The organism is Corynebacterium tuscaniense (genome assembly GCF_008693065.1).
In the GTDB taxonomy this organism is placed as follows: Bacteria; Actinomycetota; Actinomycetes; order Mycobacteriales; family Mycobacteriaceae; genus Corynebacterium; species Corynebacterium tuscaniense.
On record NZ_VXKH01000001.1, the window covers coordinates 57,672 to 114,720 of the forward strand.

Consider the following 57,049-nt stretch of genomic DNA (forward strand, 5'->3'; position numbering starts at 1 on the left):
CAGGCCCTGGAAGCGCAACCGTTTCGGAGGTGCAGGAATCTCACGGCGCTCGAGCGCTTCGAGGCGGTTCTCCGCGGACTTGCGGCGGCCACCGATGGTCTTGGCCGCGCGATCGGCATAGAACTTGGCTGCCTTGCGAGTTTCGGTCTTGTTCTCGAAGGAGTGGAACACGTCTTCGTCCGTAATCGCGGCGGCTTTCTCCAGCCGGGCGCGTTCGTGTTCCTGCGCGGCATAGTCGGTAGCCCACCGTGCGCGTCGGGCCTCGCGGGCGACCAGGTAATCGGAGAAGGAACCGGAGAAACGCGCACCCTGGCGGGTTTCTTCACCGAAGCCGCCCTCCGCACCCAGACCGGGGTCGAGGTCAACCAGCCCATCGCAGGCGCTATCCAAGAAGAAGCGGTCGTGGGATGCTGCCAGAACCGGACCCTTGAAAGCGCGCAATTCTTCAATGAGGAAGTCCACGGCCTCATCATCGAGGTGGTTCGTGGGCTCGTCCAACACCATCGCATCCACGGGGCGCAGCAGCAGCGCTGCAAGCGCGAAGCGGCGGCGCTGACCACCAGACATCTCGCCCAGGGGAGTGCTCAACTCAACATTGGCAAGACCAAGGCCAGCCAACACAGCAGCAATGCGGGCATCGAGTTCCCACACACCGGAATTCTCCGCGCGGGCGAGAGCCGCATCGAATTGATCCGAGTACTTGTCCGGATCCTCTGCCATCATTCCCGACAGTTCGGTGATGGCGCGTTCGACGCCGCGGAGTTCGTGCACGGATTCGTCGATAAGCGACTGTGCAGGAGCACTGAATGGCAGCGACGTTTCTTGCGCGATGAATCCGGTCAACTCTGGGGTAATGATCGTGCCGGCTGTTGGTTTCAGATCACCGCTGATGAGTGACAACAGAGTGGACTTGCCGGCGCCGTTCTCACCGATGAGACCCGTCACTGATCCGGCGGGGACCGCAAAAGAAACGTCGGTGAGGACGCGGTGTCCATCCGGATAACTAAAGGAAACTCCGTCTAAACCGATGTGGGTGTGCCGCATGTGAGATCACTTCTTGTACGTCGTTGCGGTGGTCATGTCTTGGACCACCTTGAAATCAGGGTTAGGTCCAGCGTAAACAGTGCGGGTGGTGGCCGCGTTCTCGCCGGCGATGGGAAGAAGTTTGTTCAGATCTACCGTGATCGTCCCTTGTGATGTGGTGGACCATTCTTCAGCAGTCAGGTTATCCTCACCATCCAGATTCAGAGTCTTCTTCGCGGGTTCCTCCTGGACCTGAACATCCAGCGTGACGGTATTCCCATCGCGGGAGGTCAACGAGTAGGTGGTTGTGCGGCGCATGTTCGTCTCACCCAACGTCCGCGTTTCCACCGACCATGTTGCTCCCACGCCCACCGGCTCCACGGGGAACACCGGGTTAGTGGAAATGATCTGCAGCAGCGCGCGCTCAATGACTGCGCGCCCCTCATCGGAACTGCCTTCTGGGGGCAACAGTTTGATGTCCTCGATCTGTCCCTGCACATCGGTGGTCCAGCGCATGCGGAAACCTTCAGCGGTCAACGCCTCAGTGCCGGTGTCCAGGTTGGAATGCTTCGGCTCACCCACGGTGAACTCAGCGACGTTTCCGTCCACCACAGCAACAGATAATGGCAGGGTTACTTGCTCGACGTCGCCTCCGGCGGGAGCCTCCACGCTCACCTTGTCTGTTGCCACAGCGCCCTGGTGCGCGGCGTAGGACACAGTGATCTCCGATTCTTGTGGGGAAAATGAATAGACCAGCTGCTCTTTATCGCCTTCACCTGCGGAAATGAGCTTCACGTCAGGTGTGTCCACGGCAAAATCAGGGATCTCCTCAATCGGATCAGTTCTGGAACAACCGGAGACAACCAAGGCACTGGCCACAAGAAGAGTGGCGGTGATTCTACGCAAACTCACTCCTTGAACCTACCGCCGACTAAGGTTAGGGGCCAATGACCTCCCTAACTCATAAGCGCACGCATCTGGCCCTCATCATGGTCGCCGTGGGAATCATCGATCAGATTCTCAAGCAGATCATGGTGTCTTCACTGACGCCAGGAGAACCTTTCTACCTGATCGGGGACTGGTTCCGGCTTCTTCTCGTGTTCAATCCGGGTGCTGCTTTCTCCCTTGGCAGTAATTCCACGTGGCTGTTCACCACCATTCAGCTTGTTTTTGTGGTGGGTGCGCTCATTGCGGCGCCACGCTTGAAAACTCGATGGGAGCTCGTCGGTCTTGCCCTCATTGCCGGTGGTGCTTTGGGGAACCTCATTGACCGACTTTTCCGTGATCCAGGCTTCTGGTTCGGGCATGTGGTGGATTACATCTCTATTGGCTCCTTCGCAGTGTTCAATTTTGCAGATATGGCTATCAATGTCGGGGTGATCGTGTTCATCATCTCGCTGTTCTTTGCGGGGAAGAAATGAGCAAGTACAGGTCACTTGTCGTGCCTGAAGGCCTCGACGGCATGCGCGTTGATGCCGCCGTTGCCAAAGCATTCGGAGTTTCACGTACGGTCGCCGCGGAGCTCGAAGTGCTTATCGACGGCTCCTTGGCCCCCAAATCCACCCGCCTTTCCACCGGCCAAACCTTGGAGGTGACCCTGCCGGAGCCGAAAGCGCCACCGATGCCAAAGGAGGAATTGGTGGAGGGGCTGACCATTTTGTATGAAGATGCGGATGTCATCGTCGTCGATAAGCCAGTCGGCGTTGCTGCGCACCCGACCTTGGGATGGGAAGGGCCGACTGTTGTGGGCGGGCTGTATGCGATGGGCTTTCAGCTGCCTGATGCGGGGCCACCTGAGCGCAAAGGCATTGTGCAGCGCCTTGACGTGGGCACGTCTGGCGTGATGGTGGTGGCTAATTCCATCCCGGGCTATTCAGTACTGAAGCGCGCGTTCAAGGAACGCACCGTGGATAAGACCTACCACGCGGTTGTGCAGGGGCTTCCGGATCCGATCGTGGGCACGATTGATGCGCCGATTGGCCGTCACCCTTCGTCTGGGTGGAAGTTCGCCGTGACGTCGGATGGCCGCCATTCCGTCACGCATTACGAGGTGTTGGAGGCTTTCCGTGAGGCGAGCTTGCTAGAGATTCAGCTGGAAACGGGACGCACGCACCAGATTCGCGTGCACATGTCTTCAGTGGGGCACCCGTGCGTGGGCGATCCGATGTATGGCTCCGATCCCAATTTGAGCGCGCGACTTGTTTTGAACCGCCAGTGGTTGCACGCGACGAAGCTCGGATTTATTCATCCGGGCAAAGGCACATGGATGGAGGTTGAGTCACCTTATCCAGCGGACCTTCAACATGCGGTGGATGTGCTCCGCGGATGAAACGCGTACTCGCTGCCCTTGGCTGCCTCGCGTGCCTTGCCGGCATCTACATGTTGGGTCTGACCACGGGGATTGATCCGAATCTCATGGGGGATCAGCTTGGCCCTGACAATAATGAGTCCGCGATGGAATATGCACAGCGATCCCAAGACTCCCTTGCGGAAGCGAATGAACCTGCTTTCGCACTGGTCACCTTTTCTTCGCCTCTCGCGCCGGCTGATGCGGCGACCTTGTTACGGGATGTGCGCCGTGTGAACCAGATCATCGTCGCGGATGCGCCTCCGATCACCGTGGGGGAGATGCCGGACCGTACTCAAGTTTTCGGCACTGAGCCACTCATCGCCGTTGTGGTCTGGGAAGAGGGGGACGTCTTGCGTTCGCTTGTGAGAGACCCCCGCATCGCAATCATCGACGTCCTCCCGCCCGATGCTGTGTGGGGCACTTTCGGTATTCGTGTCTATTCGAACAAGTAGTCAGTATTATTTGTAAATAGTTTGAATTTGCCCTTGCGGATCGAAAATATGTTCTGGTATTGTTGTGCCTAGGAAATTGAAGTATCGAAGGGGGTGAGATCGTGTCAGCTTCAGATGGGCGAAAGCGATTGGAAAAGATCATAGAGAACGGGGAGGACACCCAACCGGAGCAAGAACCTGCATACTTTGCCACCGAGTGTCCGAATAATGAAAATGCGGAATATGCCTCGCTGCTGCGCCAGTGTCAGTTCGGACTATTTGGGCTCTACGCCGAAGACGGACAGGATTTCGCGGGTTCCAGTGATGACATTCACGTGGAGATAGCCAAGCTGAGTGCCGTCACAGGGATGGGGAAAAAGGCGATTGAAAATGCAATGTGTGCCTACATGCGGCTTCAAGAGCTACCGATGTTGCGGGACCTTCAAAGAAGGACACAGCGCCTCGATCTGTCCCGCTTAATCACCATTGATAACCAGCTTGCGCGGTTGGGCAACGACATCACGGATGAGATGCTCGCTGCTTTTGATGAGCTGCTGGCAGGACTGTTTAGTCCCTCCACGGAGAATCAGCAATTGCCCACGCCGTGGATGATCAAGAACCGAATGAAGAAGCTTCTGGCAGCCTGTGATCCGAATGTTGATTACTGCTCAAAGAAGAAAAGAGTCCGCGAGCAGAGTGAAGATGTACCGCCGGGGCGCTGCAAGGTCTCATTCAGCGCGGAAAACGAAGATGTTGGCAGCGCTCGCCTGAACGTTGTTGGGGATTGCGCAACAATGGCTTCTATCCGCGCATTCGTCGAAGAAACAGCGCGTGAACACAAACTGAGCCTGGCGGATGCAACGGTGAAGCTGCTTACCGGAGATGTGGCTCCTGCCGCCAAAGTAGTGGTCTATGGCTACGCGCCGAAGAATGCTGATGGCTTGATTGATCGCACCACCTCGGTATATATCCCCTCGTTCGGCTGGACCACGGCACCGGGAACCGCGATGTTTCACTTCATGGCGGACGCGAATGGCACGGTCGTGGACTTGGACAGCAAGGACCTTAACCGTGCTGTAGCTGGATATGTGGCACCGGATGACATCAAAGCAAAGGTTCGGTGGCGTGACGGTACTTGCGTCTGGCCAGGCTGCCATGTCCCTGCGGAGAGCTGCCAAATGGATCACCGAATTTCTTACCGCGAGGGCGGTCGGACGAAGGTGGGCAATCTCTATTGTCTGTGTCAGCGACATCACAATATAAAAACCGATAAACGTGCGTACTACTTGCCAGATCCGGTGACTGGGGAAGTGGTGTGGCTTTTGCCCGACGGGACGTACATGAAGTCGGAGCGTGAAGGGTTCATTCAAAGACAGGTGCTGGCTGAGAACCCGCAGTGGAAGACAACATTGCGCGGGCTGTTGAAGCTAAGGCGGCATGCAACAAGGTTCTTTGCCCTAGCGCACACGATCATGGACCGGTATGAAGAAAATCGGGACTATGAGGCATGCGTGAATTCGCTCGAGTCTTTAGAAGCGGAATACAAATTGGTTTTCCCCTTCCACCCAACACCACCGCCAACTACACCAGACCCTGATTTCGAACCTCCACAGGACCCATTGGATGATCGGCCCACGGTGCAAGACCTGAGCATGGAGCGCCGAATGAGCCTTCCATCTTAAGTTTGGTGGTGTGTAAAGTGTCTTCAGTAAGTTTGTTCTCATCCCCTGAAAGTGGAGAATCATTTTGTCATCTCAACACACCATGTGGGCACGTCGGGCTGGGGTCTCATTGGCCATGGCAACGTCTCTGTTTTTCACCACCGCTTGTGGTGCGGGTGAGAAGGGTGCTAACGATGCTGTTTCAGCGGGCGATTACGCGGTGGCAGCACGTGAAAATGTAGTGGACAGCATCGTCGTTGATGGCACTGTAGAGCCGGTACGTACTGCCGCGATTTCCAGCACTCTGACAGTTCCGGTGGGGACCGTGCATGTGCAGGTAGGGGACCGTGTCAAACAGGGGCAGCTGCTGGTGACAATGGATACGTCTTCCATCGAGCGTCAGCTGAATGCTTCCGGTGAGCCGATCACGATGACAGCTGCTGCAGGCCAAGTCGAACGTGCAGTTCAGGACGCCGGTGAGGCCATTCATGACAGCATTAGTTCCATCTTCCCACAGGGGGCTCCGCCGCCACCACCACCGGCACCCGCCCCTGCTCCAGGTCCGAGCCGGGAGGAGATTGAACAGGCCCTCGTTGAAGCGCATGAACAAGGGCGTGTGGAAGGCCAGAATGAAGCTCAGGCCGCTGTCGAAGAGCAGCTGGGTACACAGCAGGGTATTCCACCTGGGATGGGAGAGGATACGAGCACTCTTGAGTACCAGATGGAAGAACGTGAGATTTTTGCGCCGATGGACGGTGTTGTCACCAAGATCGAGGCGCAAGAAGGTGCCCCAGCTGCTGGTGCTTTGTTGACTATTGCGGATGCTTCGCGCTTGCTGGTCAAGGCGAATGTGCGTGAGACTGACGTGGCCAGGGTGAAGGAAGGCAACCGGGTTGAGTTCACCACCCCCGTGACTGGGGATAAGAAAATTGAGGGTCGCGTGCGCAAAATTGCGCCGATGGCAGAGGAATCAGACCCAGCGGCACGTGCCATGCAGCAGGGGCAGGGACAGGGACAGTCGAAGGACTCCGGCATTTTGTTCCCAGTGGAGATTGAAGTTGTCGGGGACATGAATGACCTGCGCTTGGGTGGTTCGGCGCGTGCGGAGATCATCACGGATGAAACTAAGGATGGGTTGAGCATTCCGCGCGACGCGGTCTATGGGGACGGCAAGGTGCTGGTGCTTGTGCCTGAGGAGGACTCGACGGCGACGGTAGAGGAACGCACGGTGAAAACTGGTGTGAAGAATGACACGGACATCGCCGTGACTGGTGGTGATCTGAAGGAAGGCGACATGGTTGTTGCCTGGCCTGATGATTACAAGGACAAGGTTGGTGAGACAGTCCAGATCGCCGATGAGTCTTTTGGCCAGGACAAGAACGATAAGAAGGACTAGACAGTGAGCAGTTCTGTTCACGGTATGACGCCAGAGCTGGTCGAGATTGATCCAGATCAACTGGTGTGCATGCGAGGAATCGTCAAGACCTACAACCAGGGCAAAGACACTGAGCTGACGGTGCTGCATGGGATCGATTTTGATACCAAGCACGGTGAGTTCGTGTCCATCGTGGGGCCTTCGGGCTGCGGTAAGTCGACGCTAATGAACCTGATCGGGATGTTGGATAAGCCCACCCACGGCGGTTACGCGTTCAATGGTGAGGATATTTTCATCAAAAATGACAATGAGTTGGCGTCGTACCGCTCGCAAAATATCGGGTTTATTTTCCAGAACTTCAACCTGGTTGGGCGCATTAATGCGTTGCAGAATGTGGCGATGCCGATGATGTACGCGGGCGTCGGTAAGCAAGAACGCGAGGAGCGTGCCGCCGAGCTTCTGGAGATGGTCGGGATGGGGGACCGAATCTCACATGCGCCGAACGAGCTTTCTGGTGGCCAGAAGCAACGTGTGGCGATTGCACGCAGCCTTGCGAATGATCCGGATTTGTTGCTGGCGGATGAACCGACGGGGGCGTTGGATTCGAGGACGGGCCGCATGGTGATGGATCTGTTCCATCAGCTCAATGAGGAGTACGGCAAGGCCATCGTGTTCATCACTCACAACCCGGACCTTGCACAAGAAACACGGCGGATTGTGGAGATGAAGGACGGCCGAATCGTCGATGTGCATGCGGGAGGTGGGCGCTAGATGGAATTGCGTGAATCAATCAACCTCGCCGTGGGCAGCTTGCGCACGAACAAGATGCGTTCGGTGCTGACGCTTCTGGGCATCATCATCGGCATCATGGCCGTGATCATCATCATGACGTTGGGGCGTGGCCTCCAGAATCAGGTTCTCAGTGGCCTGGAAGACATCGGGGCGTCGCAGCACATCGTGCTGATCACGGAGAAGCCGGAAGAGTCCGAACAGCAAGAAGATACGTTTTCCGGTGGCTTTAATATGCCGGTCACGGATGAGCAAGACATGGTCTCTTTGGAGCAACTCCAAGAGATCAAGGATCATTTCGGGCCACGTGTTGAGGGCGTGGATATTCAGGAAACGCTCTCCGCGGAGACAACCTACGGGGATAAGACAGCCATTGTTGATGTGATTCCGGTGTTGGCGGATTCGATGAAGGTCCGCAACGTGGAGCTCTCTTACGGGCGCGCTATTACCGAGCAGGACATTGCCACACAGCGCCCAGTTGCGGTTGTGTCGCAGGAGCTTGTTGACGCATTCTTTGGCGGTGATGCCGCCTCTGCCATTGGTGAACGCATTGATGTCACAGGTGCATCTACCGGTGTATTCACCATTATTGGCGTCGCTGAAGGTGAGCAGAAGAGTGCGGATGATTTTGGCCAGCAGACTGCATTCGGACAGATGTACATTCCTGTCAGCGTGTCTGACCGGGTGGGCCAGAAGATCGAGAATGTCTTCAACTTTGTTGTGATGACTCGCGGTGATGAGGACCCGGCGGCGTTCCGGGAGGAGCTGCAAACGTATCTTGATCGCTGGTATGCGCATAACGACGAAGCTCAGGTTGAAGTCATTGATATGCAGGCGGAATTAGCTGCCTTCACGAGCATCTTCGGGATCATCAGTACGGTGCTCGCCGCCATCGCGGGTATCTCACTGCTCGTCGGCGGTATTGGCGTGATGAACATTATGTTGATCACGGTGACGGAGCGCACGCGTGAGATCGGTGTGCGTAAGGCCCTTGGTGCAACGCAGCGCGATATCCGGACTCAGTTCATCGTTGAGGCAGTCATGGTTGGTTTGCTGGGTGGTGTCATCGGCGTGGTGCTTGGCGGGGGCATAGGCATCTTCGCTAGTGGCTTCATCGGAATGATCGATGGTGAGTCTTACGGCCCAGTCGCTTTTCCGCCCATTGGCGCAGTTTTGTTCGCGTTGTTGTTCTCTATGGCGATTGGTGTGTTCTTTGGTGCTTATCCGGCGAATAAGGCGGCAAAGATGCAGCCTATTGACGCGCTGAGGTACGAGTAGGCAAACGGGCTAGACTAAGCAGCTATGGCCAAGAATTCCTCCTTCGTCCACCTGCATAACCACACCGAGTTTTCCATGCTTGACGGCATGGCAAAGGTGGATTTGTTGGCGGAAGAAGTGGACCGCCAGGGCATGCCTGCCGTGGGTATGACGGACCACGGAAACATGTTTGGTTCGAATGCCTTTTACCGCCGTATGACGGAGGCTGGTATCAAGCCGATCATTGGTATTGAGGCGTATATGGCCCCGGAGTCACGTTTTAACAAGAAGCGTGTGTTGTGGGGCACCCCTGACCAGAAGAGCGATGATGTCTCCGCTTCGGGTGCGTACTTGCACCAGACGATGTTGGCGGAGAATGTGACGGGCCTGCGCAATTTGTTCCGGTTGAGCTCTCTTGCGTCGTATGAGGGCCAGTTGGGTAAGTGGCCACGCATGGATGCGGAGCTGATCGCGGAACATGCGGACGGCATCATTGCCACAACTGGTTGTCCCTCTGGTGATGTGCAGACGCGTTTGCGTCTTGGGCAGTATGACCAGGCGCTTGAAGCAGCCGCGATGTGGCAGGACATCTACGGTAAGGACAATTACTTCCTTGAGTTAATGGACCATGGCCTGCACATTGAGCGTCGTGTGCGTGATGATTTGCTGCGCATCGGCCAGGCGTTGGAGTTGCCGCCGTTGGTGACGAATGACTGCCACTACGTCCTTGAATCGCAGGCGCCGGCACACGAGGCAATGTTGTGTGTGCAGACTGGTAAGACTCTGTTGGACCCGGACCGTTTCAAGTTTGATGGCACTGGTTACTACATCAAGACCGCGCAGCAGATGCGTGAGGTGTGGGATGACATGGTTCCGGATGCCTGCGATAACACGCTGTGGATTGCGGAACGTGTGGGGGATTACGGCGAGTTGTGGGAAGAGCACCCGCATGACCGTATGCCGCTGGCAACTGTGCCGGAGGGGGAGACTCCGACGACGTGGCTGCGCAAGGAAGTGCACCGTGGTCTGCAGGAGCGTTTTGACGGTGGCACGGTGCCGGAGGAGTACCTCAAACGCGCGGATTATGAGATTGATGTCATTGACATGAAGGGGTATCCGTCCTACTTTCTCATCGTCGCCGAGCTGATTAAGCATGCGCGTTCTATTGGTATTCGGGTTGGTCCGGGGCGTGGTTCGGCAGCAGGTTCGCTGGTGGCGTATGCGCTGACCATCACGAATATTGATCCGATTGAGCATGGTCTGCTCTTCGAGCGATTTTTGAACCCGGAGCGTCCTTCCGCGCCGGATATTGATATTGACTTTGATGATCGGCGCCGCGGCGAGATGATCACTTACGCTGCTGAAAACTGGGGCGAGGACAAAATCGCCCAGGTGATCACCTTCGGCACGGTGAAGACGAAGCAGGCGATCAAGGACGCAGCGAAGGTGAACTTTGGTCAGCCGGGCTTCCAAATGGCGGACCGTATCAATGCAGCGTTGCCGCCGGCGATCATGGCAAAGGATATTCCGCTGGCCGGCATCATGGACCCGGAGCATGAGCGGTACTCGGAAGCAGCCGAGGTGCGTTCCATGATTGAGACGGACCCGGATGTGGCCAAGATCTATGAAACGGCGCGCGGGCTTGAAGGTGTGGTCCGTCAGGCGGGTGTCCACGCCTGTGCGGTGATCATGGCGTCTGTGCCACTCATGGACCATATTCCGATGTGGAAGCGTCCCGCTGATGGTGCGTTGATCACTGGGTGGGATTACCCGGCATGTGAGGCCATCGGTTTGCTGAAGATGGATTTCTTGGGTCTGCGCAACCTGACTGTGCTGGGTGACGCCATTGAGAATATTCAGAAGAACCGTGGTGAACATGTTCATTTAGACACGCTGGATACGGATGATGAGGCGGTCTACGAGTTGTTGTCGCGCGGTGACACGTTGGGCGTGTTCCAGCTGGACTCCGGAGGCATGCAGGAGCTGCTGAAGCGTATGAAGCCAACGGGTTTCAATGACATCGTGGCTTCGCTGGCGCTGTATCGTCCGGGGCCGATGGGGGTGAATGCGCACTGGGATTATGCGGACCGTAAGAACGGGCGCAAGCCAATTACCCCGATTCACCCGGAGCTGGAAGAGCCACTGCGGGAGATTCTGGATGAGACGTATGGTCTGATTGTCTACCAAGAGCAGATCATGAACATCTCCCAGAAGGTGGCTAACTACACCGCTGGTGAAGCTGATGGCTTCCGTAAGGCCATGGGTAAGAAGAAGCCTGAGGTGTTGGCTAAGGAGTATGAGAAGTTCTCCGAAGGCATGTTCAGCAACGGCTATTCCAAGGGTGCAGTGGATGCGTTGTGGGGAACGATTGAGCCGTTTGCATCCTACGCGTTTAACAAGTCGCACGCTGCAGGTTATGCGCTGGTGTCTTATTGGACTGCCTACCTGAAGGCGAATTATGCGGCTGAATATATGGCGGCCCTGTTGACGTCGGTAGGCGATAAGAAGGACAAGTCGGCGATCTACCTTGCGGATTGCCGCCACCTGGGCATTTCCGTGTTGCCACCGGACATTAATGAGTCGGAGGAGAACTTCCTCGCTGTGGACAAGGACATCCGTTACGGGTTGGCTGCTGTGCGCAACGTGGGCGTGGAAGTTGTGGAATCGATCCGGGAGACCCGTCGAACGAAGGGCGATTTCACATCCTTCTCCGATTACCTGGACAAGATTGATCTTCTGCCGTGCAACAAGCGCATCACGGAGTCTTTGATCAAGGCAGGTGCGTTCGACTCTTTGGGGCACCCGCGCAAGGGCCTCATGCTTGTGTCTGACGATGCGGTGGATTCAGTGCTGACCACGAAGAAGGCTGCGGATAAGGGGCAGTTTGATCTCTTCGCATCGCTTGGCGACGCGGAAGCGGCGGCCGCATTCTCCATCGAGGTTCCCGACGATGAGTGGGAAAAGAAGCACAAGCTGGCGCTCGAACGTGAAATGTTGGGTCTTTATGTGTCCGGGCACCCGCTGGACGGATTCGAAGAAGCGATTGCGGCACAGACGGATACGCCACTGCCGAAGATTCTCGAAGGTGGGATGCGCCATGGTGATGAGGTCACCATTGGCGGCATTATTTCGGCGGTGGACCGGAGGTTCTCTAAGAAGGACGGCTCGCCGTGGGCCATTGTCACACTGGAGGATCACCACGGCGCCCAGGTCGAGGTGCTGTTGTTCAATAAGGTGTACGCGCTCGTTGCCCCGCAGATCGTGGAGGACAACATCATCCTGGTCAAAGCGCATGTTTCCATCCGTGATGAGCGCATGAGTCTCTTCGGCGATGACGTGAAGGTGCCGGAGCTGGGGCCAGGCAATGGTGCTGGTCTGCCATTGCGACTGACGCTGCGCACGGAACAGTGCACGATGGACAACATCCAGAAATTAAAACAGGTCCTGACAAACAATCCGGGTGATTCGGATGTTTACCTGAACCTGGTGAATGGGGACCACTCCCAACTGATGATTCTGGGCGATCACCTCAGGGTGGAGCGGTCCGGCAGCCTCATGGGCGACCTGAAGGCCGCGATGGGCGCTGGGGTGTTGGGCTAACTTTATTTCCCGCCGAGTCGAGCCCGCAGGTCAGGGTTGAGCAGGAGAACAATCTCCCCAACCTTGGCCAGCATGGTAATGGCCGCTGCGACAGTAGCAACGATCAAAGAGAGCATCTTGAAGTGGTTGCTCTGCATGTAGGCACCAACGCGGTTCAGGGTAGAAGAGTTCTCGGGAAATCCCCCGTCTGGAGCCGGGTCGCTGGAAGCGCCGTTCGTATCCCACCGGTCCTTGGTGGGATCAAGCTCGTTATTGTCCTTTGTGTCTCGGGTTTCCTGGCTTTCCTTCACCTCCGCAGTGGTTTCTGCCAAGGCGGCGGGAGTGACAGAGAAAGCGGTGGTGGCCGCGAGCGCGGCGGCGATGAGGGTCTTCTTCACGGGGGCTCCTTCTTGAGATTTCTAACCGCGAAAAGTGTACGTCCTTGCCGGGGTAAAACCAAGAGATAAAGGGGGCTAAGATATGGGCCTATGACTTTCGCACCCGTCCACGCAGCCGATATCCAAGCAGCACAGGCGGATATTTCCCGCATTATTGCTCCGACTCCGCTGCAGTACTGCCCGCGGCTTTCGCAGCAGTATGGCGTGGAGGTGTATCTGAAGCGTGAAGATCTTCAGGATGTGCGGTCGTACAAGATTCGCGGTGCATATTACAACATTTCCAAGCTTTCCGCAGACGAAAAGGCAGCCGGTGTCGTCGCAGCATCAGCTGGTAACCACGCGCAGGGTGTGGCGTACGCATGCCGCTCGATGGGGATTGACGGCAAGATCTTTGTGCCGAAGCGCACGCCGAAGCAGAAGCGTGACCGGATTTTGGTGCACGGTGGGGATTCGGTTGAGCTTGTATTGACCGGCAACAACTTTGACGAGGCAGCAGAAGCAGCCCACGAGGATGCTCTCGCACGCGGTGCCACCATGGTGGAGCCGTTCAATGCGCGTAACACTGTGATTGGACAGGGCACCGTGGCAGCAGAGGTAGTGACGCAGCTTTCGGCGCTGGGGAAGTCGCTAGACAACATTCTGGTGCCTGTCGGCGGTGGCGGGCTCATCGCCGGTAGCGCTTCTTACTTGGCTGATATGTCGCCACGCACTGCCATTGTGGGACTGGAACCGGCCGGAGCGGCGTCGATGGCGGCGGCGATGAAAGCGGGGGAGCCGGTCACGCTGAAGGACGTGGACCCTTTCGTTGATGGTGCCGCCGTGAAGCGCGTTGGTGATATTAACTACGAGATCGTGGAACAGAACCAGGGCCGGATTCATCTCACTGACGTGGATGAAGGTGCGGTGTGCACGAACATGCTGGACTTGTATCAAAACGAAGGCATCATCGCGGAGCCCGCCGGTGCGTTGTCGGTGGCAGGTCTGGCTGAGGTGAACCTCGCGCCGGGCAGCACCGTGGTGTGCGTGGTCTCCGGCGGTAATAATGACGTGCTGCGCTACGCCGAGATTATGGAGCGTTCCCTGGTCCACCGCGGTCTGAAGCACTACTTCCTGGTCAACTTTGCGCAGGAGCCGGGCCAGCTGCGCCGTTTCCTCAACGATGTCCTGGGCCCGGACGATGATATTGCACTCTTCGAGTACCTGAAGAAGAACAACCGCGAAACCGGTGCGGCGCTCGTTGGCCTGGAATTGGCGCGTGCAACGGACTTGGAGCCGTTGCTGCAGCGTATGGAGGATGCTTCCTTTGACTGTGAGCGGCTCATGCCGGGTACTCCGGAGTATGACTACATCGTTATCGGCTAATCACCGCAAAACCCCAGGGATCCAGCACGGTTGAGGTGTTTGTAGTTTTCGGCTGTGTGAAGGAGTAAACAAGCTCGCCGCCGACGGGCACGGTGACGGGTTCGCCGGAGAAATTTGCGGCGAGCACGACATCGTCATAACCCATCGTGAGCCAACCTGCCCCGTGCTCTACCTGCAATTCACGGAGATCATCACGGGCAAGGTTGAAGTCTTTGCGGAGTGACAACAGCTTCTTGTAGGCAGAGAGCATCTGTGCAGAATCGTCCCCGAAATCCCAGTTGAGCTTCGCGGAATCGAATGTGGCGGGATCGGCTGGCTCGGGCACGGCGTCTAAGTCCCAGCCGTAGCGGGCGAATTCGTGGGCGCGACCCTCATTGGTCAGGCGCAGCAGACGTTCATCGGTGTGAGACACGAAGAAAGGGAATGGGGTCTGTGCGTAGGTCTCTTCCCCCATGAAAATCATGGGGGTGAAAGGGGAGAAGAAGATCACCGCAGCTTTCAGAGCATGTTGTGCAGGTGTCAGGTTCTGGGACGGACGATCACCTTTTGCGCGGTTGCCCACCTGGTCGTGCGTGGTGGTGTAGGTGATCAGTTTCCACGGGGGGATGCGGGTGAGGTCTAATTCTTTCCCATGGGTTCGTTCACGGAAAGACGAGTAGGTGCGGCGGAAGCGATAGCCGTTGCGCAGGGTGTCAGCGAGAATGTCTAGGCTGCCGAAATCTGCGTAGTAAGCGTTGTTTTCGCCGGTGATGAGGGTGTGGAGGGCATGGTGGACGTCGTCAAGCCACTGTGCGTCGAGCCCATATCCACCGTGCTCATAGTCACTGATGATGCGGGGATCATTCAGATCGGATTCAGCGATGATGATGGCACCCGTCTCATCCGCGATCAAGTTGATCTCTTCCATGATGGAGTACGCTGCGCGGTCATCATAGGAGTGCACCGCATCGAGGCGCAGACCGTCCACGTGGAATTCTTCGAGCCACTGGCGCACCGCATCGAGGACGTACTGGCGGACCTCATCTGAATGTGCGCCGGAAAGATTGACCACATCGCCCCAACCAGTCGAGCCCATCGAGGTGTACGGGCCGAAATGCCCGTTGTAGTTGCCGTCGGGGCCAAAGTGGTTGTATACGACGTCGAGGAAGACGCTGATGTTGTGGGCATGTGCAGTGTCAACAAGTTTCTTCAGTTCGTGTGGTCCACCGTAACCTTCGTGGACAGCGAACCAATCCACGCCGTCATAGCCCCAATTTCGCTCCCCGCCGAAAGGTTGCACGGGCATGAGCTCGATGGCGGTCACACCGAGGTCAGCGAGATAAGCAAGCTTATCGACGACCCCCGCAAACGTCCCCTCCGGCGTAAACGTACCCACGTGAAGCTCATAGATCACCTGGCCTTGGAGCTTTTTCGGTGTCCACCCTTGATCAGTCCACGGGAAGTCCGTGCCGAAGACTTCCGATAACCCATGCACACCATCCGGCTGGCGGCGCGTGCGCGGGTCCGGAAAAGGGCCGGCCCAGTCGTTCCCATCGTGAAGGAGATAGCCGTAACGCTGGCCCGGTTCCTTGGTGATTTCGGAGACCCACCAACCTCTTTTCTTGGCTCGCTTCATCGGATGGTGGGCACTGTCCACGACAAGTTGGACGTCATGTGCACGCGGTGCCCATACTTCAAAGCGCTCGGTGGAACTCATGAACTCCACACTAAGTAAAATGCGGGAACGATGCTTGTTTCCTACGAACTACCAGCACCTGACCTGGTTACCCATGAAATCACCATCAAACGTTCACGCTTCATCACATGGATTACCCGTGCGGAATCCGAGGAGGAAGCGCGCGAGGTCATTGCGAAGGCGAAAGCGACCTACCCGGATGCGCGGCACCACTGCTCCGCATTCATCCTGCACGGGCAGAACCCCGTTGAACGTTCCAGTGATGATGGTGAGCCATCCGGCACTGCCGGGAAGCCCATGCTGGATGTGCTGCGCGGCTCTGGGATGCAGAACATCGTGGCGGTGGTGATCCGCTACTTCGGTGGGATCAAACTTGGGGCCGGTGGGCTGGTACATGCTTATTCGGGTGCCGTGTCCGAAACACTGGAACATGTCGCGCGGGTAGAGAAACGTTTGCGGCACCTCGTGGCTGTGGATCTACCTTATGCTGAAGCCGGCCGAATTGAAGCGGACCTGCGCACCAGCGGCATCGATGTGGTGGACGTCCAGTACGGTGCAGCTGCCACGTACACGCTGGGTATTGATCCGGGTGGACTGGAAAACCTCAACGAATTGCTGGCGGCACTGACCCAAGGCACGGCAGAAGCAGTGGAAACCGGCGAGACCTGGGTGGAACGCTAAACTAAACGGCATGACTTTACAGCCTCGCCCCCATAATCCGATTGAAGCGCGCAAGCAGGCAGTGCGAGAGCACTCACGCAACGCCGTAATCAGCATTGGTGGAGGTGTCGTCGGTGGCGTCGTGCTTGGCTTGATCTTCCCCTCCTTCTGGCTCTGGTTTAGCCTTGGCCTCGTTGTGGCCGTTGTCGGTGGCGTGTACAACTACGTCAAAGTCCAGCAGATTATCAACCACCAGGACGAGTACTAGTGGAACCAGTCCGGATCGACGTGTGGATCTGGGCTGTGCGCATGTACAAAACCCGATCCGACGCAGCTAATGCAGTTCGCGCCGGGCATGTAAAACTCAACGGGAACGCGGTCAAACCCTCAGCCAAGGTTGTGCCCGGGGACCGCGTCAAAGCGTGGAAAGACTACCGCGACCTTGAGTACGAAGTGGTAGAAACCATACGCAAACGTGTCGGTGCCCCTGTTGCGCGGACCTGTTACGTCGACCATTCACCTCCACCGCCGCCGAAAGAATATTTCTATTCCATGCCCAAACGCGATCGCGGTGCGGGCCGGCCAACGAAGAAAGAACGGCGTGAGATTGACCGCCTGTTGGGAAGAGACCGCTAGGATCCTGCCACCAAGAGCGCGGTGGGAAGGTTCCCCAGAACATCACTCACTTTGACTGTTCCGGTGAACGTAGTTGTGGTCAGTCGGTTCGTCCACGTTCCAGGTGGCAACGTGACGGTGGTGGCGCCCCAGCCGCCACTGTCTTCCAAACCGAGCGGGGAGCGGGTAGCAAGCGCAATGATGTCTTTTCCGCGTGCGAGACCCACCAGATGGTGGGACGCTTCACCTTCGGCAAAAACAGCACGGTAGTTGTTGGCACTAAAGACTGCTGGTCGTTCGCGGCGGAGGCGCAAGCCTTCGTATACCACCGCCTGTTTCATCCGGTCCGCAGAATCGGTGATGCCTTCTTCCAAGTACTGGTTGAGGGTTTGTATACGGTGAACATAATCAACAAAGCGGCGATTGTCGGGATCAACCAGGGAGAAATCAATGAACTCTTGACCTTGGTACGTATCTGGAATCCCGGGGCCAATGAGCTGCAGGAGCTTCCGGCCGAGTGAAACCTGCACGGCACCGCGGTGGATCTCTTCAACGAATTCCTGAATCATGCTTGTGGCTGGGCCGTCCACAACCGCGTCGATCCAGTTGGAGATCGCGTTTTCAAACGCTGTGTCATTGTCGAACCAGGTGGTGTGAACACCTGCCTCACGAACTGCTTTTTGTGCGTACGCATGAAGCCGCTGGCGGACATCGTCGGTCATGCCATCGGCGGGCCAAACACCCAGGATATTCTGAATGAGGAAGTGTGCCGTTGCTTGATCCGGGGCAGGCACGAGTGCGCTGACGTGGTGGACCAGCTCGGCGAAGGCTTTCGGGCGCTCCGTGATCTCGATGATGCGTGCTCGTGTGTCTTCACTGCGCTTGGTGTCATGAGTAGTCAACGTCGTCATTGCGCGTGGCCACAACATTGCCCTTTCTTGTTGCAGCAGATGGAATTCTGCCGCGGACACTCCAAAGCGTCCCGGCGCGCCACCGACTTCCTGTAAGGCAATGAGTCGGCATGCACGGTAGAACAATGTGTCTTCCACACCTTTGGCCATGACAGCGCCACACACTTGGGAGAAGCCTGTTTTCGCCTCATCGTTGGCAATGAGCGCAGTGGAGATGAGGTTGAGCGCATCGCAGCGGGAGGGGAAGCGGCGAGCCATGTCGGCGATGATGGTGGATGTCGTACGGGACAGGGAGATGTAGTCCGCGCGGTACACCGGCATCGCGGCGATGAGATCAATGAGGGTTGCTTCTAACTGTTCCGTCCCATCTGCGGAGATAGCCCGGGTGAGGCGGCGGATTTCCGCGGCGAGTTCTGATTGCGCGACTTCACGCTTCAACTGGTGCTCGGCTGCCTCGATGGCAGGGGCATCCCATGTAGAACCAGATTGTTCGAGGGAGAGTATGCTCAGCGCGTCTTCGGCCTCGCGGGAAATGAAGACACCATCGAGTTCGCGCAGAGCGTCATAGCCAGTGGTGCCATCGACAGCAAGGCGGGGATCGAGCGGCTCAGCCACACCGAGGATTTTCTCCGCAATGAGATAGCGGTCCGGCCCGATGAGTGTGCGGAGTTGGTTGAGGTAGGCAAAAGGATCAGCAAGACCGTCTGGGTGGTCAACGCGGACGCCATCGATCACGTCATCGCGGATAAGCTGGCGCAGCACTTTATGGGTGTGCTCAAACACCACGGGGTTTTCTTGGCGGATGCCGGCGAGGCCGTTGACGGAGAAGAAACGGCGGTAGGAGATGACGCCGTCACGCCAGTAATTGAGGCGATAGTGTTGTTTCGAGTACACCTCACGTGGATCATCATCCAAACTGCTGAAAGAGCCGGGGGTGAGGGGGAAATGATGGTCGTAGTAGGCGAGAACAGGTTCCTCCCCCAGCATGGTGAGCGTGAGTTTGTCCTCATCACCGGGGTCACCCAGGATGGGTAGGCCGAGTTTGCCACCGGCGCCGTTATCCTCATGCCAGTCAATGTCGAAGTAGGGCTCGAACTGCGAAGACTGTCCGTTCTTGAGCACGTCCCACCACCAGGCGTTGAGCTCTGGTGTTTCCACACCCACATGATTCGGGACGATGTCCAGGATGAGGCCCAGCCCGGCGGCGTGGGCGGTGGAAGCCAACTCTTTGAGGCCGGTCATCCCACCAAGTTCCTCATTAATCGTCGTCGGGTCTGTTACATCGTAGTTGTGATTCGAATCCGGATACGAGGTGAAGATCGGGGAGAGGTACAGGTGCGACACTCCCAGGTCCGCTAGGTAGGGGACCACAGCGGCGGCTTCAGCAAAACCAAATCCGCGCCCCGCTGGATCAGCGTGGGGGCCACGGAGTTGAAGGCGGTAAGTGGAAGTAATCGGCCGGTCCATGCTTTCACACGATAGTGCGTTTTATTGGGAAGCCGAGGGAGTACGTGAGCACAGTGGCGTAAGGGAACGTTGATGCCGCATGCTCCGCGGTGCAGTCCAGAACGAAGAGTTCACGGTGGTCACGGGTGAGATACGTGATGGACTGCTCGGGCTTTAAAACACCCAAGAAATGCCGGTGCAACATTTGAAAAGTTTTTGGATGAGCTAGCCAAGACGTGGCGGGTTCGCCTTTGACCTCCAAACCACGGGGAGATTTGGGGCCGAGGCTGAAGCTAGAATTACGTACATCAAAATGCACTGTGTACGGATCACGTTGAGCAGCCAACAACTTCAGCGCCGCGGAATCCCACGCTTGGCGCACAGTGAGCCCACGGCGCCCAAGTTCCACGTGGTCCACAGCGTTGCCGACTGAATCTAACAGCCTAGTGGCGTGGTCGCGGGAAAGGTTAATAGTCACAGGCCCATCCCATTCATCGCTGATCACGGCGGACGTACGTGGGGTGAGGAAGGCTGAAAGATCCGTCGCGGGGCTCAGGACAGTGTGCGCGCGCTTGACGGTCTCAATGTCGGAAGAAGCAAGAACTGAAGTAGCAATAGTCATACTTCCTTAGACTGCTTCTGGCCTTTATTCGGTTCCCTGACTTTCCAAATCAAGTACAGAGTAGAGTTTTTCTGCAGGCCAGATCTCAATTTCTTGGCCCTTTTCTATGAGTTCGCGGGCGCGTTTCTCCTTCGACGTCGTGGTTGCCCACGCACCGGCGACCACAATGGTGGTCTTCTTGGTCACGTTTTTGCCTACTTGTCCACCTTGGGCAGCAATGCCATTCCACAGCTCACCTTTGTCGTAGGGCTCAAATTCGCCGGTGAGTGTGACGTTCTGCCCATACAGTGGTGCGTTCGGGTCGGCGTTAGGGTTCGGCTCCGGGATGGTGTCGGGGGTTGCTACGGCCTGCCAGGGAGCTGGCTTTTGTTTCTTCCGTTGGCCACGGAATTCCTTCAATACTGGGGTCACTTTGTCAGCACTGATAGACCCAAGTTGGAATCCGGAATCAGTTACGTAATCATTGACCGGTCCCGAGTACTTCGCGCGACGGGCAAGCCCGACCATGATCCCCGCGCATGCAGCAGCGTCCGCAACAGCATCATGGTGTCTATCCAAGGCAATGCCAAAGAATTCAGCCAACGTGGGCAGACGGTGGTTGGACACATCAAGATTTACAGCCCGCGCGTGCGCCAAAGAGCATGCAAAGTTCAGGTGTGGGACCTCAACGCCGGATGCCTGCGCCGCATATCGTAGGGCCGAAGCATCAAAATAAGCGTTGTGGGCAACGACGGTGTGATCGCCGATGTACTCAAAGACACGGGGGAGGATTTCGCTTATCGACGGTTCATTGGCCACATCGTCCGCCGTGATGCCGTGGCAGGCCACGTTGGCATCGTCGAAAAGCGAAAGCTGCTCGGGCGGACGACACAACCACCCTTGTTTGTTGGTGATGATTCCATCTATGACGGTGACAACGCCGATCTGGCAGACCGAGCCCCAGTTCTGGTTTGCAGTTTCCACATCGAGTGCAACAAAGTTGAAACCCGCAATTGCGTCGAGGTTGATTGTTTCACCACGTTGAGCGGCATCGATTACCGCACGCAGTTGTTCTGGGCCTTCCGTATCGCCGGGGGCGAAACGGATCGGCGTAGTACCGATGGTGACAGTGGATTCATCCCACCGGTCACCCGCGTGAACACTCACATCATCGATGTCCACGAGTGGAATGATGGTCGGTTCAGAGGAACCAAGCAGTGCTGCCTCAAGTGGCGCGGGATGGATCTCAACAGCAGAACCTGTCACCGCGAGGCGAGCGCCGTGGGCAGTGATCATGATGCGTCCTCCTCGAAGAGCGGCGGCTCAATCTGACGCAGAACAATCGTGGAACGTGCCGGAACATTCTTCGTTCCCCGCGCCTCAATCTCCTCCGTTTCCGCTGGGTAACCCAACGGTTCAGTGGTGTCAATGAGTACTTCCCACTTGGTACCGAGATTCTTCGGCGGCAGTGTGAATTCGATGTCTTCGTGGAAGGCATTGAACATGAGCAAGAACGAATCATCAGTGACACGCTGGCCACGCTGATCCGGCTCGACGATCTGGTTGCCGTTGAGGTATACCTGCAGGGCCTTGCCAAAAGCGAAGTCCCAATCGCCTTGCGTCATCAGCTCACCATCCGGGACCAGCCATGCGATGTCGCGGTCTCGAACGTCGGTGCCCAACGGGCCACCGGCGAGGAACTGGCGCCGACGGAAAACCGGGTGGTTCTTCCGGATCGCGATGAGGCGGCGGGTGAAGTCATGCAGATTCTCTGCAGCGTCTAGGTGCTCCCAATTCATCCAGGCAATCTCATTGTCCTGGCAGTACACGTTATTGTTACCGCTTTGCGTGCGCGCTAACTCATCACCGTGGGAGATCATCGGGGTGCCCTGGGATAGCAGCAGGGTGGTGAGGAAATTGCGGCGCTGACGTGCACGCAACGCAAGGATCTCCGGATCATCCGTGGGACCTTCAACACCGCAGTTCCACGAACGGTTGTGGTTTTCCCCGTCCCGGCTGTCTTCCTGGTTTTCCTCATTGTGTTTTTGGTTGTAACTCACCAGGTCATTGAGTGTGAAGCCGTCATGGGCTGTGATGAAGTTAATAGATGCGGTGGGGCGGCGACCATTGTGGTTATACAGGTCCGACGAACCCGTCAGGCGTGAAGCGAACTCGCCGAGCGTTGACGGCTCACCACGCCAGAAATCCCGCACAGTGTCGCGGTATTTTCCATTCCATTCGCTCCACAACGGTGGGAAATTACCCACCTGATAGCCACCTTCGCCGACGTCCCAGGGCTCAGCAATGAGCTTGACCTGAGAGACGACGGGGTCCTGCTGAACCAGATCGAAGAACGTTGCCAAACGGTCCACATCCGAAAACTCGCGGGCCAGGGTGGACGCAAGATCGAAGCGGAAACCGTCCACACGCATCTCCGTGACCCAGTATCGCAGGGAATCCATAATGAGCTGCAGCGAGTGTGGGTCGCGGACATTCAGGGAGTTACCGGTTCCCGTGTAGTCCATGTAGTGGAGTTTGTTGTCATCTACGAGCCGGTAGTACGCCTCATTGTCAATGCCACGGAAGGCGATCGTGGGGCCCAAGTGGTTGCCTTCAGCGGTGTGGTTGTACACCACATCAAGGATGACCTCCATGCCTGCCTCGTGGTAGGCGCGCACCATTCCCTTGAATTCTGCTACCGCATCTCCCGGGTTCTCGCCCGCGGCGTAATCCTTGTGCGGGGCAAAGAAACCGAAAGTGTTGTAGCCCCAGTAATTACGTAGACCCAGTTCGCGCAGGCGGTCATCCTGCAGGAATTGGTGTACCGGCATGAGCTCAACAGATGTGATGCCCAGATCCTTCAAGTAGGAAATGACACTGGGGTGTGCGAGACCGGCATAGGTGCCACGCAGATTTTCAGGCACATCTGGGTGGAGCTGCGTCATGCCTTTCACATGCGTTTCATAAATGACCATGTCATTGTCAGGGATACGTGGCGCACGGTCATCGCCCCAATCAAAGAATGGATTGACCACAACGGACAGCATGGTGTGGCCGAGTGAATCCTCTTCATTCCGGCCCGAACCTGGTGGCTCCGCGGAAATGTCATAGGAGAATAGGGACGAGTGCCCATCAAACTCGCCATCAAAGGCGCGGGCGTACGGGTCAACCAACAATTTGGATGGATCACACCGTTTGCCACTGTTCGGATCCCACGGGCCATGAACCCGGTAGCCATAGCGCTGGCCTGGTAAAACACCGGGCAGGTAGGCGTGCCAGACGTGGTTGTCCACTTCCGCGAGAGGAATCCTCTCCTCATTTCCGTCCGGGTCAATCAAACAGAGCTCGACCTTGTCCGCCACATTAGAAAAAATGGCGAAGTTGGTGCCCGCACCGTCATAGGTGGATCCCAGGGGATAGGCCGATCCAGGCCATACCTGGCTGTGCTCACGAGGGGTTGTCATGAGATTCGATGTTAACCGAATCCGGTTCGTGCCTAAGACCCAGGAGGAGAAGATCCACCGCAGTGTCCACTGATCCGCCGCGTGGCGTGCCCGGAGTGCGGGTGACATCCTGCAGCTGAGTGCCCGACTGATAAATGTTGGCCGCCCCCAATGTGAGGAAAAGGAGAGCCTCGGCGGCAGCATCAGCACGCGGATCAGAATGGGGGAGAGTATCCCGCAGATCACTGACTAGGGAAGCAAAGAGTGGGGAATGTGGTTGAGACACAGCGGCCGTAACGACATCCGCGCCGTCCCGGTGGGATAAGAGCGCACTGCGAATCTGCGCGCACATTTCCCGTGGGTCAGATTGCTTCTGCACTGGAGCGAGTATGAGTTCCGCCATCGCACTGACCAGGGCTTGTTTGTTTTCAACGTGCCAGTACAAAGCGCCGGGAGCCACCCCAAGATGCCCGGCGACGCGCCGCATAGACACGTCGGCGAGGCCGTATTCATCCAAGATCCCCACCGCCGCTTTGGCAATGAGATCCCGCGACAGTTGCATAACAGCTGACCATACACGCCACCTGTGGCTGGGTTTTCACAGCTTTCTCACGGCAAGTTCATTGGGCAGGCATTGAACCACCTGTAAAAAGGGTTGCTAAGATTCGCTGTGCACTGAAAGCTACACAAAGCAACAATCTCGCGCTTCCGATTGCGAGTTGTGAGGAGAAACTTTTTCATGACGATGACCATCACCTCGAAGAAGACTGTCGCAGCTGCTTGCCTCGCCGCCCCGTTGGCATTGAGCGCTTGCGGTTCCGGGGACGAAGCTTCGAACGTTGTATCCGAGATGGCTACTGTGACCAATGTTGTCACTGCTGGTTCGGAGGCTGACGAAGAAAAGAAGCCGGAAGAAGAAAAGAAACCGGGGGATGAGCAGAATCCGGATGAGGCAGGTGTGGCCAACCCATTCGAAAACGGCAATCTTCCAACCATTGAGGTCAAGCCGGTGGAGGGTGGCCATCCGGCGAGCCAGGAAGACATCAACGCGATGACCGAGACCATGAACCGGATCTACAACCCGGCGGACGTTGTCTCCTGGTCCCGCGTGATCATGAACAACTCCTGCAAGGCAGTGGTGGACAAGACCAACCAGGAGCTCGCTGCGCAAGGCACCAGCCTGGATCAGACTGAGCGTGAGATGCGCCAGGCCGTGGACGCAGCGCGTCTTGCCGGTCAGCCGATTCCACCGGTGCCAGACACGAGCGCGTCCCTCACGGATGTGCGCGTCAACGGTGACACCGCGTCCGCAACGGTGACGGTGACCACCAACGGCCAGGCCGAATCTGGTGTTCAGCGCTTTGCACGTGAAAACGGCCAGTGGAAGGTCTGCAACTAGGACGTTGGGCCGCCGGCACCATCTTCATTTCGGGTGTGTTCGGAGCAGTGGCAGGCGCAGTGTGGGGGATATTGCGTCCCTCTTATGTGCTCGTAGATGAAGGTGGACATCCGGCGGTCGACGTTCTTGCAAGCCCTGACAACGTGGAGTTCGGCTCCTTTGCTGGGTTTGTTGTCCTCACCGGTGTTCTAGGCATCATCATTGGTGCCTTGCCGGGGGTGAAAACTGCATGGCGAATGCTCTTTGTGGCTGCGGTCAGTCTATTTGGCGCTTGGACTTTTCTTGTCGTCGGAACTGTGATGGCGGCTGAGGGGGTTCCGATTCTGCAGCCGGGTGTTGGTTGGTTTGTTGCACCGTTGTGCGCGGCGTTGAGTTACTGGATAGGTATGGTCGCGAGTCTGGGGAGAAACCCGATCTAATAGGATGGTTGGCATGCTCAAAGTGACCGACCTCAGGGGCCAAACACCAACCACATCTGCGTTGCGGCGAGTATTGCCGCGTGGCGGCGTGGACGTCGCAAGCGTTATTCACATCGTGTCGCCGATTATTGATGCGGTGAAGGAGTCGGGGGTAGGCGCTGCCCTTGACTATGGGGAGAAATTCGATGGGGTGCGCCCCGACGCTGTGCGCGTTCCAGCGGGCGTGATTGAAGCGTCTGTAGAGCAGCTTGATCCGAAGGTGAAAGCGGGCCTGGAAGAGGCGATCCGTCGCATTCGTGCTGTGCACGCTGACCAGAAGCCAACGGGCCAGACTACGCAGTTGGCTCCAGGAGCCTCGGTTACAGAAGTCTTTTTGCCGATTTCTCGCGTTGGCCTATACGTGCCGGGCGGCAAGGCGGTCTACCCATCTTCTGTACTCATGAATGCGATTCCGGCGCAGGAGGCCGGTGTGGATTCCCTCGTCGTGTGCTCGCCCCCGCAGGCGGAGCATGACGGGTGGCCACACCCGTCAATTTTGGCAGCATGCGCAATGCTCGGCGTGGATGAAGTGTGGGCAGTCGGCGGTGCACAGGCGGTTGCGCTGATGGCCTACGGCGATGATGAGGCACAGTTGGAACCCGTGGACAAGATCACCGGGCCCGGCAATATCTTTGTGGCGGCTGCGAAGCGTGTGGTCAATGGCGTTGTGGGGATCGATGCGGAGGCAGGTCCGTCTGAGATCGCGGTGCTCGCAGATGATTCGGCGGACCCAAAGTTTGTGGCACTTGATCTGATTTCCCAGGCTGAGCACGATGAGAACGCGGCTTCGGTCCTGATCACGGATTCGGAGGAATTTGCTCGCATTGTGGATGCGGAGATTGATCGGCATGCAGCGGAGACTTTGAACGCGGAGCGCGCGGCTACGGCTCTTGGCGGTGCGCAGTCCGGCATCGTCCTGGTGGATGATTTGGAAGCCGGGATCGCGGTTGCGGATGCCTATGCCGCGGAGCACTTGGAGATTCACACGCGTAATGCGGCTGAGGTGGCGCGCCGGATCACGCATGCGGGCGCCATCTTTGTGGGCCCGTATTCGCCGGTGCCGTTGGGGGATTACATCGCAGGTTCGAACCACGTGCTGCCAACCTCGGGGACCGCGCGGTTTAATCCGGGCCTGACCACGCATACCTTCCTGCGCCCAGTGAATTTGATTGAGTATGACGAGACAGCGTTGAAGGAGGTGGGCCAGCACATCATCGCTTTGTCAGAAGATGAGCAGTTGCCGGCCCACGGTGAGGCGATCAAGGCACGGACGGAGGAAAACTAATGGCTGAATTATCTGATCTGCCACTGCGCGAAGAGCTGCGCGGTAAGTCTGCGTATGGTGCCCCGCAGCTTCACGTGCCATATGCGCTGAATACGAATGAGAACCCGTACCCGCCGTCGCAGACACTTATCGACGATTTGGTGGCCGAAGTTGCCCGCGTTGCCGGTCGCCTGAACCGCTACCCGGAACGCGATTCGGTGGAGCTGCGCGAGGATCTTGCTGCATATGTGAGCCGTCAGACCGGTGTGCACGTGACGGTGGATAACCTCTGGGCCGCGAATGGTTCCAACGAGGTATTGCAGCAGTTGCTGCAGGCTTTTGGCGGGCCGGGGCGGTCCGCGATGGGCTTTGTGCCGTCCTATTCCATGCACCCGATTTTGAGTGCGGGTACGCAGACTGAGTTCATCGGTGTGGAACGCGGTGCGGACTTCCGCATTGATATGGACCGCGCGCTGGACGCGATCAATGAGAAGCAGCCAGATGTTGTGTTTGTGACAACCCCGAATAACCCTACGGGTGATGTCACGTCGTTAGCTGACATCGAGCGCATTATTGATGCAGCATCCGGCATCGTCATCGTCGATGAGGCCTACGCGGAATTTTCGCCCAGTCCATCGGCTGTGACGTTGCTGGAGAAGTACCCGACGAAGCTGGTTGTGTCGCGCACGATGTCTAAGGCTTTTGACTTTGCTGGGGGGCGTCTCGGGTACTTCGTAGCCGACTCGGCGTTCATTGAGGCAGTGATGCTTGTGCGTTTGCCGTACCACCTGTCGGTGATTTCGCAGGCAGCCGCGCGAGTGGCGTTGAGGCATGCGGAGGAGACGCTGGCGAACGTCGATAAGCTTGCGCGCGAACGCGAAAGAGTTCAGGCAGCACTGCTCGAGTACGGCTACGAGGTTGTGCCGAGTGAATCGAACTTCCTTTTCTTTGGGCACTTTGATGATGCTGCGGCCGCATGGCAGCAATTCCTTGATCGGGGTGTGCTGATCCGCGATGTCGGCGTGCCGGGACATTTGCGTGTGACAATTGGGTTGGATGAAGAAAACGACGCATTCTTGAACGCGGCGAAGGAGATTAAGAACAATGGCTGATCGCATTGGTAAAGCGCAGCGCACGACGAGCGAGTCGGATATTTCTGTTGAGATCAACCTTGATGGAACAGGCAAGGTGGATGTGGCTACGGGCCTGCCGTTCTTTGACCACATGCTCACCGCATTTGGTACTCACGGCAGCTTTGACCTCACCGTGAAGGCAAAGGGCGATATTGAGCTCGATGCACACCACACCGTGGAGGACACTGCGATCACGCTGGGCTGGGCGCTTATCGACGCAGTGGGGGATAAGAACGGCATCCGCCGCTTCGGTTCTATGGCTCTGCCGATGGACGAGACCCTGGTGAACGCCATCGTGGATATTTCGAACCGCCCGTATTTTGTCATGAACGGTGAGCCGGAGAACATGGAATGGCAGATCATCGGTGGCCACTACGCCACGGTGATTAACCGGCACTTCTTTGAAACGCTGGCGTACAACGCGCGCATTACGCTGCACATCAATGTGGAGTACGGCCGCGACCCGCACCACATCACGGAAGCGGAATACAAGACAGTGGCACGTGCACTGCGTGAGGCCTATGAAATGGATCCGCGTGTCACCGGTGTGCCGTCCACGAAGGGCGCGCTCTAGTGGGCGTTCTTGGCGGTATTTCCGTATGGATGCTGTTCATTGCAGCGGGTTTGTTAGCGGGCGGGACGTGGTCCTTTTACCGGCAAGATTTGAAAGTCCCGTCGATTGTCATGGGTATCCTTGCGGCGCTCGCACTGGCTGGAGCACTGATTGTGCTCTTTGGGGCGATGCCCTAGATGACTGATAAAAATGTGACATCAGTGTGGTCAGCGCCGGGATATATCCCGGCGCTTATCGCTGTTGCTGCTGCTTTCGGTTCGTGGGCGATGCTGTTGCCGGTCATTCCGGTGGCGGTGTTGGATTCTTCTGGGTCGCCAGCGTTAGCTGGCGGATCCACTGGTGTGTTCATGGTTGCCACTGTGGTCACCCAACTGTTCATGCCACGGGTGTTGCGCCGCTTCACGTACCGTTCCGTGATCGTGGTGTCCGCAGTCTTGTTGGGCGTGCCGGCGCTGTTGTTGTCCGTGAGCATGTCGCCGGCAATAGTCTTTTTCGTGTCGATCATTCGCGGCATGGGCTTCGGTGCGATGACGGTGTCTGAGGCGGCGATTATCCCGGAGCTTGTGCCACGGAAGTTACTGGGCAAAGCCACCGGTATCTTCGGCGCATCAGGTGGGCTGGCACAGATGATCACACTTCCTGTGGGCCTGGCAGTGGCAGAACGGTTTGGGTACTTCCCGGTGTGGATTCTGGCGCTGTTGGTTGCGGCGGTGGGCGCGGCTGCCTGTTTCAGAATTCCAGCGCTTAAGGGCGCACCAGCTGAGCCCAAGATACGTGGTGCTGCGCCGGGCTGGATTGTATTGGTGCTGCCGGCGTTGGCTCTGGTGCTCATGTCGGGCGCGTACAGCCTCATTTCTAATTTCCTGCCGGCTGCGATCCGGGAATCGGGGGTTGCGGAAACAGCTGCTTTGGGTGGCATTGTGCTGGCGGTGGTGAACCTGGCGGTGATGTTTGCCCGTTTGGCGTCTGGCGCCATCGCGGACCGTCGTGGTGCGCCGGGCGCGCTGATGATCCCGGCGCACCTGTTTGGTGCGGCCGGTATGGCTGGGTTCGCGTGGTGTCTCCATGCAGACAGTGCGCCCGCATGGATTATCGCGACTGCGTTTATGTACGGCATTGGTTTTGGGTTGGTGCAAAACGAGTCCTTGCTCTCCCTGTATTACCGTTGCCCCCCATCACAGATGAGCCTGGCATCAACTGTGTGGAACATCTCCTTTGACGGTGGGCAAGCAGCCGGGTCGTTCCTCTTCGGCTTCCTCATCGTGGGTATTGGCGCGCCCTGGTCATTCGCAGTTGGTGCGGTGATCCTACTGCTCGGCTTGATTGGGGCCCTCACGGACTTCGCGCGCAGCCCCAACTAACATCACGTTTATGAGTTCAGTCGTGGCGCTGCTTGATTACGGCGCAGGTAACCTCCGTTCCGCTCAGCGTGCTTTGGAGCACGTCGGTGGTGATGTTGTTGTCACCCGCGACCCGATGGTGGCGGTGGAAGCTGACGGCTTAGTTGTCCCCGGTGTAGGCGCTTTTGATGCGTGCATGCGCGGATTACGTGAGGTGGCAGGCCCCCGCATCATTGGTCAACGTTTGGCTGGTGACCGCCCGGTGTTGGGGATCTGCGTGGGGCTGCAGGTCATGTTTGATCGTGGAGTGGAACACGGCATTGATACGGAGGGGTGTGGGCAGTGGCCGGGGGTCGTGGAAAAGCTTGATGCCCCTGTTCTCCCGCACATGGGTTGGAACACTGTAGACATCGCCTCTGAATCGCAGATGTTTGCGGGGCTGGATGGAGAAACGCGCTTTTATTTCGTCCACTCTTACGGCGTGCAACACTGGGAGATGGAAGAGGACGAGTTCATCGCAGCGCCGAAAGTATCCTGGTCGCAGCACGGCAACTCCCGTTTTGTCGCAGCCGTAGAAAATGGGCCCTTGTGGGCAACACAATTCCACCCGGAAAAATCGAGCGACGCAGGCCTGCAGCTACTGAAGAACTGGGTCGATTCACTCAGGTAGACCAGACCCCATAGAATGCGGATATGGAAAACTCTGGTTTGTTCACTGTGCTTCCCGCTGTCGATGTTGTAGACGGCAAGGCTGTTCGGCTTGACCAGGGGGAAGCGGGCACAGAAAAGTCCTACGGGGAGCCGCTTGAAGCAGCACTTAAGTGGCAGGCCGACGGTGCGGAGTGGCTGCACTTCGTCGATCTGGATGCCGCCTTCGGGCGTGGATCGAACCATGAACTCATGGCGGAGATCACCCGTGAGCTAAGCATCAACGTTGAGTTGACCGGTGGCATTCGTGATGATGACAGCCTGGCCCGTGCACTGGGTACCGGTGCGAGGCGCGTGAACATTGGTACTGCTGCGCTAGAGAATCCGGAGTGGGCCAAGGACGTCATTTCCCGCCATGGCGACGCGATTGCAATTGATATTGCTGTGCGCGAGGAAAACGGCCAGTGGCGGACGAAGGGCCGTGGCTGGACATCTGATGGCGGTGACCTGTGGGAGGTGTTGGAGTTCTTCGACGCAGCTGGATGCTCCCGCTTCGTGGTCACCGATGTGAGCAAGGATGGCACCCTGTCCGGGCCCAACGTTGAATTGTTGCGTGATGTCTCTGCGGCAACAGATGCGGTTGTGACGGCATCGGGTGGTGTGTCCACCTTGGACGACATCGCTGAGATTGCCCGCTATGCAGACGAAGGCATTGACAGCGTCATCGTGGGTAAAGCCTTGTACGAGAACCGTTTCACCCTGCCTGAGGCTCTCCGGGCCGCAAGAGGCAAGTAGGGCACCAATGGCCAAAGACGAAATACGCGAGTACCTTCGCATCGCTGTGGAAGCTGCCGACGAAGCCCGCCGGATGTTCGTCGACGGCCTAGGTAGCCTGCCCGCTTTGTACAAAAAGAGCGGTGATTTTGCTACGGAGATGGATCTTCACATTGAGGAGATGCTTCGTGATCAGCTGATCGCGGCCACCGGTATTCCTGTCCTGGGGGAGGAAGAAGGCGGTGTCCTGCGCAATGACGCGAGCTGGGTTGTTGATCCCATCGATGGCACTGCGAACTACGCATCAGGCAACCCCAGCTGTGCGATTCTCATCTCCCTCGTGGTGGACAAACAGCCGGTGGTCGCTGTCACCGATATTCCGCTGTTGAACATGCGGTTGACTGCACATCACGGCTCTGGAGTACACCTCAACGGGGAGCTGTTGCCGCCCGTGAACATGGCGGCGCACGTATCCAACCAAGTGGGCGTTGGGGCCGTGGGGTCCGATGAGGGAAGCAGGATCCCCCCGGATAGTCGCTTGCGGTTGATCAAGGCGTTGGAGTACGCGAATATGCGCCCGCGTATTAGCGGCTCTGTGGGTATTGACCTCGCGTTTGTTGCCCAGGGTGTGTATGAAGCTGCCGTGAGTTTCTCACCGCACCCGTGGGATAATGCCGCGGGAGTGCTGCTTGCGCGTAGTGCCGGAGCGGTGGTCACGGATATTGACGGCAATGAGTGGGAGCTCGGCTCTTTGGGCGTCATCGCAGGGTCTCCGGATGTTCATGAATCCGTACTGCGTACGATTAAAAGCATTGCTTGACGACGAGTAGGAGGCCCCATGACCGTAGCCACACGAGTCATCCCATGTTTGGACGTAGACAACGGCCGAGTGGTCAAGGGAGTGAACTTTGAAAACCTGCGCGATGCAGGCGACCCAGTGGAACTAGCCAAGCTCTACGGCGAGCAAGGGGCAGATGAGCTGACTTTCCTGGACGTGAGTGCCTCGAAGGAAGGCCGGGGCACCATGCTGGATGTGGTGCGTCGTACCGCCGAGCAAGTGTTCATTCCTTTGACCGTTGGCGGTGGGGTTCGTAGTGCGGAGGATGTCCGTGAACTGCTGCGCGCCGGTGCTGACAAGGTGTCTGTGAACACCGCTGCCATCGCACGGCCGGAGCTTCTCTCGGAGCTTTCGCGTGAATTCGGTGCCCAGTGCATCGTCTTGTCTGTGGATGCGCGTCGCGCCGGGGATGGGTTTGAAGTGACCACGCATGGTGGTACCCGCTCGGCGGGTCTTGATGCGATTGAGTGGGCCAAGACTGGTGAGAAGCTGGGCGTGGGGGAGATCCTGCTCAACTCCATGGACGGTGACGGCACGAAGGAAGGCTTCGACATCGAGCTGATCGAGCGCGTGCGCGAAGCGGTGTCGATTCCCATCATCGCTTCTGGCGGCGCTGGGAAGGCTGAGCATTTCCCACCGGCTGTCGAAGCAGGTGCTGATGCTGTGTTAGCTGCATCCATTTTCCACTTCGGTGAGGTATCCATTGCTGAGGTGAAGCAGAGCTTAGCTCAGGCTGGGTATGAGGTACGCCTGTGAAACCTGAAGAAGCAGTCCTCGACCCCCAGGTGAAAGACCGCATCCGATTTAATGAAGCGGGATTGGTTCCCACCATTGTGCAGGCGGATTCTGGGGAAGTACTGATGATGGCCTGGATGGATGAGCGTGCTCTTGCCTACACCTTGGCCACACGCCAGGGCACATACTTTTCCCGCTCCCGTTCTGAATACTGGATTAAAGGCATGACTAGCGGAAACGTGCAAGAAGTCCTTGAAGTCAAGCTTGACTGCGATGGGGATACGCTGTTGATGGTGGTCCGTCAGACCGGCGGCGCGTGCCATACAGGCGACCGCACGTGTTTTGATGCTGATGTGCTGTTGGAGCAGTAATGAACAAAATTGGCGCATTGTTGATGGGGCTTGGCGGGCTCGTACTTTGGCTAGCGTCCCGCATGACATGGTTGACCGCAGATTATGCCGACGACCGTACTGGTGACGGATCTGCACCGATTAATGGCGCGGAATGGTCCACTGAAGTCACTGCAGTGGTCTTGGTGCTGCTTGCCGCAACCATCGCGGGCTTGGCACTGCGCCGCTGGGGGAGGCGCATCGTGGGCGCAGTGGGCGCAGTCGCGGCAGCCGCTGTGACAGTCGCGCCGTTGGGTTTGTTGCTGGGCACACCAGACCCAGAACGGGTATCCGCCCTGCTGCTGTATGACATTGAAGACAATGACGCCACTATCACCTCTTGGGCTGACATCACCGCGGTGAACACCGCTGTTGTACCACCTGTGCTTGCAGTGGTGGGGGCACTCATTGCCGTTGCGGGTGGCCTGATTCTGGCTGTGCGTCCAGGGCAAGATGCTGCGACGATGAGCAAATACGAGAAGTCCTCTCAGCGTAAAGAAAAGATCGAGCAGGACCTCGAAGCAGAACCCCAATCAGGCCGAGTTTTGTGGGATGCCATCGATGCGGACATCGATCCCACGGAAGATAACCGCCACACCTGATTTCGTTCCCACCACCACGAACGGATACTCTCTGAAGACATGACCGCGGTGCAGGGCAATCAACAGGTTGTCATACCGGCGAGCGAAAATCCCGTTGTCGCCGGTGTACTCGCGGGCGTTGCCGCCCGTGAGGCGGTGATTCCTTTCCAGGAGATTAAAGCTCGCTCGCGCAGTTTGTCTGATAACCGCGATGCACTTGCCGCTTTACTCAGGCCTGGTTGTGGCGTGATCGTAGAAATCAAACGCACATCCCCGGTCTTCGGCCCTACCCATGTGACGCATACAGCGCAGTCCGTGGGCGCACTCGCCGCTGAAATTGAATCTGGGGGAGCAGCACTCATTGCCTGCCAGACTGAGCGATTGCGTTTCGACGGCTCCTTGCAGGACATGCAAGAAGCCCGCCGGGCCACGAGTTTGCCCATGGTGTGCCGTGACGTCATCGTTGACCCCTATCAAATCCACGAAGCCCGCTGCTATGGCGCCGATATGGTGCCACTGCAAGTCGGGCTTTTAGAACAAGCACGGCTGGAAAGCCTTTTGGATCGCGTGGAATCCTTGGGCATGGTGGGTATGGCTGAGGTGCGCACACCGGAGGAAGCGGACCGTGCCCTTGCCGCGGGTGCGACGGTGATCGGTGTGAACTCGTGGACCTTTGATACAAACGAGGTCAACCGTCAGGCCTTCAGCGATATTGAGCCTGGCTTGCCGGAAAGCGTGGTGCGCATCAGTTTGGGTGGTGTGCGCAACGCACGTGATCTCATGGCAGCTGCCTCAACCGGGGCTGATGCTGTCATTGCCGGTGAGGCAGTGATGAACAGTAATGACGTCACAGCAGCGACACGCAAACTCGTGGCAGCTGGACAACACCCGGCCTGTCCTTCGCGCTGGGGAGGCTAGCGTGGCACACTATTGGGCGTGAATACGCAGATCCTTGCCAACATCCCCTCACCCCCGCAGGGCGTCTGGTACTTAGGTCCGGTGCCTATTCGCGCGTATGCGCTGTGCATCATTACAGGCATCATCGTGGCCATGGTGTTGACGCTGAGACGCTACAAGGCGCGCGGTGGTAATCCGGACACCGTGTGGGATGCGGCGATTGTGGCAATCCCCGCTGGAATTATTGGCGGTCGTACCTATCACGTGATCACGGACTATGACAGCTACTTCGGGCCTGGCAAGGACTGGAAGCAGATCTTCAACTTCTCCGCCGGTGGTCTGGGCATCATGGGGGCCGTGACGCTGGGTACGTTGGCAGTGTGGGCTTTGTTTAAATTCAAGAAGGTTCCACTCGTGCCCTTTGCGGATGCTGTGGCCCCGGGCATCATCTTGGCGCAGGCCATTGGCCGTTTGGGTAATTACTTCAACCAGGAGCTCTATGGGCGGCCCACCGATGTGCCGTGGGCGTTGGATATTTATTACCGCGTGGATGAAACTGGTGCCTTCGCGCCGCTAACCGGTAGGTCAACGGGGGAAGTTATTGCGAGCGTTCACCCCACGTTCTTGTACGAGATGATCTGGAACCTGTCCGTCTTTTGCTTCCTGCTCTGGGCGGAGAAGAAGTTCCGCCTGGGCAATGGACGCGTCTTCGTGCTCTACGTCGCGTCCTACGCCTTGGGCCGTATCTTTATGGAATTCATGCGTGCGGATGCTGCAAACCTCATCTTTGGGCTGCGCGTCAACTTGGTTGTTTCGACCGTCATCTTCCTCGTTGCCACGATCGTTTTCGTATGGATGAAATCTAAGCAGAGCGTTCCGGCAGCAATGAATGAAGAAGCGGATGTAGACAGTGGTGATGCGGAGGAACAATCCGACGCTGAGAAGCCTAAAATGCCATAGAGCGAAACCCGTTTAGTTTCGGTAGCGTAGGCGAGGTATCAGATCCCTCGCGCAGATAAGAAGAAGTGGATGACAGTGGACAGACGCACCAAGATTGTTTGTACTCTCGGACCTGCTGTGGCCAGCAAAGATGCAATTCTTGGCCTTGTGCGTGACGGCATGGATGTCGCCCGCCTGAACTTTTCCCATGGTGACTACCCGGACCACGAACAAAACTACAAGTGGGTGCGCGAAGCCACCGATGAAACTGGTAAGGCGGTAGGTATCCTCGCTGATCTGCAGGGCCCGAAAATTCGTCTCGGCCGCTTCGAAGGCGATGGAACGACGTACTGGGGGACCGGCGAGGAAATTCGCATCACCGTCGATGATGTTGTGGGCACACATGACCGGGTATCCACCACATACAAGCAGCTTGCGGAAGACGCTCAGCCGGGCGACCGCTTGCTGGTCGATGATGGCAAGGTGGCGCTCGTGTGCACCGCCGTTGAAGGCAACGATGTTGTGTGCAAGGTCGTCGAGGGTGGCCCGGTGTCCAACAACAAGGGTGTTTCCCTACCGGGCATGAATATTTCGGTGCCGGCTTTGTCTGAAAAGGACGAGGCAGACTTGCGTTTCGCATTGAAGCTCGGTGTGGATTTCATCGCTCTATCTTTCGTGCGTTCGCCTTCTGATGTGGATCTTGTTCACGAGATCATGGATGAGGTTGGCCGCCGCGTGCCCGTAATTGCGAAGCTGGAGAAGCCGGAAGCAGTTGATGCGCTTGAATCGATCATCCTGGCTTTCGACGCGGTGATGGTTGCGCGTGGTGATCTGGGTGTCGAAATTGCGCTGGAACAGGTGCCGCTGGTGCAAAAGCGTGTCATCCAGATTGCGCGTGAGAACGCGAAGCCGGTGATCGTGGCAACGCAGATGCTTGACTCTATGATTGAGAACTCTCGCCCAACGCGTGCGGAGGCATCTGATGTAGCTAACGCTGTGCTAGATGGCACGGATGCAGTGATGCTCTCCGGTGAGACATCTATCGGTGTGGATCCACGCAACGTGGTACAAACCATGGACCGCATCGTGCGTGTAGCGGAGTCCATGGGCAACGTTCCGCCGCTTAACCACATCCCACGTACGAAGCGCGGTGTGATTTCTTACTCCGCTCGCGATATTGCGGAGCGCCTTAACTCTCGCGCCCTCGTTGCCTTTACCAACTCCGGTGAAACAGCGCGACGTATGGCACGCTTGCGTTCCCATCTGCCGTTGCTCGTTTTCACTCCGCGTCAAGAGGTGCGCTCACAGTTGGCGTTGACGTGGGGTGCGGAGACGTTCTTGTGCCAGAAGGTTGATGACACGGACGAGATGATGGCCGTGGTGGACAAGTCGCTGTTGTCCATTGAGAAGTACAAGGAAGGCGATACCATGGTCGTGGTTGCCGGCACCCCGCCGGGTGTTGCTGGCACAACGAACATGATTCACGTGCACCAGTTGGGCGAGGACACGCGTAACCCGAAAAAGCTCTAAGAAGCCGTAAGGCTTCTTAGAGGAAACCGTCCCACCACCAGTCCCGCCACTGCGCGTAGTTGGGGTGAGGCGGGGGATTGATCACCCCGGTGCTGGTGTGAATCTCACTGACAGGACTGATTCCGTGCAGTGAGTTGAGAAACCATAGAGGATGTTCGGTGGCAAGCTCCGGGGTGATGTGGCGCGGTGCCACTTTGATGCCCTTGCTACCCGCCTGCGCTGTTACCTGATGCAGCGTCACACTGGGCAGCCCGATGCCGTCGGGGACGTACAAAGTGTCGTTGCCCCACATCACCAGAGCGCCAGTGGTGGTTTCCAGCATCGAGCCATCGGGTGCGGTAATCACCGTGTCATCGGTATTGTCCGCTTGATGGAGTGACCGATAAGCACGTAGCGCACCAAAATCGGGCCCTTTGATCAGAGGGTGTTCGCGTGGGTCCGGCGCAGAAACATATGTCAGACGGGTTTCCGTGCGTGCTGGTGGGGCGGGGCGGATATCCAGCAGTAGCAGGTTCGGCGTGGCAGCGATACGGGGAAAGAGCTCGCCTTGTTCAAGCAGTGCGAGCATCTCATCCACGAAGCCCAATGGAAGTGGACCTGCCGTGTGTATGAAGCGTTTCAGATGCAGATCTAACCCATTAGTTCGTCCGAATGAATGGCGCCAGGAATCCGCAACATCGAAGGGGCCATGTGGGAAATCACGAGGCACAAAGCCGTCGTGCCAAGCGTAATTACTCATCGAAGACTCCAAAAGTAGGCAAGCAGTGTCTATCTAAGCGATGATCTCACAGGAAAATATTCATGGGCGACAGTGTCCGCGCTGGTGAAGTGAGAAAATCGTGGAGGGATGTATCGTTTTTGCCTATCTAAGCGATTGATGGGTTGTGAGGACTTCTGTTGAACAATGAGGAGGAAACAATGACCCGTCAACGTATCGCCGCTCTCGCCCTTGCAGGCACCGTCGCGTTCGGGGCCGTCACTGTCCACGCCCCGAGCGCTACTGCTGAACCTGCGCAACCACCAGCGGCTGGAGCACCACAGTTATCCTCAGACTTCAACCTGGTGAGCTTTGCAAACTCACTTATCAAGCTGCCTTTACTCGCGCTTGGTTTGTCGAGCATTGCTTTTGGGTCCGCTGCCCCACAAGAGTTCCGGTGCGAAGGACTTCTTCCGTACGTCTGCCTATCTAAGAACAAGTAGAAGGCGAGTTGCGCCGTGCTCCCACTAGTCGTTGAAGGCGCCCAGGACAGCCTCTGCTTTGAGGTCACGCTCCGCTAGTTCTGCGTCTGCATCAGAAGCGAGAACGATTGCGCCGCCGGCACCCACTGTCACGGTGGAACCAGTGCGCACGGCGGTGCGGATAACCACGGAGAGATCCGCTTGGCCGTCGTAGCCGAAATAACCCAGCGCACCGGAGTAGACACCGCGTGGGCCGGTTTCTAGGCGGTCGATGATCTCGCAGGTGCGTAGTTTCGGTGCGCCTGTCATGGAGCCGGGTGGGAACGTGGCGCGGACCGCGTCGACGGCAGTGGTGCCGTGTTTGAGGCGGCCCGTGATGACGGAGACGAGCTGATGGACCGTCGAAAAGCTTTCCACCTGCATGAGACCAGGGACAGTGACTGTGCCTGGTTCGCACACGCGGGAAAGATCATTGCGCACCAGATCCACGATCATGAGGTTTTCCGCACGGGTCTTCTCATTGTTTAGGAGTGCAGGATCCTCGTCAACCGCGACTGTGCCTTTGATGGGCTTGGCTTCCACGTTTCGGCCCCGCACGGTGAGGAACCGTTCAGGAGAAGCGCTTGCTACTTCGATGCCGTCGAAGATCAGGTGGGCAGCATAAGGCGCTGGGTTGTGTGCGCGGAGGGGCGCATGCATGTCACCAGTAATCTCTGCGGTGTATGTGTCGGTCAAGCAGATCTCGTAGCTTTCACCTGCGCGGAGGAGCTCCTGGGCTTCCTCGATGCGGTTCAGATAATCCGGAGTGCGCCATGAGCCGGGCTGAATGTGTGCAGGATTGGAGGTACGGGGACTGTTGGAGCTTTGTAGGGCGCTCTCGAGCCGGTCCAAGAGGAAACGGGAGTCTGTGCCAGTGAGACAGCAGAGATGGGAGATTTCGCGCTTATGGTCGTAGACGATGAAGGACTGTGGCCGGACGAAGTAAGCATCCGGGTACGGGGAGGAATGACTGAGCGTGACAGGCAGAGTTAACTCGGCACATTCGTAACCGAGGTAGCCGATCACACCACCGGTGAACGGTAGATTGGGTGCGTCAAAGATCGGAGTGGACAATTCCTGGTCGAGGATCTGGAGGATGTCATCGCCGTCGGCATTAAGCGAGTAGCGGATGGAGCGGGAAAAATCGCCAGCAGTATCCCCGAGAATGGAGAAACTTCCCCGGGCATCAGCAGAATCCAGGAAGAAAGCGTCGTTGCCGTCTTGTCGGATTGCGTTGAACACGCGCTGACAATCAATCGCCCCAGGGATCTCACGGTGGGTCAGGCGCCACCCGCCGAGGAAGTTGCGCATGAGGGTAGCGCCATGTTGTGTGAGGATGGACTCCGGATGGAACTGGACACCCCAGTGTGGTGCGTGATCCACTTTGAAGGCTTGGATCACGCCGTCCTCGCTGCGGGCATGAACCGTGATACCGGGGATCACTTCCACGTGGAGGGAGTGGTAGCGCACCACTTCCACGTCTTGTGGGATGCCCGCGAAGATCCCTTCGCCGGAATGAGTGAGACGCGAGATGAACCCATGGCGCGGTTCGGGCGCAGGCGTGACGCGTGCACCGGCCAGCATGGCCAAGCCCTGGTGGCCCAAGCAGACACCAAGGAGAGGAATCTGTGCTTCCGCGGCGGCTTCAATGACCTCCCGGGATACACCGAAGTCTTCTTCCCGTTCGGGTGTGCCTGGGCCAGGGGAGATCACTACATGGCTGAATTCACCGGCACGGACTCTGTCCGGCAGGTCAGCCCCCTTGTGCGCGGGCACAACAAGGGGTTCAACCCCGCTCACCTCTGCGACGAGGTGGGCGAGGTTGAATGTGTAGGAATCGTGATTATCAACGAGCAGGATCATCACACAGAATCATGACAGATGAATGCCACTAGTTGATCGGGGTCGGCTTGATCTGCCACACCTCAGTTGCGTAGTCACGGATCGTGCGGTCAGAGGAGAAGCGGCCAGATTCGCAGATATTGATCCAGCACATGCGCGCCCAGTGCAGCGGGTCAGCGTAGTACTCCTTGGCCATGCGGTCGCGGGTCTCCTTGTAGGACTCGAAGTCGCCCAAGACGTAGTAGGGGTCCGGGGTGTTCCATCCACCGTCGATAAGCAAAGAATCACGCAGATCGGAGAACATGCCGGTGTGATTGTCATCCAACGTGCCGTCGATAAACGCATCGAGCACGCGCTTGATAGCGGGGTTGTTCTCGTAGACCTCAGTCGGGTTGTAGGTCTTCTTCAGCTCCGGCAGCTCTTCCTCGCGGGCACCGAAGATGTAGGCGTTGTCTTCACCGACGGAATCGACGATCTCAACATTCGCGCCATCCATCGTGCCTAAGGTGAGCGCGCCGTTCATCATGAATTTCATGTTGGACGTACCCGAGGCTTCCTTGCCGGCGGTGGAAATCTGCTCGGAGACATCCGTGGCAGGGATGATGTGCTCAGCCGGGGAAACGTTGTAGTTCTCAATGAACACAACGCGGATGTACTTGGAGGTTTCCGGGTCGTTGTTAACCAGGTCGCCGATGGTGTTGATCAGTTTGATGATCGCTTTGGCGCGGACGTAGCCCGGCGCGGCCTTGGCGCCGAAGATGAACGTGCGCTTCGGAATATCCGTCTCCCCATCCTTGATGCGGAAGTACAGGTCAAGGATGTAGAGGGCGTTGAGTAGCTGGCGCTTGTACTCGTGGAGACGCTTGATCTGCGTGTCGTAGATGGAGTCCGGATCAATGTCAACGCCTTCGTGGATGCGCACCCACTCGGCAAAGTCCTTCTTATTCGCCGCCTTGATGTCGCTGAGTTCCTTCATCACCGCATCATCGTCGGCGTAGTGGCGCAGCTCCTTGAGCTGGTCCATGTCCGTGACCCACTCATCGGAACCGACGAGGCGATCAAGCAGCTCGGACAGGCGTGGGTTGCACATGCGCAGCCAGCGGCGTGGGGTCACACCGTTGGTCTTGTTGTTGAACTTCTGCGGGTAGAGCTCGTACCAGAAATTCAGCGTGTCACGCTTCAGAATGTCCGTGTGGATCGCGGCGACACCGTTGATGGAATAGGAGCCGTAGCAGGCAATCCATGCCATGTGGACCTTGCCATCGTGCACCGGCGAGTAGTGGTGGATCGTGTCCGGCTCCAAGCCGTGGGATGCCATGTCATCGCGGTAACGGCGGTCAATCTCCACCACGATTTCCCAGATGCGCTTGAAGAGCTGCTGGAAGATGGACACATCCCAGGTTTCCAGTGCTTCCTGCAGCACCGTGTGGTTGGTGTACGCGAAGGTCTTGGTGGTTACCTCCCAGGCGTCTTCCCAGGACATCCCGTGCTCGTCGAGAAGCAAACGCATGAGTTCAGGAATGCCCAGCACCGGGTGAGTGTCATTGAGCTGCACGGAGTTGTACTCGGCGAAGCCACGCAGATCCTTACCGTGGTGCTCGATGTAGTTATCGATCATTTCCTGCAGCGACGCGGAGACGAAGAAGTACTGCTGGCGGACGCGCAGCACCTTGCCCTGGTAGGTGGTGTCATTCGGGTACAGCACGCGCGTGAGGTCATGCACGGCTTCGCGCTCGAGGATGGCATCGGAGAAGCGCTGAGAATTGAATGCGTCGTAGTCGAACTCGCTCATCGGGGAGGCATCCCACAGACGCAGCGTGCCCACGTTATCCGTGCCATAGCCAGTGATGGGCATGTCGTAGGGGATGGCGCGGACGTGCATGTCGTCGAACTTCACAATGCGCTGCTGCGTACCACGGCGGACGATGAAGGGGTAGAAGCTTTCCTTCCATGCATCCGGGTGCTCCTTCTGAAAACCGTCGGTGATCTCCTGGCGGAACAGACCGTAGCGGTAGAGCAAGCCGTAGCCGGTGACCGGGTAGTCCTGCGTGACAGCGGAATCGAGGAAGCAGGCAGCGAGGCGGCCCAAACCGCCATTACCCAGCGCGGCATCGTGCTCAGCCTCAAGGACATCAACGAAGTTCTGGCCGTTTTCCTCGGCGACCTTGATGGCGTCATCGACAAGACCCAGGTTGGTCAGGTTGTTCAGCAGCGCGCGACCCATGAGGAACTCGGCAGAGAAGTAGGCCTGCTGGCGTGTTGCCTTGTAGGTGGCGCGGGTGGCATCCCAGTTGTCGGCGAATTGCTCCATCGCCGCGAGGGAAAGACCGGTCCAGAACTTCTTCGGGGTAGACGTGTCAGGAGCGGAGCCGGAGACTGAACGGACGTGGCCGCCGACAGTGTCAGTGAATTCGGACGGGGTGGTTGGCAGATTCATGTTTGAAAAATACCTCTGGACTTCAGATAGTTGAGTCTCTAACGCTCGCCACTGTACCCACTAGTTGGTGGCTAGGTAGGTCAGCACGGCTGCCGCGGCGGCATGAGTTGCCGCGTGGACGGTTGGCTCATACTCCGGCAAGAAGCTGGGCATGTGGTTGACCGGTACATCTAGGTTGACTCGGTTCTCTGCTACGGCTTTGTCCCACACCGTGCGTGGCGTGGATCCGATGAGCCAAAAAATGTAGGGCACGCCGAATGCGAGTGGGATGTTGGCAAAGTCTTCGGAGACTGTCGATGGCTCTGCGTCGACAGAATCCGTACCAAAAACTGCGTCGAATGTCGTGCGGACAGTGTGGAAAGCGTCCACGTCATTGTCCAGCAGTTCGCCGTGTGCAAAATACTCAAAGTGGGGTTCTTCCTGGATGCCGGAAGCCTCACACTCAGCGATGACTACGCGCTGGATAGCGGCGTAGACCTTGTGTTTCACATCGTCGTTGTAGAAACGGCAGTTGAGCACCAGCTCTGCATGGCTGGGGATGATGTTGTTGGTTGTGCCCGCATTGAGCTGACCAACGGAGATCACGGCGAAATCTTTCGGGTTGACCTCGCGGCCAATAATGCCCTGGAGGCGAAGCACAATGTGGGCCGCGGTGTACGTGGGGTCAATGGCTGCGTGAGGCATGGAACCGTGAGCGCCGCGACCGGGGATGTGGATGCGGATGGAATCGCAGGCCGCAAACTGGGGGCCGGGCTTAGTTTGCACCTGCCCGGCGCGGCCCGGCATGACGTGTTGGCCTAGGCAGATGTCGGGGCGGGGGATACGTTCCGTTAGCCCATCAGTGATCATCTCGCTGGCGCCCCGTCCAATTTCCTCACCGGGCTGGAACAGTGCGACGAAGGTGCCGGCCCAATGTTCGCGGTTGTTGTCCATGATGTCGCACAGGCTCAGCAGGGCGGTGACGTGCATGTCGTGGCCACAGGCGTGCATAAGGCCAGTGACGGTGCCATCTGGGCGAGTGGCGGTGTCCGTGGAGGCATACGGTGCACCTGTGGTCTCAGTGACCGGCAGTCCATCAAAGTCTGCGCGGAAGAGCACCGTGGGGCCAGCACTGCCATTGGTTTGCGGGCCGTTGTGGAAAACGGCGACGATGCCGTAGATGCCGATGGGCGCAATGACCTGGCAGTCAAAACGCTCGAGCTCCATGAGAATTCGGGCATGCGTGTTGGATTCTTGCATGGACAGCTCTGGGTGTGCGTGAAGCTCTTCATACAGTTCGCGCTGCCACACGAGGTCCACAGTGTAGTTCTGCAGAATGTCCTTGATGGTGTTCGGCTGAACAGTCATGAGCGGGGATGCCTCCTCAAAAATTGCTCGTGTTCTGTTAGTGCAGAAGTGTATTAGCGGTTGAGCAGCGGGTTGTAGCGCAGCACGTTGAGTGCGGGCGAGCACTCCGTGGCAATGCGCAGGTTGCCGGCAATTTTTTCGGCATCGCGCAAGCTGTAAAGAGCACTGACTGTGCGGTCGCGGATGTCGTAGGGGGACAAGGTGTTCACGTACACACGCGTGCCGCCTTCAAAGCCAGCGAGGGTGGACACACGCCACTTGATGTTGATGCGCCACGGCATGGGCATGTCCAAGTCAATGGGTTTGTGGTGCCATTCCTCGTTGCACGCAACCTGAGGCCCTGTGGCCGCGTGTGCCGCATGGATAAGGTCAGACATGCCACGGACTTCATCAGTGCTGTGCAGCCACGGTTCCGATGTTGCGGACTTGGAATAGATACTGATGGTGGGGTAGCGGTGGCCAACACCAGCGGCCATGATCGCGTAATCATTCTCCGCGATGATGAGGTTGTGGCGGCTGGCGTAATTGATGCCCCATTCGTTGTACATGTTGGGGTTGGCGCGCAGTTTGGCTATTTCCATTTCGGCCTGGACCCCGTGCTCGTCGATAGCAACGAGCTGCTTGTGCAGATGCTCAAAAGAAGCACCGGCGGGAGCAAGCCAGTTTTGGAACACGGACACGTACGGTGCGTAACGGTTGCGCTGGTAGAGATCGTGCAGCGAATCGATGGTGAATGTGATGAAAGCGTGGTGCTCTTCGGGGCTCAAGCTCCCGGAGGACGCAAGCTGTGTGCTGTCTGTTGCGCCATCGACGTAGTGCCGGCGTGCGATGATTACGTCATGTCCGCCACCGAAATATGCGGGAACATGGCTCAGAAGGTCGGCTTCGCTGAAAGGTTCGGTGTGTCCTGCTGCTTTCAGACGCGTGCGCACGATGTTTAACACGTGGCGGCGCCCCGCCTCATCCGCCAGGTAGCGCTCCATGTGCTCCGCGCGGGATTCGTCCATGCTGAAGCCATAATTTTGGGCCCAGTAGTCGTAGGAGACAATCTCAAACAAGTTAGGTACACGCCGAAACAGCGGTTCGGTGTCGTGGAGCTCGTGTGGCATCAGGTCTCGCAGAATCTCCCAGTGACCATCGCGGGAAATGATGCGGGATTTCTCCGGGGGAGTGGCCAGCATGTTGTCGGAGCAGAAATTGCACGCCGCTGTGAAATCTTGATCTATCAGCGCGCGGGGCTCCTTGTGTGTAGCAGTCAAAGGTCGATTGCCGCGCCCTGGGACGGTCCACACTTGGGTTCCAGAGAAGGGGTTGAGCTGTTTAATTGTCCCATCAGCCATGACGGTGAGTGGCTCGCGGGCGGCGGGGAGGGGGAACGTCGGGTGCGTCATAGGTTCTCAGGTTATCCGCTAGTCTTTGCTCATGCCTAGGATCCACTTCGATGTTCTCGTCCCTGACGTGTCCGCAGCGGAAGCTGTCGGTGCTGCTTTCAGTCGTGCAGTAGAGATTCTTGTCCAGCACGGAAAGCTCGAAGATGGCGGCGTGCTTATCGACGCATCACCGGAACTCGCCCCTGACACCGACGCTCAGCTGCGCCGGGTTTATGAGGAAGAGCGTGGAGAGAATTCCGCTGGCGCCAAGATTGCCCGCTATATCATCACCGCCGAGGGCGCGAGTTCTATGAACCAGCTGGCAATGGGCCTGTCCCGTGTGCTGACCCCGAAGGCGACCCTGCCACGTGATCCTGTGGCATTGGAACGCCAGATGGATTTTGAACTGCCTGCGGTTTACCCCTGGGTTGTGGAGGTATTGAGGTAGTCCACTGCTGCCTGGGCTCCGGCGCGAACCAGCTGTGCCCGGACATCCTCGAAGTCCTGGCCGATATCCACGGCGATAACGCCTTCTGGGACCTCAATATCAAAGCGTCCAGCGCACACTGCCAGCGTCGCGCCAGCCTCGGCAGCCAGTTCTGTCACTACTGAGACGACCTTGCCATTAACGCTTTGCTCGTCGTAACTGCCTTCACCCGTGACCACAAAGTGGGCGTTGCCAATTTTCTCCCGCAGGTTGTGCGCCGCAGCTACGGTGCGGGCGCCGGACAACACGTGCACGTGATCCGTGTTGCCGTGCAGCATCTGTGAAAGCCACGTGATCCCTACTGGCACAGCACCCGCTGCGCCATAGCCCGGCTGCTGGGAATCTACACCGGTGACTTCGCAGAGGTGCTCCAGTGCGGCGTCAACTTTCTCAACATCCTCGTCGGACGCGCCTTTCTGCGGGCCGAAGACTCGTGCTGCGCCTTGGGGGCCGGTGGCAGGGAATTCCGTGTCGGATAAAAGCACCCAATCCACGGAACCCGCTGGGATGTTCAGGTGTGCGGTATCAAAATCAGCCAAGTCTCCCAGATTCCCGCCGCCGGGTTTCAAAGGGCGACCCTGCGCGTCGATTGGGGTTGCGCCAAGTGCGACGAGGATGCCGGTTCCCCCGTCAATCGTTGCGGAACCGCCCAGGCCCAGCACGATGGTGGAGGCCCCGCGCGACTGTGCGTCAGCGATGAGGACACCTGTGCCGTAGGTATCACCAGTCAGCGGGACAGGTGTGTCTTTGACAGCAGGAAGACCGGTAGCAGCGGAGATGTCAATATAAGCAGTGGCTTCGGCGGTGTTAAAGGTGTAGCTGGCTTCGATGAGGCGCCCAGCCGCATCCGTTGTTGGCAGCGTGATGATTTCGCCGGAGAAGAGCTCTGCGGTCCCCTCGCCACCATCTGCCATGGGGATGTGTTCAATGTCACAGTCAATGATGATGGACTGGATTCCTTCCGCGATCCACTCTGCTGCTTGGTGTGCGTTTGTCGTTCCCTTGAAAGCGTCGGGGGCGACAACAACTCGGACAGTGTCCGCATTGGGCTGAAAATCTGCTGGTAATCCAGCGGTGTCTTCTTCAGAGGCGCGGGCGGTGGAGAAAGCGTGTCCGGTCACGATGCTGCTCCTGCTTGTTGGTCCGGCGTTGGGTTCGGCGGAAGAACTTTTTCTCATTGCGTACCGACGTTAGCAATTGGAGTGAACTCGACTCCCCATTCCGTACCGAGTGCCACTAAAGTGACAAAACTGTCGGCTAATAGAAAGAAGGGATCGATGATGGCAACGAACGACGACCAGATCGCTGGTTATTACCAGAAGCTGTTGAAGCGCAACGCGGGGGAGCCGGAATTTCACCAGGCAGTCGCCGAGGTTCTAGATTCCCTGAAGATCGTTTTGCAGAAGGACTCTCACTACAACGACTACGGCCTGATCGAGCGTCTCTGTGAGCCGGAGCGTCAGATCATCTTCCGTGTGCCGTGGGTTGCTGACGATGGGGATGTCCGCGTCAATCGCGGTTTCCGTGTCCAGTTCAACTCCGCTCTTGGCCCCTACAAGGGTGGCCTTCGTTTCCACCCGAGCGTCAACCTGGGCATCATCAAGTTCCTCGGTTTCGAGCAGATTTTTAAGAACTCCCTGACCGGCCTACCCATCGGTGGCGGTAAGGGTGGCTCCGACTTCGATCCGAAGGGAAAGTCTGATGCTGAGGTCATGCGTTTTTGTCAGTCCTTCATGACTGAGCTGCACCGCCACATCGGCGAGTACCGCGACGTCCCCGCCGGTGACATCGGTGTCGGCGGCCGTGAGATTGGTTTCCTGTTCGGGCAGTACCGTCGCCTGACCAACGAGCACGAGTCTGGTGTTCTGACCGGTAAGGGCCTGACGTGGGGTGGTTCCCTGGTGCGTACGGAGGCAACCGGGTTCGGCACCGTGTACATCACCAACAAGATGATGGTGGCTCACGGTGATTCCCTCGACGGTGCGAAGGTTATTGTCTCTGGTTCCGGCAACGTGGCTATCTACGCCATCCAGAAGGCTCAGGAGCTTGGTGCCACCGTCGTTGGTTTCTCCGATTCCTCCGGTTGGGTGGACACCCCGAATGGTGTTGATGTGGAGCTGCTCAAGGAGGTCAAGGAAGTTCGTCGCGGTCGCGTCAACGAATACGTGGAGGAAGCGACTGGCGCTACCTTCCACGCTGATGGCTCGATCTGGGACCTCAAGGCGGATGTTGCTCTGCCGTGTGCAACCCAGAACGAGCTTGACGGTGAGCATGCTCAGAAACTTGTGGACAATGGCGTGAAGTATGTCGCTGAGGGGGCGAACATGCCATCAACCGCAGAAGCAATTGAGGTCTACCGCAAGAACCATATTCACTTCCTGCCGGGCAAGGCTGCGAATGCTGGTGGTGTGGCTACGTCCGCATTGGAGATGCAGCAGAATGCGTCGCGTGACTCCTGGAACTTTGAGTACACCGATGATCGCTTGAAGCACATCATGGAGAACATCTTCCGTAACACCTCCGCTACCGCCGCTGAGTACGACCATGAGGGGGACTATGTGGTCGGCGCTAACATCGCTGGTTTCAAGAAGGTTGCGGACGCTATGCTCGCCCAGGGCGTGATCTAAACAAAAGCCCATTACTTCCTTGGACACACCGCCTCGGCTTGCCGGGGCGGTTGTCTTTTCGCAGGTACTGTTTTGAATTATGTACCGCGTTTTTGAAGCTCTCGATGAACTAGTCAACACTGTTGAGCAGGCGTACGGCGTCCCCATGACGTCGAACTGTATGGTCCCGCGTAATGAGGTGCTCGCGCTTCTTGATGATATTCGGAACGCTTTCCCCGTTGAGGTGGATGATGCCCAGGATGTCCTGGATAAACAGGATGAGATTCTCCGTGGCGCTGAGGAGCGTGCCGATCAGATTATTGGGGATGCTGAGGATGAAGCGCAGCGTCTGGTGGGGGATGCACACAATGAGTCCGAGTCGATGCTGAGCGAAGCGCAAGAGCGTTCCACCCGAATGGTGTCCGAAGCGGAACAGGATGCTCATGCAACTGTGAGCCGGGCCCGTGATGAATCGGAGCAGATGGTGGAGCGCGCCCGCCGTGAAGCAGAGCGCCTCGTCGCCGACGGTAATGAGTCTTATGACCGTTCTGTTTCTGAAGGCTTGGAGGAGCAGAAGCGTCTCATCTCCGAGGCTGAAGTCTCCCGCCGTGCAGATGAAGAGGCACACCGCATTGTGGAGAGTGCTCACGCCGAGTCGAATCGACTGCGCACCGAATGCGACGAGTTTGTGGATGGCAAACTTGGCGAGTTCGAGGAGACTCTCACGTCGGTTTTGCGCACAGTGTCCTCCGACCGTTCGGCACTGCGCCAAGGCGCTGGGGTGTCGGGGCGCCGGTATGAGAGTCCGCGCCGTCGATAAGCGCTCGTGCGGGTAGGCTGGTGGCCGTTATGGCTACAAACCCTTTTGTTTTCGATGTTGCGGCCGTCATACGCGGTGATGGCCTCCCGGAAACGGTGACCCACACGGGTCCCGCACCTTCCCGTATTGGGCCGGAAATGATCGCGGTGCCGCAAGGTGCTGAGGTCACAGTGGATGCGACACTCACTCCGCTTGGGAGTGGGGTGTTGGTTGATGCGACGATGTCCGCGCAGTTGAAAGGACAGTGCGTGCGCTGTCTGCGCGAATTGGTCCCGACGGAGAGCATTACTATCTCGCAGGTTTACTCCGGTGCGGATGACTTCATCACCGGTGATGCTGAAGATGATGCGGATGCGGGCTCTGGTGATGATGTGCCCACCATTGCCGAAGGCAAGGTGGATTTAGAGCAGGCTTTCGTTGATGAAGCGGGCTTGACATGGCCGTTTAACCCTCAATGTGAGCCGTCATGTCCCGCCGATTCGGACGTGCCTGCACCCGATGGGGTGTCAGGCGAGGAGAATGATCTGCTTGATCCGCGTTGGGCTGGGTTGGAGAAATTCTTAAACGCTGACTCAGCCACGGATCCTGACACAGACGGGCAGAAGTAGTGCCACGCGCGAAGAAGAATAAGATCCCGGGCGATCAGGCATGGGCCCAGGCTTTTGCGGCGGTGGATCATGCGCCGTTGGTGGACACGCTTGGTGTTGAGGTTGAACATGACCTGTTGAAGCTGGCTTTGACACACCGTTCTTTTGCCAATGAGCATGGTTTCTTGCCGAATAATGAGCGCCTGGAGTTTTTGGGCGATGCGGTCTTAGGTCTGTCCGTGGCCACCAAGTTGTTCGAGCTGCACCCATCGCGGCCTGAGTCGGATATTTCCAAGATGCGTTCGTCGATTGTTTCCCGTTATGGGTTGGCTGATGTGGCACGTGAGATTGATTTGGGTGCGCATGTCCTGTTGGGCAAGGGTGAAGAATCCACGGGCGGGCGTGCGAAAGAATCGATTCTCGCCGACACGATGGAGGCTATCTTCGGTGCGATCTACCGGCAGTATGGGTTCGATCCTGCTCGCGATGTGATTTTGCGGTTGTTTGAGCGCAAGATCAACACTGCGACTGCCACGGGCCGCCACCACGATTGGAAGACCACGCTGCAGGAGCGTCTCGCGGAGCTGAAGGCGGAAGCTGCGGTGTACAACGCTACATCCGTCGGACCGGAGCATAATCAAACGTTTACTGTCCATGTCTTCTCTGGTGAGACCGAGTTGGGTATGGGCACGGGCCCGAATAAGAAGTTGGCGGAGCAGCAAGCCGCGCGCCAGGCCATGATGTTCCTTCATGACAATGCAGCGGCAGTGGCAGTTATTGACTAGTGGGGCCACATGCCTGAATTGCCCGAAGTAGAAGTGGTGCGCCGTGGTCTAGAAGACCACGTAGTGGGTTACACGTTCACGTCCGTAGAGGTGCTTCACCCGCGTGCAGGGCGGGGCAACGACGCGGATCTCGCTGAGGTGCTTCCTGGCTTGACGGTCACCGGCACGGGGCGCCGCGGCAAGTTCATGTGGTTGGAGCTTTCCGACGGCAATGCGCTGCTGGTGCATCTTCGCATGTCCGGCCAAATGATCGTGGGGGAACCAGGCACTGCCGATAGCCCGCATCTACGCATCCGTTCAGTGCTGGAACGCGATGGTAAAGAGATTGAGCTGGCCTTCATTGACCAGCGCACGTTTGGTTCGTGGCAGTGGGTGCCCATGACATTTGATCACGGTGCGCTTGTTCCCGCAGGTATTTCCCACATCGCTTCGGACCCTTTTGAGGATGCCTTTGATGTGGCTGAGGTTGCCCGAGCGATGCGCCGCAAAAACGTGGCGGTGAAAACGATCCTGCTGGACCAGAGTGTGGTCAGTGGTATCGGATCCATTTACGCCGATGAAGCGATGTGGGCGGTGGGCGTGAAACCGACGCGCAAGGGGAAAGCCTTACGGCAGCGTGATGCGGTAGCACTCCTTGAAGAATCGCGCGCCGTCATGGCGCGCGCCTTGGAAGCCGGCGGGACGAGCTTTGATTCGCTCTACGTCAACGTGAACGGCGCGAGTGGATATTTCTCCCGTTCGCTCAATGCGTATGGGCGGAAGGGCGAACCGTGCCTGCGTTGTGGAACACCGATTCTTCGAACGACGGTGAATCAGCGGTCTTCCTATTACTGTCCGGAGTGCCAGACGCTATAAACTTTCCGCCATGGAAGCTGCGTATCTTTTTGTCGATGACACGTTGAATGGTGTCATCTGGAGTCTCGTGCCCTGGTTCCTACTGGCAGCAGGTGTCTATTTCGGGCTGCGGACCCTTTTTGTTCAGATCCGTGCCGTGCCCGATATGTTCCGCGCCATCGCGGAAAGCCCCAAAGGCACGGACCGCGAAGGGCGTGACCTGGATGAGGAATATGGCGGCCTGTCCGCCTTCAAATCCTTCACCATCTCCGCTGCCTCGCGCGTGGGTACCGGAAATGTTGCCGGTGTTGGTCTGGCCATCTCCATCGGCGGTCCGGGCTCAGTGTTCTGGATGTGGATGTTGGCCCTCCTGGGTGGAGCAACCGCATTTGTGGAGTCCACACTGGCGCAGCTGTGGAAGACCAAGGATGCGGAGGGCAACTATCACGGTGGCCCTGCCTACTACATGACGCGTGGGCTGGGCTGGAAGCACTTGGCAGCAGTCTTCTCTGTCTTTTTGGCCTTCACCTACGGCTTTGTGTACAACGCGGTTCAGTCTAACTCCATCGTGGAGGCCGTCGGTGGCTCCCTGGGCACTGACTCCAACTTGCTGAAGGGTATCGCTGCTACGGTGCTGGCAACGCTGACGGCAATGGTCATTTTCGGTGGTGTCACGCGTGTGGCCAGCTGGACCCAGATCATCGTTCCGTTCATGGCGGGCGCTTACATCATCGTTGGCATCATCGTGGTGGTGCTGAATATCGGCGAGGTCCCGAACATGATCGAGATGATTGTTGGACATGCCCTTGGCATCAAGCAGGTTGCAGGCGCGACTGTGGGTGCTGCTTTCATGCAGGGGATGCGCCGTGGCCTGTTCTCCAATGAGGCCGGTATGGGTTCTGCCCCGAACGCAGCGGCAACCGCAACTGTGTCCCACCCGGTGAAGCAGGGGCTTGTGCAGACGCTCGGTGTGTACTTTGACACCCTTGTGGTCTGCTCCATCACTGCCTTCATCATTTTGCTGGGTCCGGCTGTGACCTATGGGCGCGATGATATTGAGGGTGCTGCGCTGACACAGTCTGCCCTGGCGGATTCCGTCGGTGCGTGGGGTGCCCACTTCATCACCTTCATTTTGTTCTTCCTCGCCTTCTCTTCTGTGCTGGGCAATTACTACCTTGGACAGGCCAACATTGAGTATTTGACCAAGAGCAAGACCGTGTTGAATGTCTACCGCGCTGTTGTGATCGGCTTCGTTGTTTTTGGTTGCTTCGGGTCGGTCCCGTTGGTGTGGTCACTCGGCGACACGATGGCAGGTCTGCTAGCCATCATGAACATCATTGCCATCATCCCGCTGGGTGGCATTGCCATCAAGCTGCTGAAGAACTTCAATGAACAGCGCCGCAAGGACATCGACCCGGTCTTCCACCGCGACATGCTCCCAGAGCTGAAGAATGTTGAGTTCTGGGATGGGTCTGATCCGGTGACGCGACGCAGCACTGAAGACCGTGTATGAGTAAGACTCGTATGACAGCCTTTGTCACCGGCCGTGTTCAAGGCGTGGGGTTCCGGTGGTGGACCCGCAGCCGTGCCCTTGAGCTAGGCCTAGCTGGTTACGCCAAGAACCTCACAGATGGTCGCGTTGAGGTGGTGGCGGAGGGGGAGGCGGCAAACGTCGATAAGCTTCTTGCTCTGCTTCAAGAAGACCCCTCCACGATGAAGCGACCTGGCACCGTTGCCATCGTTGTGCCGCAATACAGCGAACCCAAGGGTGCCCAGGGGTTCGCTGAGCGCTAAACAGTTGAGTTAAACTTTCCCAATGCACCTAACTTCGTTGACACTGAAAGGATTCAAGTCCTTTGCGTCTTCGACGACGATGAAATTCGAGCCGGGCATCTGTGCTGTCGTTGGGCCGAATGGATCGGGTAAGTCCAATGTGGTGGATGCTCTCGCGTGGGTGATGGGGGAGCAGGGCGCGAAGAACTTGCGTGGCGGGAAGATGGAAGATGTCATTTTTGCCGGCGCGGGGGAACGCAAACAACTTGGCCGTGCGGAAGTAACGCTGACTTTTGATAATTCGGATGGGCGGCTGCCGATTGATTATTCCGAGGTGGCCATCACGCGCCGCATGTTCCGCGATGGGGCGAGTGAGTATGAGATCAACGGCTCTAAAGCACGCCTCATGGACATCCAGGAGCTTTTGTCTGATTCCGGTATTGGCCGGGAAATGCACATCATTGTGGGCCAAGGCAAGCTCAGTGAGATCCTGGAATCCCGCCCAGAGGATCGCCGCGCGTTCATCGAAGAAGCGGCAGGGGTGTTGAAGCACCGTCGCCGCAAGGAAAAAGCACAGCGCAAGCTCACGAGTATGCAGGCGAATCTGGATCGCTTGTCGGATCTTACGGATGAGCTGGGAAAGCAGCTTAAACCTCTCGCGCGCCAGGCGGAAGCTGCTAAGCGTGCCGCGACCGTGCAGGCTGATGTGCGTGATGCGCGCCTGAAATTAGCGGGCCACCAGGTAATCACTTTGCGTGCATCGCTTGTCGACGCCACGCGGGCCGCCGAACTTCACGCCGAGAAGGTCGCTGAGGTGACCAGCGAGCTGGAAGATGCGGAGCAGAACCAGTTGGCCGTTGAAGACAACCAAGCGCGCGTTAGCGAGGCGTCCCAGGAAGCACAGCGCTTGTGGTTTGGTTTGTCTTCCTTGGCTGAGCGAACGTCTGCGACATTGCGGATCGCGGGGGAGCGTGCGCAGCATGCAGGGGACATATCTGAATACCGGGGCCAAGACCCCGAAGAACTCCTCGCCCGCGCTGAACGTGCGGAAGAGGAGTACGAGACCGCACAAGAAGAGTATGAAAACGCGGCGGAAGCACTCGCCGAGGCCGCCGAGGAAACCGCGGAGTTGGAACAACGCGCCAAGGCCGCGGAAGCCGAGCACATGGCTCAGGTACGCGCGATAGCTGACCGCCGTGAAGGTGTTGTGCGGCTGCTCGCGCAGGAAGAAAGCCAGGCTGCTGCGGTTGAATCTTCGAAGCAAGAGGTGGAACGCTTAAGTAGTGTCGCGGAAGAAACTCGTGAGCAGGCACGTGAGGCAGAAGCGCAGGCGGACGCGACCGCGCAGAAGATGGCGGAACTAACCTCTGAGCGAGAGCCACTCACTCAAGCTCATGTGCGCGCGACTGCGGAAGCAGACGCTGCGGAGAAACGCTTAGACCAACTGCGCGATGAACAAAAAGCGCGGGAAAAGACGGTCTATTCACTGAGCTCCCGCATTGCCACCCTGGCGGAAACCGCCCCCGTCACTGAAGCAGCGGACGTCCTTGGCTCCAGTTTTCATCCTCTAGCGGAGTGGGTGAAAGCTGAAGCGGGAATGGAAAAGGCACTGGTTGCAGCACTCGGCGCGCATGCTGAGGCGTTGGCGGGACAGCTGGATGATTCCACGGCCACGGAACTATCCGGTGCATCACGTGCTGTTGTCGTGGACACGAAAGCCGGGGGGCGGCAGTGGCGCCTGGACGGTCAACCGCCGGCGGGCACGACCTGGCTGTTGGACCACCTCACCCTCGCCCCTGAGATTGCTGGTCCTGTCACCCGAGTGCTCGTGGACGTGGTGGTGGCCACCGACATCGCGCAGGCCCGTGCCGTCGTGGTGGATGATCCACGCCTGCGCGCCGTGGTTACGGACGGCACCATTGTGGGGGAAGGCTGGATCGCCGCTGGTTCTGGCGGTGCATCAAGCGTGGAAGTGGCTGCCCAGATTGAACAGGCGACGGCTGATCTGGAGAAGGCGCAGACCCAGCTCGATGAGCTTTCCGGCACTCTCGAAGGCGCCAAGATCACTGCCGAAGAAGCGCGCGTGGCAGCAGCGGCTGCGAAAGCAGCGCTGAATGAACACGATGCGCATGCTGAATCCTGGAAGCGTGACCACCAACGCGTGCTCAGCCAGACGGAAAGCACCAAACAACAGCATGAACGTGCAGCGAAGCAGGCCACCGAGGCAGAGATCCGTCTCAGCGATCGGATGAAGCAGCTGGAGGAAACTCGTGATCGCCTCGCCCGCGTGGATCAGGATGACACGGAAGAGGATGTGGACTCCTCCCTCCGAGATGAAGCTAATGACGCTCTGGCCCGGGCCCGTGCGCGTGAAATGGAACTCACGCTGATGGCGCGTTCCGCACAGCAGGTTGTTGAGCAGATTGCGGGGCGTGGTGCCGCGCTGCGCCGACAAGCTGAACATGAGCGTGAGGCGAAAGCCCGGCACGTTGCCGCGATGGCACGCAAGCGCGCGGAGGCGGAACTGGCAGAAGCAGTTGCACAGCACGCGCAGACGTTGGCAGCGCGGATTCAAGTTTCCTTAGCGCGTGCCACCGAACACCGCGACGAGCTTGCTGAACAGGTGAAACAGCTCACCGTCCGCCAGACGCAGGTGCGTGAAACAGTGAATGCGTTGCGTCAACACCTCAGCCGACTGGGGGATACTGCTCACGCGGCGGATATTGCGCGGGAGCAGGCGCAGGTGAGGATAGATGAGGCGGAAGCGGGGATCGCAGACAAGCTCGGCATTGCTATCGATGACCTGCTGGCTGAGTACACACCGGGCGAGGACTTTGACAAGACCGCAGAGACGAAACGCCTCAAGCAGGCCGAGCGCGACTTAGCTTCGCTGGGCAAGGTGAACCCGCTGGCCCTGGAGGAGTACAAGGCGTTGGAGGAGCGCTACAGCTTCCTATCCACGCAGCTTGCTGATGTGATTCAGGCGCGCAAGGATCTCACCGGTGTGATAGATGATGTGGATGCGCAGATTTTGCAACTGTTCACGGATGCCTGGCATGACGTGAAGAAGGAATTCCCCAAAGTTTTCAACACCTTGTTCCCGGGTGGTGAGGCGCGGTTGGTGCTCACTGATCCTTCGGACATGCTCACTACCGGCATTGAGATTGAGGCTCGTCCGCCCGGCAAGCGCGTGAAGCGTTTGTCACTGCTGTCTGGTGGCGAGAAGTCTCTCACTGCGCTGGCCATGCTCGTTGCCATTTTCCGCGCCCGACCGAGTCCTTTTTATGTGCTCGATGAGGTTGAAGCAGCTCTGGATGATGTTAACCTGCGCCGTCTCATCGCGCTGCTTGAGGAGCTCCGCGAAGACTCACAGCTCATCGTTATCACTCACCAAAAGCCCACGATGGATGTGGCTAACGTGCTCTACGGCGTGACCATGCGCGGTGATGGTGTCACTCGCGTAATCTCACAACGCATGAACCCCGCGCCGCGTTCTTAGTGCGCCGGGCTGAGCTTGAGTCCGGTGCCACCTTTGGCGAAGTACGCGTGCGTTCCGTCGAAGTAGATTGTGTTGCCACGAATGAATGCTTCGCGCACTGAATTATCATAACGCCACAGCTCAGGCTCGCATTGCTTCAATGTTGTGGCCCCCTCCTCGACCGTGTAAGTTGCGTTGGTTTTGTCCACGACGAGTCCAACACCAAACCCATTGCACACTCCGCCGTGCACGAAATAGGGGGCTTTTTCCGCGGCACCCTCACTGCCTTCACTGCGGCTGAAAGAGATGATGTTCTCAGGTGGATTCGATGTGGTCACCCACTTGCCACTGAGGATCGCTTCCACCTGTTCCGGCGTAGCTTTCTTTGCA

54 protein-coding genes (2 of these 54 only partly in view) are annotated in these 57,049 nt (G+C 57.8%); 38 read left to right on the plus strand and 16 right to left on the minus strand.

Annotated features, from left to right (window positions below):
* Together F4V54_RS00280 and F4V54_RS00285 are read right to left on the minus strand one after the other, a co-directional pair.
* Positions 1 to 1,044: the 5' portion of an ATP-binding cassette domain-containing protein gene (locus F4V54_RS00280; RefSeq protein ID WP_150385859.1), read on the minus strand. It extends 618 nt beyond the left edge of the window; 1,044 of the gene's 1,662 nt are visible here — the first part of the coding sequence; the start codon lies at positions 1,042 to 1,044; its stop codon lies beyond the left edge, outside the window.
* Between the two features lie 6 nt (positions 1,045 to 1,050).
* Entirely contained in the window at positions 1,051 to 1,929 is an 879-nt protein-coding gene (locus F4V54_RS00285; RefSeq protein ID WP_150385860.1) for a DUF6263 family protein, read from the minus strand.
* Positions 1,930 to 1,970: 41 nt separating this feature from the next.
* Here F4V54_RS00285 and lspA point away from each other — a divergent pair, with 41 nt between their 5' ends.
* The 8 genes from lspA (at position 1,971) to dnaE (ending at position 12,486) form a co-directional block, all read left to right on the plus strand.
* Positions 1,971 to 2,444: a signal peptidase II gene (gene lspA / locus F4V54_RS00290; protein WP_150385861.1), complete on the plus strand. Its 474-nt coding sequence runs from the start codon at positions 1,971 to 1,973 to the stop codon at positions 2,442 to 2,444.
* The gene (locus F4V54_RS00295) at positions 2,441 to 3,352 is read left to right on the plus strand and encodes an RluA family pseudouridine synthase (RefSeq protein ID WP_150385862.1); all 912 of its coding nucleotides are present in this window, start codon (positions 2,441 to 2,443) and stop codon (positions 3,350 to 3,352) included. Before lspA ends, F4V54_RS00295 begins: the two co-directional genes overlap by 4 nt.
* Complete coding sequence (locus F4V54_RS00300) at positions 3,349 to 3,825, plus strand: hypothetical protein (RefSeq protein ID WP_052092483.1); 477 nt, start codon at positions 3,349 to 3,351, stop codon at positions 3,823 to 3,825. The genes F4V54_RS00295 and F4V54_RS00300 overlap by 4 nt, the downstream gene beginning before the upstream one ends.
* A gap of 101 nt (positions 3,826 to 3,926) precedes the next feature.
* The gene (locus F4V54_RS00305) at positions 3,927 to 5,486 is read left to right on the plus strand and encodes an HNH endonuclease signature motif containing protein (RefSeq protein ID WP_150385863.1); all 1,560 of its coding nucleotides are present in this window, start codon (positions 3,927 to 3,929) and stop codon (positions 5,484 to 5,486) included.
* Between the two features lie 115 nt (positions 5,487 to 5,601).
* Positions 5,602 to 6,861 (plus strand): efflux RND transporter periplasmic adaptor subunit, encoded by a 1,260-nt coding sequence (locus F4V54_RS00310; protein WP_170253077.1) that lies wholly within the window; start codon positions 5,602 to 5,604, stop codon positions 6,859 to 6,861.
* Between the two features lie 24 nt (positions 6,862 to 6,885).
* Complete coding sequence (locus F4V54_RS00315; protein ID WP_052092478.1) at positions 6,886 to 7,611, plus strand: ABC transporter ATP-binding protein; 726 nt, start codon at positions 6,886 to 6,888, stop codon at positions 7,609 to 7,611.
* Positions 7,612 to 8,907 carry an ABC transporter permease gene (locus F4V54_RS00320; RefSeq protein WP_034661804.1) on the plus strand — a complete coding sequence of 432 codons (1,296 nt, stop codon included), beginning with the start codon at positions 7,612 to 7,614 and terminating at the stop codon, positions 8,905 to 8,907. It abuts the gene before it with no gap.
* A 24-nt stretch (positions 8,908 to 8,931) separates the two neighbouring features.
* Positions 8,932 to 12,486 (plus strand): DNA polymerase III subunit alpha, encoded by a 3,555-nt coding sequence (gene dnaE / locus F4V54_RS00325; RefSeq protein WP_034661801.1) that lies wholly within the window; start codon positions 8,932 to 8,934, stop codon positions 12,484 to 12,486.
* A gap of 2 nt (positions 12,487 to 12,488) precedes the next feature.
* Here dnaE and F4V54_RS00330 read toward each other — a convergent pair whose 3' ends face one another.
* Positions 12,489 to 12,863 carry a hypothetical protein gene (locus tag F4V54_RS00330; RefSeq protein ID WP_034661798.1) on the minus strand — a complete coding sequence of 125 codons (375 nt, stop codon included), beginning with the start codon at positions 12,861 to 12,863 and terminating at the stop codon, positions 12,489 to 12,491.
* 90 nt (positions 12,864 to 12,953) lie between these two features.
* Here F4V54_RS00330 and ilvA point away from each other — a divergent pair, with 90 nt between their 5' ends.
* Entirely contained in the window at positions 12,954 to 14,225 is a 1,272-nt protein-coding gene (gene ilvA / locus F4V54_RS00335) for a threonine ammonia-lyase IlvA (protein ID WP_150385865.1), read from the plus strand.
* Here the strand turns inward: ilvA and treZ are convergent.
* Positions 14,215 to 15,921, minus strand: coding sequence for a malto-oligosyltrehalose trehalohydrolase (treZ, locus tag F4V54_RS00340; RefSeq protein ID WP_150385866.1), 1,707 nt, complete (start codon positions 15,919 to 15,921; stop codon positions 14,215 to 14,217). The two genes, ilvA and treZ, sit on opposite strands and share 11 nt — an antisense overlap.
* A gap of 30 nt (positions 15,922 to 15,951) precedes the next feature.
* Here treZ and F4V54_RS00345 point away from each other — a divergent pair, with 30 nt between their 5' ends.
* Genes F4V54_RS00345 through F4V54_RS00355 form a run of 3 tightly spaced genes read left to right on the plus strand, consistent with a single transcriptional unit; the run spans position 15,952 to position 17,196 of the window.
* On the plus strand, positions 15,952 to 16,581 hold the full coding sequence (locus tag F4V54_RS00345; RefSeq protein ID WP_150385867.1) for a YigZ family protein: 630 nt from the start codon (positions 15,952 to 15,954) through the stop codon (positions 16,579 to 16,581).
* A gap of 10 nt (positions 16,582 to 16,591) precedes the next feature.
* The gene (locus F4V54_RS00350) at positions 16,592 to 16,828 is read left to right on the plus strand and encodes a hypothetical protein (RefSeq protein WP_034661790.1); all 237 of its coding nucleotides are present in this window, start codon (positions 16,592 to 16,594) and stop codon (positions 16,826 to 16,828) included.
* Positions 16,828 to 17,196, plus strand: a complete 369-nt coding sequence (locus F4V54_RS00355) for an RNA-binding S4 domain-containing protein (protein WP_282958566.1) — start codon at positions 16,828 to 16,830, stop codon at positions 17,194 to 17,196. The genes F4V54_RS00350 and F4V54_RS00355 overlap by 1 nt, the downstream gene beginning before the upstream one ends.
* On the opposite strand, the gene treY is transcribed toward F4V54_RS00355, so the two are convergent.
* The 5 genes from treY to F4V54_RS00380 are packed head-to-tail and all read right to left on the minus strand — an operon-like array spanning position 17,193 to position 24,138.
* Positions 17,193 to 19,553 (minus strand): malto-oligosyltrehalose synthase, encoded by a 2,361-nt coding sequence (treY, locus tag F4V54_RS00360; protein WP_150385868.1) that lies wholly within the window; start codon positions 19,551 to 19,553, stop codon positions 17,193 to 17,195. The genes F4V54_RS00355 and treY overlap by 4 nt on opposite strands.
* A gap of 4 nt (positions 19,554 to 19,557) precedes the next feature.
* Complete coding sequence (locus F4V54_RS00365) at positions 19,558 to 20,154, minus strand: hypothetical protein (protein ID WP_150385869.1); 597 nt, start codon at positions 20,152 to 20,154, stop codon at positions 19,558 to 19,560.
* A gap of 24 nt (positions 20,155 to 20,178) precedes the next feature.
* Positions 20,179 to 21,429 (minus strand): exonuclease domain-containing protein, encoded by a 1,251-nt coding sequence (locus tag F4V54_RS00370; protein ID WP_150385870.1) that lies wholly within the window; start codon positions 21,427 to 21,429, stop codon positions 20,179 to 20,181.
* Positions 21,426 to 23,597, minus strand: a complete 2,172-nt coding sequence (gene glgX, locus F4V54_RS00375; protein WP_034661780.1) for a glycogen debranching protein GlgX — start codon at positions 23,595 to 23,597, stop codon at positions 21,426 to 21,428. Before glgX ends, F4V54_RS00370 begins: the two co-directional genes overlap by 4 nt.
* The gene (locus F4V54_RS00380) at positions 23,581 to 24,138 is read right to left on the minus strand and encodes a TetR family transcriptional regulator (protein WP_102723860.1); all 558 of its coding nucleotides are present in this window, start codon (positions 24,136 to 24,138) and stop codon (positions 23,581 to 23,583) included. Before F4V54_RS00380 ends, glgX begins: the two co-directional genes overlap by 17 nt.
* Positions 24,139 to 24,315: 177 nt before the next feature.
* Between F4V54_RS00380 and F4V54_RS00385 the strand changes: the two genes are divergently transcribed.
* From F4V54_RS00385 to pyk, 16 genes are all read left to right on the plus strand, one after another.
* Positions 24,316 to 24,975, plus strand: a complete 660-nt coding sequence (locus F4V54_RS00385; protein WP_052092471.1) for a hypothetical protein — start codon at positions 24,316 to 24,318, stop codon at positions 24,973 to 24,975.
* Complete coding sequence (locus F4V54_RS00390; RefSeq protein ID WP_150385871.1) at positions 24,957 to 25,394, plus strand: hypothetical protein; 438 nt, start codon at positions 24,957 to 24,959, stop codon at positions 25,392 to 25,394. Before F4V54_RS00385 ends, F4V54_RS00390 begins: the two co-directional genes overlap by 19 nt.
* Before the next feature lie 13 nt (positions 25,395 to 25,407).
* On the plus strand, positions 25,408 to 26,718 hold the full coding sequence (gene hisD, locus F4V54_RS00395; protein WP_034662008.1) for a histidinol dehydrogenase: 1,311 nt from the start codon (positions 25,408 to 25,410) through the stop codon (positions 26,716 to 26,718).
* Positions 26,718 to 27,809, plus strand: coding sequence for a histidinol-phosphate transaminase (locus F4V54_RS00400; RefSeq protein WP_150385872.1), 1,092 nt, complete (start codon positions 26,718 to 26,720; stop codon positions 27,807 to 27,809). Before hisD ends, F4V54_RS00400 begins: the two co-directional genes overlap by 1 nt.
* Positions 27,802 to 28,404: an imidazoleglycerol-phosphate dehydratase HisB gene (gene hisB / locus F4V54_RS00405; RefSeq protein WP_150385873.1), complete on the plus strand. Its 603-nt coding sequence runs from the start codon at positions 27,802 to 27,804 to the stop codon at positions 28,402 to 28,404. The genes F4V54_RS00400 and hisB overlap by 8 nt, the downstream gene beginning before the upstream one ends.
* Positions 28,404 to 28,580 carry a hypothetical protein gene (locus F4V54_RS11400; RefSeq protein ID WP_156959205.1) on the plus strand — a complete coding sequence of 59 codons (177 nt, stop codon included), beginning with the start codon at positions 28,404 to 28,406 and terminating at the stop codon, positions 28,578 to 28,580. The genes hisB and F4V54_RS11400 overlap by 1 nt, the downstream gene beginning before the upstream one ends.
* Positions 28,581 to 29,765 (plus strand): MFS transporter, encoded by a 1,185-nt coding sequence (locus F4V54_RS00410; RefSeq protein WP_249041176.1) that lies wholly within the window; start codon positions 28,581 to 28,583, stop codon positions 29,763 to 29,765.
* Between the two features lie 10 nt (positions 29,766 to 29,775).
* Positions 29,776 to 30,414: an imidazole glycerol phosphate synthase subunit HisH gene (gene hisH, locus F4V54_RS00415; RefSeq protein WP_034661769.1), complete on the plus strand. Its 639-nt coding sequence runs from the start codon at positions 29,776 to 29,778 to the stop codon at positions 30,412 to 30,414.
* Positions 30,415 to 30,437: 23 nt separating this feature from the next.
* Complete coding sequence (gene priA / locus F4V54_RS00420; RefSeq protein WP_150385874.1) at positions 30,438 to 31,187, plus strand: bifunctional 1-(5-phosphoribosyl)-5-((5-phosphoribosylamino)methylideneamino)imidazole-4-carboxamide isomerase/phosphoribosylanthranilate isomerase PriA; 750 nt, start codon at positions 30,438 to 30,440, stop codon at positions 31,185 to 31,187.
* 7 nt (positions 31,188 to 31,194) lie between these two features.
* Positions 31,195 to 31,986, plus strand: coding sequence for an inositol monophosphatase family protein (locus F4V54_RS00425; protein ID WP_150385875.1), 792 nt, complete (start codon positions 31,195 to 31,197; stop codon positions 31,984 to 31,986).
* 18 nt (positions 31,987 to 32,004) lie between these two features.
* Positions 32,005 to 32,760 carry an imidazole glycerol phosphate synthase subunit HisF gene (hisF, locus tag F4V54_RS00430; RefSeq protein WP_150385876.1) on the plus strand — a complete coding sequence of 252 codons (756 nt, stop codon included), beginning with the start codon at positions 32,005 to 32,007 and terminating at the stop codon, positions 32,758 to 32,760.
* Positions 32,757 to 33,110, plus strand: a complete 354-nt coding sequence (gene hisI / locus F4V54_RS00435; protein ID WP_034661759.1) for a phosphoribosyl-AMP cyclohydrolase — start codon at positions 32,757 to 32,759, stop codon at positions 33,108 to 33,110. Before hisF ends, hisI begins: the two co-directional genes overlap by 4 nt.
* Positions 33,110 to 33,730 (plus strand): TIGR02234 family membrane protein, encoded by a 621-nt coding sequence (locus F4V54_RS00440; RefSeq protein ID WP_150385877.1) that lies wholly within the window; start codon positions 33,110 to 33,112, stop codon positions 33,728 to 33,730. Before hisI ends, F4V54_RS00440 begins: the two co-directional genes overlap by 1 nt.
* A 39-nt stretch (positions 33,731 to 33,769) precedes the next feature.
* Positions 33,770 to 34,627: an indole-3-glycerol phosphate synthase TrpC gene (locus F4V54_RS00445; protein WP_052092470.1), complete on the plus strand. Its 858-nt coding sequence runs from the start codon at positions 33,770 to 33,772 to the stop codon at positions 34,625 to 34,627.
* A gap of 18 nt (positions 34,628 to 34,645) precedes the next feature.
* A complete protein-coding gene (lgt, locus tag F4V54_RS00450) occupies positions 34,646 to 35,566 on the plus strand; it encodes a prolipoprotein diacylglyceryl transferase (RefSeq protein WP_034661754.1) in 921 nt (306 codons plus the stop codon).
* Between the two features lie 69 nt (positions 35,567 to 35,635).
* The gene (gene pyk / locus F4V54_RS00455) at positions 35,636 to 37,075 is read left to right on the plus strand and encodes a pyruvate kinase (protein ID WP_170253078.1); all 1,440 of its coding nucleotides are present in this window, start codon (positions 35,636 to 35,638) and stop codon (positions 37,073 to 37,075) included.
* Between the two features lie 16 nt (positions 37,076 to 37,091).
* Here the strand turns inward: pyk and F4V54_RS00460 are convergent, their stop codons facing one another.
* A complete protein-coding gene (locus F4V54_RS00460; protein ID WP_150385878.1) occupies positions 37,092 to 37,814 on the minus strand; it encodes an aminotransferase class IV in 723 nt (240 codons plus the stop codon).
* A gap of 179 nt (positions 37,815 to 37,993) precedes the next feature.
* Here F4V54_RS00460 and F4V54_RS00465 point away from each other — a divergent pair, with 179 nt between their 5' ends.
* Complete coding sequence (locus tag F4V54_RS00465; protein WP_150385879.1) at positions 37,994 to 38,275, plus strand: hypothetical protein; 282 nt, start codon at positions 37,994 to 37,996, stop codon at positions 38,273 to 38,275.
* A 24-nt stretch (positions 38,276 to 38,299) separates the two neighbouring features.
* Here the strand turns inward: F4V54_RS00465 and F4V54_RS00470 are convergent, their stop codons facing one another.
* The 4 genes from F4V54_RS00470 to F4V54_RS00485 are packed head-to-tail and all read right to left on the minus strand — an operon-like array spanning position 38,300 to position 45,310.
* Positions 38,300 to 40,156, minus strand: coding sequence for a chorismate-binding protein (locus F4V54_RS00470; protein WP_150385880.1), 1,857 nt, complete (start codon positions 40,154 to 40,156; stop codon positions 38,300 to 38,302).
* Positions 40,157 to 40,184: 28 nt separating this feature from the next.
* A complete protein-coding gene (locus F4V54_RS00475) occupies positions 40,185 to 42,572 on the minus strand; it encodes a glycogen/starch/alpha-glucan phosphorylase (RefSeq protein WP_150385881.1) in 2,388 nt (795 codons plus the stop codon).
* 60 nt (positions 42,573 to 42,632) lie between these two features.
* Entirely contained in the window at positions 42,633 to 43,919 is a 1,287-nt protein-coding gene (locus tag F4V54_RS00480) for an amidohydrolase (protein ID WP_150385882.1), read from the minus strand.
* A gap of 53 nt (positions 43,920 to 43,972) precedes the next feature.
* Positions 43,973 to 45,310, minus strand: coding sequence for a DUF4921 family protein (locus F4V54_RS00485; RefSeq protein WP_150385883.1), 1,338 nt, complete (start codon positions 45,308 to 45,310; stop codon positions 43,973 to 43,975).
* Positions 45,311 to 45,341: 31 nt separating this feature from the next.
* Here F4V54_RS00485 and F4V54_RS00490 point away from each other — a divergent pair, with 31 nt between their 5' ends.
* Positions 45,342 to 45,737 (plus strand): hypothetical protein, encoded by a 396-nt coding sequence (locus F4V54_RS00490; RefSeq protein ID WP_102723846.1) that lies wholly within the window; start codon positions 45,342 to 45,344, stop codon positions 45,735 to 45,737.
* Here the strand turns inward: F4V54_RS00490 and F4V54_RS00495 are convergent.
* Positions 45,707 to 46,897, minus strand: a complete 1,191-nt coding sequence (locus tag F4V54_RS00495) for a glycerate kinase (protein ID WP_249041177.1) — start codon at positions 46,895 to 46,897, stop codon at positions 45,707 to 45,709. The two genes, F4V54_RS00490 and F4V54_RS00495, sit on opposite strands and share 31 nt — an antisense overlap.
* Before the next feature lie 159 nt (positions 46,898 to 47,056).
* Here F4V54_RS00495 and gdhA point away from each other — a divergent pair, with 159 nt between their 5' ends.
* The 8 genes from gdhA to smc all read left to right on the plus strand — a co-directional run bounded on the left by gdhA (position 47,057) and on the right by smc (position 56,680).
* On the plus strand, positions 47,057 to 48,403 hold the full coding sequence (gene gdhA / locus F4V54_RS00500; protein WP_102723923.1) for an NADP-specific glutamate dehydrogenase: 1,347 nt from the start codon (positions 47,057 to 47,059) through the stop codon (positions 48,401 to 48,403).
* Between the two features lie 79 nt (positions 48,404 to 48,482).
* Positions 48,483 to 49,202 carry a DivIVA domain-containing protein gene (locus F4V54_RS00505; protein WP_150385885.1) on the plus strand — a complete coding sequence of 240 codons (720 nt, stop codon included), beginning with the start codon at positions 48,483 to 48,485 and terminating at the stop codon, positions 49,200 to 49,202.
* Between the two features lie 29 nt (positions 49,203 to 49,231).
* Positions 49,232 to 49,810 carry a YceD family protein gene (locus F4V54_RS00510; protein ID WP_102723844.1) on the plus strand — a complete coding sequence of 193 codons (579 nt, stop codon included), beginning with the start codon at positions 49,232 to 49,234 and terminating at the stop codon, positions 49,808 to 49,810.
* Complete coding sequence (gene rnc, locus F4V54_RS00515; protein WP_102723843.1) at positions 49,810 to 50,574, plus strand: ribonuclease III; 765 nt, start codon at positions 49,810 to 49,812, stop codon at positions 50,572 to 50,574. The genes F4V54_RS00510 and rnc overlap by 1 nt, the downstream gene beginning before the upstream one ends.
* A 9-nt stretch (positions 50,575 to 50,583) precedes the next feature.
* Positions 50,584 to 51,429, plus strand: coding sequence for a bifunctional DNA-formamidopyrimidine glycosylase/DNA-(apurinic or apyrimidinic site) lyase (gene mutM / locus F4V54_RS00520; RefSeq protein ID WP_102723842.1), 846 nt, complete (start codon positions 50,584 to 50,586; stop codon positions 51,427 to 51,429).
* Between the two features lie 10 nt (positions 51,430 to 51,439).
* Positions 51,440 to 52,921: an alanine/glycine:cation symporter family protein gene (locus tag F4V54_RS00525; RefSeq protein WP_150385886.1), complete on the plus strand. Its 1,482-nt coding sequence runs from the start codon at positions 51,440 to 51,442 to the stop codon at positions 52,919 to 52,921.
* A complete protein-coding gene (locus F4V54_RS00530) occupies positions 52,918 to 53,202 on the plus strand; it encodes an acylphosphatase (RefSeq protein WP_034661719.1) in 285 nt (94 codons plus the stop codon). Before F4V54_RS00525 ends, F4V54_RS00530 begins: the two co-directional genes overlap by 4 nt.
* A gap of 22 nt (positions 53,203 to 53,224) precedes the next feature.
* Positions 53,225 to 56,680 (plus strand): chromosome segregation protein SMC, encoded by a 3,456-nt coding sequence (smc, locus tag F4V54_RS00535; protein WP_150385887.1) that lies wholly within the window; start codon positions 53,225 to 53,227, stop codon positions 56,678 to 56,680.
* On the opposite strand, the gene F4V54_RS00540 is transcribed toward smc, so the two are convergent.
* A protein-coding gene (locus F4V54_RS00540) for a hypothetical protein (RefSeq protein ID WP_150385888.1) crosses the window boundary here: on the minus strand, positions 56,677 to 57,049 show its 3' portion. 164 nt of this gene lie beyond the right edge of the window; only the last 373 of its 537 coding nucleotides appear in the window; its start codon lies off the right edge, out of view — the gene reads right to left on this strand; its stop codon occupies positions 56,677 to 56,679. The genes smc and F4V54_RS00540 overlap by 4 nt on opposite strands.

What these genes read in the sequence shown, in the direction of transcription:
- lspA (WP_150385861.1), top strand. Translation starts at nt 1,971, where the DNA reads ATGACCTCCCTAACTCATAAGCGCACGCATCTGGCCCTCATCATGGTC.
- F4V54_RS00295 (WP_150385862.1), top strand. Translation starts at nt 2,441, where the DNA reads ATGAGCAAGTACAGGTCACTTGTCGTGCCTGAAGGCCTCGACGGCATG.
- F4V54_RS00300 (WP_052092483.1), top strand. Translation starts at nt 3,349, where the DNA reads ATGAAACGCGTACTCGCTGCCCTTGGCTGCCTCGCGTGCCTTGCCGGC.
- F4V54_RS00310 (WP_170253077.1), top strand. Translation starts at nt 5,602, where the DNA reads ATGGCAACGTCTCTGTTTTTCACCACCGCTTGTGGTGCGGGTGAGAAG.
- F4V54_RS00315 (WP_052092478.1), top strand. Translation starts at nt 6,886, where the DNA reads ATGACGCCAGAGCTGGTCGAGATTGATCCAGATCAACTGGTGTGCATG.
- F4V54_RS00320 (WP_034661804.1), top strand. Translation starts at nt 7,612, where the DNA reads ATGGAATTGCGTGAATCAATCAACCTCGCCGTGGGCAGCTTGCGCACG.
- dnaE (WP_034661801.1), top strand. Translation starts at nt 8,932, where the DNA reads ATGGCCAAGAATTCCTCCTTCGTCCACCTGCATAACCACACCGAGTTT.
- ilvA (WP_150385865.1), top strand. Translation starts at nt 12,954, where the DNA reads ATGACTTTCGCACCCGTCCACGCAGCCGATATCCAAGCAGCACAGGCG.
- treZ (WP_150385866.1), bottom strand. Translation starts at nt 15,921, where the DNA reads ATGAGTTCCACCGAGCGCTTTGAAGTATGGGCACCGCGTGCACATGAC.
- F4V54_RS00345 (WP_150385867.1), top strand. Translation starts at nt 15,952, where the DNA reads ATGCTTGTTTCCTACGAACTACCAGCACCTGACCTGGTTACCCATGAA.
- F4V54_RS00350 (WP_034661790.1), top strand. Translation starts at nt 16,592, where the DNA reads ATGACTTTACAGCCTCGCCCCCATAATCCGATTGAAGCGCGCAAGCAG.
- treY (WP_150385868.1), bottom strand. Translation starts at nt 19,553, where the DNA reads ATGGACCGGCCGATTACTTCCACTTACCGCCTTCAACTCCGTGGCCCC.
- F4V54_RS00365 (WP_150385869.1), bottom strand. Translation starts at nt 20,154, where the DNA reads ATGACTATTGCTACTTCAGTTCTTGCTTCTTCCGACATTGAGACCGTC.
- F4V54_RS00370 (WP_150385870.1), bottom strand. Translation starts at nt 21,429, where the DNA reads ATGATCACTGCCCACGGCGCTCGCCTCGCGGTGACAGGTTCTGCTGTT.
- glgX (WP_034661780.1), bottom strand. Translation starts at nt 23,597, where the DNA reads ATGACAACCCCTCGTGAGCACAGCCAGGTATGGCCTGGATCGGCCTAT.
- F4V54_RS00380 (WP_102723860.1), bottom strand. Translation starts at nt 24,138, where the DNA reads ATGCAACTGTCGCGGGATCTCATTGCCAAAGCGGCGGTGGGGATCTTG.
- F4V54_RS00385 (WP_052092471.1), top strand. Translation starts at nt 24,316, where the DNA reads ATGACGATGACCATCACCTCGAAGAAGACTGTCGCAGCTGCTTGCCTC.
- hisD (WP_034662008.1), top strand. Translation starts at nt 25,408, where the DNA reads ATGCTCAAAGTGACCGACCTCAGGGGCCAAACACCAACCACATCTGCG.
- F4V54_RS00400 (WP_150385872.1), top strand. Translation starts at nt 26,718, where the DNA reads ATGGCTGAATTATCTGATCTGCCACTGCGCGAAGAGCTGCGCGGTAAG.
- hisB (WP_150385873.1), top strand. Translation starts at nt 27,802, where the DNA reads ATGGCTGATCGCATTGGTAAAGCGCAGCGCACGACGAGCGAGTCGGAT.
- F4V54_RS00410 (WP_249041176.1), top strand. Translation starts at nt 28,581, where the DNA reads ATGACTGATAAAAATGTGACATCAGTGTGGTCAGCGCCGGGATATATC.
- hisH (WP_034661769.1), top strand. Translation starts at nt 29,776, where the DNA reads ATGAGTTCAGTCGTGGCGCTGCTTGATTACGGCGCAGGTAACCTCCGT.
- priA (WP_150385874.1), top strand. Translation starts at nt 30,438, where the DNA reads ATGGAAAACTCTGGTTTGTTCACTGTGCTTCCCGCTGTCGATGTTGTA.
- F4V54_RS00425 (WP_150385875.1), top strand. Translation starts at nt 31,195, where the DNA reads ATGGCCAAAGACGAAATACGCGAGTACCTTCGCATCGCTGTGGAAGCT.
- hisF (WP_150385876.1), top strand. Translation starts at nt 32,005, where the DNA reads ATGACCGTAGCCACACGAGTCATCCCATGTTTGGACGTAGACAACGGC.
- F4V54_RS00440 (WP_150385877.1), top strand. Translation starts at nt 33,110, where the DNA reads ATGAACAAAATTGGCGCATTGTTGATGGGGCTTGGCGGGCTCGTACTT.
- F4V54_RS00445 (WP_052092470.1), top strand. Translation starts at nt 33,770, where the DNA reads ATGACCGCGGTGCAGGGCAATCAACAGGTTGTCATACCGGCGAGCGAA.
- pyk (WP_170253078.1), top strand. Translation starts at nt 35,636, where the DNA reads ATGACAGTGGACAGACGCACCAAGATTGTTTGTACTCTCGGACCTGCT.
- F4V54_RS00460 (WP_150385878.1), bottom strand. Translation starts at nt 37,814, where the DNA reads ATGAGTAATTACGCTTGGCACGACGGCTTTGTGCCTCGTGATTTCCCA.
- F4V54_RS00465 (WP_150385879.1), top strand. Translation starts at nt 37,994, where the DNA reads ATGACCCGTCAACGTATCGCCGCTCTCGCCCTTGCAGGCACCGTCGCG.
- F4V54_RS00470 (WP_150385880.1), bottom strand. Translation starts at nt 40,156, where the DNA reads ATGATCCTGCTCGTTGATAATCACGATTCCTACACATTCAACCTCGCC.
- F4V54_RS00475 (WP_150385881.1), bottom strand. Translation starts at nt 42,572, where the DNA reads ATGAATCTGCCAACCACCCCGTCCGAATTCACTGACACTGTCGGCGGC.
- F4V54_RS00480 (WP_150385882.1), bottom strand. Translation starts at nt 43,919, where the DNA reads ATGACTGTTCAGCCGAACACCATCAAGGACATTCTGCAGAACTACACT.
- F4V54_RS00485 (WP_150385883.1), bottom strand. Translation starts at nt 45,310, where the DNA reads ATGACGCACCCGACGTTCCCCCTCCCCGCCGCCCGCGAGCCACTCACC.
- F4V54_RS00490 (WP_102723846.1), top strand. Translation starts at nt 45,342, where the DNA reads ATGCCTAGGATCCACTTCGATGTTCTCGTCCCTGACGTGTCCGCAGCG.
- gdhA (WP_102723923.1), top strand. Translation starts at nt 47,057, where the DNA reads ATGGCAACGAACGACGACCAGATCGCTGGTTATTACCAGAAGCTGTTG.
- F4V54_RS00505 (WP_150385885.1), top strand. Translation starts at nt 48,483, where the DNA reads ATGTACCGCGTTTTTGAAGCTCTCGATGAACTAGTCAACACTGTTGAG.
- F4V54_RS00510 (WP_102723844.1), top strand. Translation starts at nt 49,232, where the DNA reads ATGGCTACAAACCCTTTTGTTTTCGATGTTGCGGCCGTCATACGCGGT.
- mutM (WP_102723842.1), top strand. Translation starts at nt 50,584, where the DNA reads ATGCCTGAATTGCCCGAAGTAGAAGTGGTGCGCCGTGGTCTAGAAGAC.
- F4V54_RS00525 (WP_150385886.1), top strand. Translation starts at nt 51,440, where the DNA reads ATGGAAGCTGCGTATCTTTTTGTCGATGACACGTTGAATGGTGTCATC.
- F4V54_RS00530 (WP_034661719.1), top strand. Translation starts at nt 52,918, where the DNA reads ATGAGTAAGACTCGTATGACAGCCTTTGTCACCGGCCGTGTTCAAGGC.
- smc (WP_150385887.1), top strand. Translation starts at nt 53,225, where the DNA reads ATGCACCTAACTTCGTTGACACTGAAAGGATTCAAGTCCTTTGCGTCT.